Annotated in this window: 48 protein-coding genes (1 of these 48 running past the window's edge); 24 read left to right on the top strand and 24 right to left on the bottom strand. The window is 59.8% G+C overall.

All coding sequences use genetic code 11. From position 1 onward, the window contains the following. The 6 genes from hmgA to tpx form a co-directional block, all read left to right on the top strand. On the top strand, window positions 1-947 hold the 3' portion of the coding sequence (gene hmgA / locus ACZ6WW_RS03490; protein ID WP_465272975.1) for a homogentisate 1,2-dioxygenase. Its footprint begins 355 nt before the window's first position; only the last 947 of its 1302 coding nucleotides appear in the window; its start codon lies off the left edge, out of view; its stop codon occupies window positions 945-947. Next, a complete protein-coding gene (locus tag ACZ6WW_RS03485) occupies window positions 944-1579 on the top strand; it encodes a lectin (RefSeq protein ID WP_465272974.1) in 636 nt (211 codons plus the stop codon). Before hmgA ends, ACZ6WW_RS03485 begins: the two co-directional genes overlap by 4 nt. Window positions 1580-1589: 10 nt before the next feature. Next, window positions 1590-2573 carry a fumarylacetoacetate hydrolase family protein gene (locus ACZ6WW_RS03480; RefSeq protein WP_465272973.1) on the top strand — a complete coding sequence of 328 codons (984 nt, stop codon included), beginning with the start codon at window positions 1590-1592 and terminating at the stop codon, window positions 2571-2573. 123 nt (window positions 2574-2696) lie between these two features. Continuing rightward, window positions 2697-3974: a Vi polysaccharide biosynthesis UDP-N-acetylglucosamine C-6 dehydrogenase TviB gene (gene tviB / locus ACZ6WW_RS03475; protein ID WP_465272972.1), complete on the top strand. Its 1278-nt coding sequence runs from the start codon at window positions 2697-2699 to the stop codon at window positions 3972-3974. 3 nt (window positions 3975-3977) lie between these two features. Further along, window positions 3978-4985, top strand: a complete 1008-nt coding sequence (locus ACZ6WW_RS03470; RefSeq protein ID WP_465272971.1) for an NAD-dependent epimerase — start codon at window positions 3978-3980, stop codon at window positions 4983-4985. Window positions 4986-5029: 44 nt separating this feature from the next. Beyond that, window positions 5030-5530 (top strand): thiol peroxidase, encoded by a 501-nt coding sequence (tpx, locus tag ACZ6WW_RS03465; protein WP_465272970.1) that lies wholly within the window; start codon window positions 5030-5032, stop codon window positions 5528-5530. Window positions 5531-5801: 271 nt separating this feature from the next. On the opposite strand, the gene gap is transcribed toward tpx, so the two are convergent. Continuing rightward, window positions 5802-6818, bottom strand: a complete 1017-nt coding sequence (gene gap, locus ACZ6WW_RS03460) for a type I glyceraldehyde-3-phosphate dehydrogenase (protein ID WP_465272969.1) — start codon at window positions 6816-6818, stop codon at window positions 5802-5804. Window positions 6819-6994: 176 nt separating this feature from the next. Between gap and ACZ6WW_RS03455 the strand changes: the two genes are divergently transcribed. Next, the gene (locus ACZ6WW_RS03455; RefSeq protein WP_465272968.1) at window positions 6995-7810 is read left to right on the top strand and encodes a S1/P1 nuclease; all 816 of its coding nucleotides are present in this window, start codon (window positions 6995-6997) and stop codon (window positions 7808-7810) included. 52 nt (window positions 7811-7862) lie between these two features. Here the strand turns inward: ACZ6WW_RS03455 and ACZ6WW_RS03450 are convergent, their stop codons facing one another. Beyond that, window positions 7863-9860: an alpha/beta hydrolase family protein gene (locus ACZ6WW_RS03450; RefSeq protein ID WP_465272967.1), complete on the bottom strand. Its 1998-nt coding sequence runs from the start codon at window positions 9858-9860 to the stop codon at window positions 7863-7865. A 195-nt stretch (window positions 9861-10055) separates the two neighbouring features. Then, on the bottom strand, window positions 10056-12083 hold the full coding sequence (locus ACZ6WW_RS03445) for an alpha/beta hydrolase family protein (RefSeq protein WP_465272966.1): 2028 nt from the start codon (window positions 12081-12083) through the stop codon (window positions 10056-10058). Between the two features lie 168 nt (window positions 12084-12251). Between ACZ6WW_RS03445 and pyk the strand changes: the two genes are divergently transcribed. The 3 genes from pyk (at window position 12252) to ACZ6WW_RS03430 (ending at window position 15403) form a co-directional block, all read left to right on the top strand. After that, window positions 12252-13724, top strand: coding sequence for a pyruvate kinase (gene pyk, locus ACZ6WW_RS03440; RefSeq protein WP_281852014.1), 1473 nt, complete (start codon window positions 12252-12254; stop codon window positions 13722-13724). An 82-nt stretch (window positions 13725-13806) separates the two neighbouring features. Then, on the top strand, window positions 13807-14250 hold the full coding sequence (locus ACZ6WW_RS03435; protein WP_465272965.1) for an energy transducer TonB: 444 nt from the start codon (window positions 13807-13809) through the stop codon (window positions 14248-14250). Window positions 14251-14398: 148 nt separating this feature from the next. Beyond that, window positions 14399-15403 carry a class I fructose-bisphosphate aldolase gene (locus ACZ6WW_RS03430; RefSeq protein WP_281852016.1) on the top strand — a complete coding sequence of 335 codons (1005 nt, stop codon included), beginning with the start codon at window positions 14399-14401 and terminating at the stop codon, window positions 15401-15403. Window positions 15404-15579: 176 nt separating this feature from the next. Here the strand turns inward: ACZ6WW_RS03430 and ACZ6WW_RS03425 are convergent, their stop codons facing one another. Then, window positions 15580-16170 (bottom strand): porin family protein, encoded by a 591-nt coding sequence (locus ACZ6WW_RS03425; RefSeq protein ID WP_281852017.1) that lies wholly within the window; start codon window positions 16168-16170, stop codon window positions 15580-15582. 242 nt (window positions 16171-16412) lie between these two features. Further along, a complete protein-coding gene (locus tag ACZ6WW_RS03420; protein WP_465272964.1) occupies window positions 16413-17165 on the bottom strand; it encodes an outer membrane protein in 753 nt (250 codons plus the stop codon). Window positions 17166-17431: 266 nt separating this feature from the next. On the opposite strand from ACZ6WW_RS03420, the gene tkt reads away from it, so the two are divergent. Continuing rightward, the gene (gene tkt / locus ACZ6WW_RS03415) at window positions 17432-19441 is read left to right on the top strand and encodes a transketolase (RefSeq protein ID WP_465272963.1); all 2010 of its coding nucleotides are present in this window, start codon (window positions 17432-17434) and stop codon (window positions 19439-19441) included. 133 nt (window positions 19442-19574) lie between these two features. Here tkt and ACZ6WW_RS03410 read toward each other — a convergent pair whose 3' ends face one another. Both ACZ6WW_RS03410 and ACZ6WW_RS03405 read right to left on the bottom strand, forming a co-directional pair. Beyond that, a complete protein-coding gene (locus ACZ6WW_RS03410; protein WP_281852840.1) occupies window positions 19575-20210 on the bottom strand; it encodes an HAD hydrolase-like protein in 636 nt (211 codons plus the stop codon). An 11-nt stretch (window positions 20211-20221) separates the two neighbouring features. Further along, on the bottom strand, window positions 20222-21400 hold the full coding sequence (locus ACZ6WW_RS03405; protein WP_465272962.1) for a phosphoglycerate kinase: 1179 nt from the start codon (window positions 21398-21400) through the stop codon (window positions 20222-20224). A gap of 93 nt (window positions 21401-21493) precedes the next feature. Between ACZ6WW_RS03405 and maiA the strand changes: the two genes are divergently transcribed. Further along, complete coding sequence (maiA, locus tag ACZ6WW_RS03400; protein ID WP_465272961.1) at window positions 21494-22198, top strand: maleylacetoacetate isomerase; 705 nt, start codon at window positions 21494-21496, stop codon at window positions 22196-22198. Between the two features lie 53 nt (window positions 22199-22251). Here maiA and ACZ6WW_RS03395 read toward each other — a convergent pair whose 3' ends face one another. Then, window positions 22252-23367 carry a PilT/PilU family type 4a pilus ATPase gene (locus ACZ6WW_RS03395; protein ID WP_281852021.1) on the bottom strand — a complete coding sequence of 372 codons (1116 nt, stop codon included), beginning with the start codon at window positions 23365-23367 and terminating at the stop codon, window positions 22252-22254. A gap of 278 nt (window positions 23368-23645) precedes the next feature. Here ACZ6WW_RS03395 and ACZ6WW_RS03390 point away from each other — a divergent pair, with 278 nt between their 5' ends. The 8 genes from ACZ6WW_RS03390 (at window position 23646) to ACZ6WW_RS03355 (ending at window position 32637) form a co-directional block, all read left to right on the top strand. Beyond that, the gene (locus ACZ6WW_RS03390; RefSeq protein WP_465272960.1) at window positions 23646-24248 is read left to right on the top strand and encodes a DUF4398 domain-containing protein; all 603 of its coding nucleotides are present in this window, start codon (window positions 23646-23648) and stop codon (window positions 24246-24248) included. Beyond that, window positions 24245-24853, top strand: coding sequence for a hypothetical protein (locus ACZ6WW_RS03385; protein ID WP_281852023.1), 609 nt, complete (start codon window positions 24245-24247; stop codon window positions 24851-24853). The genes ACZ6WW_RS03390 and ACZ6WW_RS03385 overlap by 4 nt, the downstream gene beginning before the upstream one ends. A 429-nt stretch (window positions 24854-25282) precedes the next feature. Next, window positions 25283-25507, top strand: a complete 225-nt coding sequence (locus ACZ6WW_RS03380; RefSeq protein WP_281852024.1) for a YdcH family protein — start codon at window positions 25283-25285, stop codon at window positions 25505-25507. 151 nt (window positions 25508-25658) lie between these two features. After that, window positions 25659-27029, top strand: a complete 1371-nt coding sequence (locus tag ACZ6WW_RS03375; RefSeq protein WP_281852025.1) for a pyridoxal-phosphate dependent enzyme — start codon at window positions 25659-25661, stop codon at window positions 27027-27029. A gap of 93 nt (window positions 27030-27122) precedes the next feature. After that, on the top strand, window positions 27123-28952 hold the full coding sequence (gene glmS, locus ACZ6WW_RS03370) for a glutamine--fructose-6-phosphate transaminase (isomerizing) (protein WP_465272959.1): 1830 nt from the start codon (window positions 27123-27125) through the stop codon (window positions 28950-28952). A 599-nt stretch (window positions 28953-29551) separates the two neighbouring features. Beyond that, window positions 29552-30352 (top strand): ABC transporter permease, encoded by an 801-nt coding sequence (locus tag ACZ6WW_RS03365; RefSeq protein WP_465272958.1) that lies wholly within the window; start codon window positions 29552-29554, stop codon window positions 30350-30352. 13 nt (window positions 30353-30365) lie between these two features. Next, window positions 30366-31172 (top strand): ABC transporter ATP-binding protein, encoded by an 807-nt coding sequence (locus ACZ6WW_RS03360; protein WP_465272957.1) that lies wholly within the window; start codon window positions 30366-30368, stop codon window positions 31170-31172. 121 nt (window positions 31173-31293) lie between these two features. After that, window positions 31294-32637 (top strand): phosphohexomutase domain-containing protein, encoded by a 1344-nt coding sequence (locus ACZ6WW_RS03355; RefSeq protein ID WP_465272956.1) that lies wholly within the window; start codon window positions 31294-31296, stop codon window positions 32635-32637. Between the two features lie 30 nt (window positions 32638-32667). Here ACZ6WW_RS03355 and ACZ6WW_RS03350 read toward each other — a convergent pair whose 3' ends face one another. Genes ACZ6WW_RS03350 through rfbB form a run of 5 tightly spaced genes read right to left on the bottom strand, consistent with a single transcriptional unit; the run spans window position 32668 to window position 37498 of the window. Further along, entirely contained in the window at window positions 32668-34080 is a 1413-nt protein-coding gene (locus ACZ6WW_RS03350) for a mannose-1-phosphate guanylyltransferase/mannose-6-phosphate isomerase (RefSeq protein WP_465272955.1), read from the bottom strand. 7 nt (window positions 34081-34087) lie between these two features. Then, complete coding sequence (gene rfbD, locus ACZ6WW_RS03345) at window positions 34088-35017, bottom strand: dTDP-4-dehydrorhamnose reductase (protein ID WP_465272954.1); 930 nt, start codon at window positions 35015-35017, stop codon at window positions 34088-34090. Next, window positions 35014-35571 (bottom strand): dTDP-4-dehydrorhamnose 3,5-epimerase, encoded by a 558-nt coding sequence (rfbC, locus tag ACZ6WW_RS03340; protein ID WP_465272953.1) that lies wholly within the window; start codon window positions 35569-35571, stop codon window positions 35014-35016. The genes rfbD and rfbC overlap by 4 nt, the downstream gene beginning before the upstream one ends. Further along, window positions 35568-36452 carry a glucose-1-phosphate thymidylyltransferase RfbA gene (gene rfbA / locus ACZ6WW_RS03335; protein WP_465272952.1) on the bottom strand — a complete coding sequence of 295 codons (885 nt, stop codon included), beginning with the start codon at window positions 36450-36452 and terminating at the stop codon, window positions 35568-35570. The genes rfbC and rfbA overlap by 4 nt, the downstream gene beginning before the upstream one ends. Further along, window positions 36449-37498, bottom strand: coding sequence for a dTDP-glucose 4,6-dehydratase (gene rfbB / locus ACZ6WW_RS03330; protein WP_465272951.1), 1050 nt, complete (start codon window positions 37496-37498; stop codon window positions 36449-36451). The genes rfbA and rfbB overlap by 4 nt, the downstream gene beginning before the upstream one ends. A 239-nt stretch (window positions 37499-37737) precedes the next feature. On the opposite strand from rfbB, the gene ACZ6WW_RS03325 reads away from it, so the two are divergent. From ACZ6WW_RS03325 to ACZ6WW_RS03310, 4 genes are read left to right on the top strand one after another with little or no spacing between them, the layout of a single operon-like run. Next, complete coding sequence (locus ACZ6WW_RS03325) at window positions 37738-38907, top strand: trans-sulfuration enzyme family protein (protein ID WP_465272950.1); 1170 nt, start codon at window positions 37738-37740, stop codon at window positions 38905-38907. 43 nt (window positions 38908-38950) lie between these two features. Then, the gene (locus tag ACZ6WW_RS03320) at window positions 38951-39781 is read left to right on the top strand and encodes an ABC transporter permease (protein ID WP_465272949.1); all 831 of its coding nucleotides are present in this window, start codon (window positions 38951-38953) and stop codon (window positions 39779-39781) included. Next, window positions 39771-41186 carry an ABC transporter ATP-binding protein gene (locus ACZ6WW_RS03315; RefSeq protein ID WP_465272948.1) on the top strand — a complete coding sequence of 472 codons (1416 nt, stop codon included), beginning with the start codon at window positions 39771-39773 and terminating at the stop codon, window positions 41184-41186. Before ACZ6WW_RS03320 ends, ACZ6WW_RS03315 begins: the two co-directional genes overlap by 11 nt. Further along, a complete protein-coding gene (locus ACZ6WW_RS03310; RefSeq protein WP_465272947.1) occupies window positions 41173-42483 on the top strand; it encodes a sulfotransferase family protein in 1311 nt (436 codons plus the stop codon). Before ACZ6WW_RS03315 ends, ACZ6WW_RS03310 begins: the two co-directional genes overlap by 14 nt. Before the next feature lie 51 nt (window positions 42484-42534). Here the strand turns inward: ACZ6WW_RS03310 and ACZ6WW_RS03305 are convergent, their stop codons facing one another. From ACZ6WW_RS03305 to ACZ6WW_RS03255, 11 genes are all read right to left on the bottom strand, one after another. Next, window positions 42535-43587 (bottom strand): NAD-dependent epimerase/dehydratase family protein, encoded by a 1053-nt coding sequence (locus ACZ6WW_RS03305; protein WP_465272946.1) that lies wholly within the window; start codon window positions 43585-43587, stop codon window positions 42535-42537. Window positions 43588-43611: 24 nt separating this feature from the next. Continuing rightward, window positions 43612-45564 (bottom strand): rhamnan synthesis F family protein, encoded by a 1953-nt coding sequence (locus ACZ6WW_RS03300; RefSeq protein WP_465272945.1) that lies wholly within the window; start codon window positions 45562-45564, stop codon window positions 43612-43614. Between the two features lie 56 nt (window positions 45565-45620). Then, on the bottom strand, window positions 45621-47576 hold the full coding sequence (locus tag ACZ6WW_RS03295) for a rhamnan synthesis F family protein (protein ID WP_465272944.1): 1956 nt from the start codon (window positions 47574-47576) through the stop codon (window positions 45621-45623). A 249-nt stretch (window positions 47577-47825) separates the two neighbouring features. Then, complete coding sequence (locus ACZ6WW_RS03290; RefSeq protein ID WP_465272943.1) at window positions 47826-48218, bottom strand: GtrA family protein; 393 nt, start codon at window positions 48216-48218, stop codon at window positions 47826-47828. 1 nt (window position 48219) lies between these two features. Then, window positions 48220-49521: an NAD(P)/FAD-dependent oxidoreductase gene (locus ACZ6WW_RS03285; RefSeq protein ID WP_465272942.1), complete on the bottom strand. Its 1302-nt coding sequence runs from the start codon at window positions 49519-49521 to the stop codon at window positions 48220-48222. Window positions 49522-49756: 235 nt separating this feature from the next. Then, window positions 49757-51664: a hypothetical protein gene (locus tag ACZ6WW_RS03280; RefSeq protein ID WP_465272941.1), complete on the bottom strand. Its 1908-nt coding sequence runs from the start codon at window positions 51662-51664 to the stop codon at window positions 49757-49759. A gap of 109 nt (window positions 51665-51773) precedes the next feature. Beyond that, complete coding sequence (locus ACZ6WW_RS03275; protein ID WP_465272940.1) at window positions 51774-52724, bottom strand: NAD-dependent epimerase/dehydratase family protein; 951 nt, start codon at window positions 52722-52724, stop codon at window positions 51774-51776. Between the two features lie 52 nt (window positions 52725-52776). Then, window positions 52777-53916, bottom strand: coding sequence for an acyltransferase family protein (locus ACZ6WW_RS03270; RefSeq protein ID WP_465272939.1), 1140 nt, complete (start codon window positions 53914-53916; stop codon window positions 52777-52779). Between the two features lie 105 nt (window positions 53917-54021). Then, a complete protein-coding gene (locus ACZ6WW_RS03265) occupies window positions 54022-54759 on the bottom strand; it encodes an SDR family oxidoreductase (protein ID WP_465272938.1) in 738 nt (245 codons plus the stop codon). Between the two features lie 2 nt (window positions 54760-54761). Then, a complete protein-coding gene (locus ACZ6WW_RS03260; RefSeq protein ID WP_465272937.1) occupies window positions 54762-56066 on the bottom strand; it encodes an FAD-binding oxidoreductase in 1305 nt (434 codons plus the stop codon). Beyond that, the gene (locus ACZ6WW_RS03255) at window positions 56063-57514 is read right to left on the bottom strand and encodes a UbiA family prenyltransferase (RefSeq protein WP_465272936.1); all 1452 of its coding nucleotides are present in this window, start codon (window positions 57512-57514) and stop codon (window positions 56063-56065) included. The genes ACZ6WW_RS03260 and ACZ6WW_RS03255 overlap by 4 nt, the downstream gene beginning before the upstream one ends. Window positions 57515-57671: the final 157 nt, after the last annotated feature.

Below are 57671 nucleotides of genomic sequence, written 5' to 3'. Positions count from 1 at the left end.
GCAGCGCCGCCGAACAGGCTGGCTGCGGTATCCATATCTATGCTGCCAACTGCTCGATGCAGGGCCGCTTTTTCTACGACGCCGATGGCGAATTACTGATCGTGCCGCAGCAGGGTCGGTTGCGTCTGGCGACCGAGCTGGGTGTGCTCGACGTCAAGCCGCTGGAGATCGCGGTGATTCCGCGTGGCGTGCGTTTTCGCGTGGAGCTGCTCGACGGCCACGCACGCGGTTACGTCTGCGAAAACTTCGGTGCGCTGCTGCGCCTGCCCGACCTCGGGCCGATCGGCGCCAACAGCATGGCGCTGCCACGCGATTTTCTCACGCCGCACGCAGCTTACGAAGACGTCGAAGGCGACTTCGAATTACTGGCGAAATTCCAGGGCAGCCTGTGGTCAGCGCGCATCGATCATTCGCCGCTGGACGTGGTGGCCTGGCACGGCAACTACGCGCCCTACAAGTACGACCTGACGCGGTTCAATACGGTCGGTTCGATCAGTGTCGACCATCCCGATCCGTCGATCTTTACCGTGCTGACCTCACCCAGCGATACGCACGGCACGGCCAATATGGATTTCGTGATCTTTCCGCCGCGTTGGCTGGTGGCCGAACATACCTTCCGCCCGCCGTATTTCCATCGCAATATCGCCAGCGAGTTCATGGGCCTGATCGAGGGCGTCTACGATGCCAAGGCCGGCGGCTTCGCGCCAGGCGGTGCCAGCCTGCATAACTGTATGAGCGGCCATGGTCCGGATGCGGGTACGTTCGAAAAAGCCAGCAACGCGCCGCTGGACAAGCCCGATCACCTGACCGGTACGATGGCTTTCATGTTCGAGACGCGCAAAGTGATCCGCCCGACCCGGCAGGCGCTGGCAGCGCCGCAATTGCAAGGCGATTACTATCAGTGCTGGCAGGGCATCACCAAGCATTTCAAGGAGCCTGGCGCATGACGCGCGCACTATCGTTACTTCTTTTGAGCCTTGGCCTTGCGGCCTGCAACGGGCATGACAAGCCGGTGGATCAGCCGGCGGCAGCCTCATCGGCAGCGGCACAGCAGCATGCCCAAGCCGTTCTCGCCTCCGGGCCGACATCTGATGTCGCCAAGCCCGCGGCAGCGGCGAGCACGCTGGCCAGCCCGCCGCAGGCGGCGAGCTACAGCGGTTATGGCGACCTGCATTTCGGCTTGAGCGAAGCGGATTTCCGCAAGAACTGGGGCGATCTCAAAGGCGGTTCCGCGGCTGCCGGTTCCACCTGCACGGTTCTCTATCCGATCTGGATCAAGCAGATGCCGCCGGACATCGGTTTCATGTTCGAAGACGACAAGTTCGTGCGCTTCGATGTCAGGACGGCCAAAGAAGCGGCACCCGGCGGCGGCAAGGTCGGCATGACCGTGGAGCAGATTGCGGCGCTTTATCCGGCCGCAGAAAAGCAGCCGCAAAAGTACGATGCGGACGCGGTCGATATGCGCGTGCCCGGCGACCACGGTGCGGTGCTGCTGTTTCAGGCGGACAAGAGCGGTAAGGTCAACGCATGGCGCGTGGGTCTGCCGCCACAAGTGGATTACGTAGAAGGTTGCGGCTGAGGAGCCATGCATGAAATTGGGTAGTCTCAAAGAGGGCGGCCGCGACGGCAGCCTGATCGTTGTCAGCCGCGACCTGACTCGTGCCGTACGTGCCAAGGGCATTGCATCGACGCTGCAGGCGGCTCTGGATGACTGGTCCAGCAGTGCACCGCGCTTGAATGCGCTTTATGCCGAGCTCAACGACGGCAAGGCCGCGGATGCGTTCGACCTGGATATGACCGCATTGGCTGCACCGTTGCCGCGCGCCTATGAGTTTGTCGACGGTAGCGCCTACCTGCCGCACGTGGAGCGTGTACGTCGCGCACGTGGTGCGGAAGTGCCGGAAAGTTTCTACACCGATCCGCTGATGTATCAGGCGACCAGTGCCGGTTTTCTTGGCCCGCGCGATCCTGTGATGGTTACCAGCGAGGACTACGGCATCGACCTGGAAGCCGAGGTGATCGTCGTTACCGACGACGTCCCGATGGCAGCTACCCCGGCGCAAGCCGCTGTGCATATCCAATTGATCGGTCTGGTCAACGACGTGTCCTTGCGCGGGCTGATTCCTGGCGAGCTGGCCAAGGGTTTCGGTTTTCTGCAATCCAAGCCGCGCTCGGCGCTCTCGCCCGTCCTGGTGACGCCGGACGAACTGGGCGACGCATGGCAGGGTGAAAAACTGCACCTGCCGATGCGCACGTGGATCAACGAGCAATGGTTCGGCGAGGCGGAGTGCGGTGTCGACATGCAGTTCGACTTCGGCCAGCTGGTGGCGCATGCGGTCAAGACACGGCCTTTGACTGCCGGCACGGTGGTGGGCTCGGGCACGATTGCCAACGAAGACACCAGCAAGGGCGCCTCCTGTCTGGCCGAACAGCGCACGGTCGAAACCCTGCGTGACGGTAAGCCGAGCACGCCGTTCCTCGCGTTCGGCGACCGGGTGAAGATCGATGTCACGGACCGTACGGGCAAGTCGATTTTCGGCTCGATCGAGCAGACGATCACGCGGGCGAGTTAAGCGTACCCAGGAGTGAGAACAAAGCTGGGCCATGTGGCCTTTACCCGGTTCTCGCTCCCGATCGCTCTCAACTAGCCCTCGCGTCATGCCAAACTACCGCTTCGCCCGTCGTGGAAGCTGGGAATGCTCAATCTCGAAACCGCCAGGATCGCCGTCATCGGCTTGGGCTATGTCGGCCTGCCGTTGGCGGTGGAGTTTGGCAAGCGTTACGACACGGTTGGCTTTGATATCCGCGCGGAGCGAATAGAGGCCTTGCGTGCCGGTCGCGACAACACGTTGGAGGTCGAAGCGGCGGAACTGGCCGAAGCACGGCGGCTTGGTTACAGCGCGTCGCTGGACGATATCCGCGACTGCACGGTGTTCATCGTCACCGTGCCGACCCCGATCGACAGCGCCAAGCGCCCCGACCTGCGTCCACTGATCGGCGCCACCGAGAGCCTCGGGCGCGTGCTCAAACACGGCGACGTGGTGGTTTACGAATCGACCGTCTATCCCGGCTGCACCGAAGAGGTATGCGTGCCGATACTGGAGCGCGTGTCGGGCTTGCGTTTCAATCGGGATTTCTTCGTCGGCTATAGCCCGGAACGCATCAATCCTGGCGACAAACAACACCGGCTTACGGCCATTCTCAAGGTCACCTCGGGGTCGACGGCCGAAGCTGCCGACTTCGTCGATCGTCTTTATGCCAGCGTGATTCCAGCCGGCACGCATCGCGCCAGCAGCATCAAGGTGGCCGAGGCGGCCAAGGTGATCGAGAACACACAGCGTGACTTGAATATTGCCCTGGTCAATGACCTGGCGATTTTGTTCAACAAGCTGGGCATCGATACGCTGGAAGTGCTACAGGCCGCCGGCACCAAGTGGAATTTCCTGCCGTTCCGGCCGGGCCTGGTCGGCGGCCATTGCATCAGCGTCGATCCGTATTACCTCACGCACAAGGCACAGGAAGTCGGCCATCACCCGGATGTCATTCTCGCGGGGAGGCGCACCAACGACAGCATGGGTGCGCATGTGGCCAACGAGGTGATTCGATTGATGGTGCGCAAACGCATCAATCCGATACAGGCGCGCATCCTCGTGCTGGGCCTGGCGTTCAAGGAAAACTGTCCGGATCTGCGCAATACGCGCGTGCTCGATATTGTCGATGCGCTGCGCGGATACAACGCACAAGTGGATGTACATGATCCATGGGTCGACGCGGTCGAAGCCGAACACGAGTACGCGCTAAAGCCGGTGGATGCACCTCAGAAGGGCACATACGACGCGGTCATCATTGCCGTCGCGCACAAGCAGTTTGCTGCACTTGGCGCCGAAGGCATACGTGCGTTCGGCAAACCCGAATCCGTTCTTTACGATGTGAAATACGTGCTGCCGCGCGATGCGGTGGACGGGAGGTTGTAAGCGATGAAGATCCTGGTTACCGGCACGGCCGGCTTTATCGGATCGCATGTGGCGCTCAAGCTGCTCGAGCGCGGCGACGAAGTGATCGGCCTGGACAATCTCAACGACTACTACGATGTGTCGTTGAAGAAGGCGCGACTGGCACGCTTCGAAGGCCGTGCCGGTTATACGCATGTGCATGCTGACCTCGCCGATCGCGTGGCCATGGAAAAACTCTTTGTCGAGCACCGCCCACAGCGGGTGGTGCACCTGGCTGCGCAGGCGGGTGTGCGTTACGCGGCGCAGAACCCGCATGTATACGTCAGCAGCAATGTTACCGGCTTCCTGCACGTGCTCGAGGGCTGCCGCCATCACGGCGTGGAGCATCTGGTGTTTGCGTCGACCAGTTCGGTCTATGGTGCCAACACGACGATGCCGTTTTCCGAACACCAGTCGGCCGAACATCCGTTGACGCTGTATGCCGCGAGCAAGAAAGCCAATGAGCAGATGGCGCACAGTTACGCGCATCTGTACCGCATCCCCAGCACTGGTTTGCGCTTCTTCACTGTGTACGGTCCCTGGGGCCGCCCGGATATGGCGCTGTTCCTGTTTACCAAGGCCATCCTCGCGGGCGAGCCGATCAAGGTGTTCAACCACGGCAAGCACAAGCGAAGCTTCACGTTTATCGACGATATCGTCGAAGGCGTGATTCGCACGCTGGATAAAGTCCCCGGTCCCGATCCGGACTGGAACAGTGCCGCGCCCGATCCGGCCAGCAGCAACGCGCCGTATCGTATCTACAACATCGGTAACGAGCGGCCGGTAGAACTGTTGCGCTATATCGAAGTACTGGAAGAGTGCCTGGGGCGGAAGGCCCGCATGGAGATGCTCCCGCTACAGGCCGGCGACGTACCCGATACCGAAGCGGACGTGTCCAGTCTGATCGACGCCGTGGGCTATCGCCCGAAGGTGTCGGTGGAAGAGGGCGTTCGCCAGTTCGTCGATTGGTATCTGCAATACCAGCCTCATTGATCGCTTGCCAACCTTTTCCACCCCTGCCCTGTAAGGAGCCCCCCATGTCTACAGTCACTCTCAAAGGCAATCCCGTCCACGTCGATGGATCCCTGCCGAGCACCGGCGCTACCGCACCGGCATTCTCGCTGGTCGCCAAAGATCTCAAGAACGTCACGCTGGCTGACTTCGCCGGCAAGCGCAAAGTCCTGAATATTTTCCCCAGCGTCGACACGCCGACCTGCGCTACCTCGGTGCGTCATTTCAACCAGGATGCCAGCAGCCTCGATAACGCCGTGGTGCTGTGCATCTCCGCCGATCTGCCGTTCGCCCAGGCGCGTTTTTGCGGCGCCGAAGGCTTGGAGAACGTCGTTACGCTGTCGACCATGCGTGGTGCCGCTTTCCTGAAGGATTACGGCGTGGCCATCGCCGACGGCCCGCTGGCCGGTCTGGCAGCGCGTGCGGTCGTCGTGCTGGACGAGCATGACAAGGTGCTGCACACCGAGCTGGTGGGCGAGATCGCGCACGAGCCGAACTATGAGGCGGCCTTGGCTGCTTTGAAGTAAAGAGTCGTCAAGAGTGAGGGGCGAGTGGTTGACGCTTCATGGCGACCATTTGTTTCAATCTCTTCGTCGCGCTATTCCCCCTCACCGTCATCCCGGCGCAGGCCGGGATCCAGTGACTTGACGCTCGATTTTCGCGGCGTTGCTCAATTGCGGTCACCGACACTGGATCCCGGCCTACGCCGGGATGACGGCGAGGAAGACAGGCGTCGAGATAACTAAAAAGCCGGGCACAAGGCCCGGCTTCTCAAAAACATCAGACGAACGACAGCCCTTACTTGTTGGCAGCCATCAACGCCTTGGTCATATCCAACATGCGGTTGGAGAAGCCCCACTCGTTGTCGTACCAGCTCAGCACCTTCACCAGCGTGCCGCCCATGACACGTGTCTGCGTCGCGTCGTAGGTGGAGGAAGCCGGGTTGTGGTTGAAGTCGATCGATACCAGCGGCTTGGTGTTGACGGCCAGGATGCCCTTCAGCGCGCCGTTGGCCGCTTCATTGATCGCGGCGTCGATTTCTTCCTTGCTGGTTTCACGTGCGGCCACGAAGGTCAGGTCGACGACGGACACGTTGATAGTCGGTACGCGAATGGCGAAACCGTCCAGCTTGCCGTTGAGCTGCGGCAGCACCAGTCCCACCGCCGCGGCGGCGCCGGTCTTGGCCGGGATCTGGCTGTGCGTGGCGCTACGGGCGCGGCGCAGGTCCGGGTGATAGACGTCGGTCAGCACCTGGTCGTTGGTGTAGGCGTGAATCGTGGTCATCAGGCCGTGCACGATGCCGATCTTTTCGTGCAGCACCTTGGCCAGCGGGGCGAGGCAGTTGGTGGTGCACGAGGCGTTGGAGATGACCTGGTGCTTGGCGGTCAGCTGGTCGTCATTGACGCCGAAGACGAACGTACCGTCCACATCTTTGTCGCCCGGGGCCGAGATGATCACCTTCTTGGCGCCGCCGGCGATATGCGCGCTGGCCTTGGCCTTGGAGGTGAAGAAGCCGGTGGACTCCAGTACCACGTCCACGCCCAGGTCGCCCCAGGGCAGCTTGGACGGGTCGCGCTCGGCCAGCACCTTGATGCGGTCGCCGTTGACGATCAGGTCGCCACCGTCCACCGACACCTGGCCCGGGAAGCGGCCATGGGCGGTGTCGTACTGGGTGAGATGCGCATTGGTCTCGGCGTCGCCAAGATCGTTGACCGCGACGATCTGAAACTCGTTGGTGCGGCCGGATTCGTACAGCGCGCGCAGCGTATTGCGGCCGATACGACCGTAACCATTGATGGCAACCTTGATGGCCATGAGACAGCGTCCTCCGACAGTGATGGGGGCAGCAAAAGCGGCCCAGCTCGGGCCGCCAAAGCAGGCATTTTAGCGCGAACCGGGGGCGGACCCCAGCCGGCAGGGGCCGATGTCGCAAAAACAAGCGTCGAACCCTATGGCAGAATCCCAGGTTCACTCGCAGGGGAACCGACTTCATGACGATTCATCGCCGCCTGGCCGTTGCTGTGCTTGCTTTTCTGGGCGTTGCGCCCCTGGCCCAGGCTTGGGGGCCGCTCGGCCATAGCGTGGTCGCTGAACTGGCTCAGCGCCACTTGAGTCCGGCCGCCAAGGCCGAGGTCGAGCATTTGCTGTCGTTGGAGAACAAGACCAGTTTGGCCGACGTCTCCAGCTGGGCGGACGAAATCCGCAACGATGCGAATCAGCAGGACCTGTGGAAGAACACGCGCGGCCTGCACTACATCAACTTCACCAGCGAAAAATGCAACTACGTGCCGCCGCGCGACTGCCCGGACGGCCACTGCGTCGTCGCCGCCATCGATCATTACGCCGAAATCCTGGCCGACAAGAAACAGTCCGACGCGACGCGTCTGGAAGCGTTGAAGTTCGTCGTGCACTTTATCGGCGACGAGCATCAGCCGTTGCACGCAGGTTACCGCGACGACAAGGGCGGCAACGACTACCAGGTGCAGATGAACGGCAAGGGCAGCAACCTGCATCGCGTATGGGATTCGAGTCTGCTGCTCACCCATAGCAACGACTGGAAAGCCTATGCCGACGAACTCGACAAGCGCGGCATGGTAACCCTGCCGCCGAGCATCGCGCCATTTGACAACTCCTTTGCTCAATGGGCGGAAGAATCCTGCCGCGCTACGGCGCAGCCGGGCTTCTACCCCAAGGGGCACAAGATCGACGACGCTTACGTAAAAGCCGAGTTGCCGCTGGCCGAAGAACGCCTGCGCGATGCCGGCAGGCGTTTGGCGGAAGTGTTGAATATTGCGTTGAGCAATTGATTCGGCCGTGACGCGAAGATGGGTCGCGGCTGAAGCCGCGACCCATCATGGCTCAAGGCGAGGCGTTGGCTACCGTTGTGGCCTGGCCGTGGCCGATATTGCGGTCCAGGAACTCCAGCATCTTTTCATAAGCTTGCTGGCTGTGCTCCGGCACGAAGAAGCCGTGACCTTCGTCGGGCATGACCAGTTGCTCGTAGCGTTTGTTGTTCTTGTCGAGCGCTTTGGTCATCTCGTAAAAGTTCTTGATAGGAACGCGCGGGTCCTTGCCGCCATGCAGAAGGAGCACGTTGGACTTGATCTTGGATACGCCGCCAAGTGGTGACCGAGCAAGCAGATCGTCCCTGTCGTCGCCCAGCGCCAGACTCAAATAGCTGCGTCCTACCTTGCTCTCTCGCGTATCGCTATCGTCCAATTGCACGCGCAAGTCATAAACCCCTGCATAACCTATGGCGCATTTATAGAGATCGGGCTCGCGCACGGCGCCTTCCAGTGCCGCATAACCGCCGTAGCTGGCGCCGTAGATGCACACGCCTTGTTGCGTCGTGTAACCCTGATCGATCGCCCAATGCGTGGCGTCGGTCAAATCGTCCTGCATGGTGAGTCCCCATTTGCGGTAACCCAATTGCTGGAACCACCCGCCATAACCACCCGATCCCCGGTAGTTGATCTGTAGTACCGCATAGCCACGGGAGGCAAACAGCTGCACTTCGCGGTTGAAGCCCCATTCGTCGGAGATGCCATGCGGACCGCCATGAGGCAAAACGATCAATGGATAAGGCTTGTTGCCATTGGGTAGCGTAATGAAGCCGTGCAACGGGAGGCCGTCACGCGAGGTAAGGCTCACGGGCTCCATCGCATGCATCTGCTGTGGATCGATCTGCGGCATGACCTTCACGAGATGGCCAGCCTGCATCGTATCCAGATTGAAAATGTAAAAGTCACCAGGATTGCGATCGCTGCTCACCGACACCACGGCGCGTTTACCGTCGTCGGTGAAACTGGTGAAAAGGACAAGCTGCCCCGGAAAGCTGGCCTGGAGCGCTTTGGTGATTTTTGCCTCCTGACTATTTTCATCGAGGAAATGCAAGGACCTTTTCCCGTCTTGCGTAATGATTGCATAGAAGTCCTTGCCATCGGCTGTGCGCAGCATCTCACCCGGGTCGGAAAACTCTCCGCGGTAAACCGGGGTGTGGGCGAGCGAGGTCATATCCATCAATTCGATGGCGTCAGCCTTCTTTCCCTCCGAGACAAGCACATAGAGTTTGCTGTTATCTCGGTTGAATCCCACCGGAGTCATGTTGATATTGGTTTTTGCCGGATCGTTGGCAAGCGACCATTCCGAGTCGTTGTCTTTTCGTACCCAGAGCGAAACGTGGTAGGCATCCGCGCTGGCGAAGGCGGCGCGTGCTTGTCCAGCGTGATCGCTGAGCACGCTGGCGCCCTCGATCGGCGCTTTGCCAACTTGAGTCACTTGGCCAGTATCTACATTGACGCGCTGGATCAATGGCGCTGCATTGCCGCTGCGCTGAAGAGCATCGCTTTCGACGAGAATTTCGTCAGGCGTTGCCAGCTTTCTCTCGATGACCCTGGCTCTTCCGCCATCGCCGTCATTCATATGAATGAGATGTTTGCGGGCTCCAAACAGGTCAAGCTGCTTGTTCCCATCCACATCGATGGCAAATATCTCGCCCGTTGAATACGGCGTGTCCAGCTTGTTGAACTTGACAGACAGCGAAGCGACCAGTCGCTCGTCGTTCGCCCAGAAGTAGTTTGCGATGAGTGCGTCTTTACCCGAGTGAATGAACCGGATGATGCTGCCGGTTTTTCCATCCAGAATGGCGAAAGCATTCTCGTGTGGATTGTCCGGCATCGATATCACGGTCGCTATGTATTTACCGCTGGGCGATAGCTGCACATCGGTGAAGTCAGCCTGCTTCACGAAATCAGCGATTGGCTTTTGTGTGCTGGTTGCGGTCGGTGTATCCGCTGCTGCGGCACTACCGATGGCACACGATAATAAGACGGCCCATAGCCGCGTCCTGGCATACATAGTTTGTCCCTTCCCCTGTTGCGACTCATGACAATGCGTCAAGGCGTCGGCGGTCAATCGGTGTCTGTAGCGTCGGCGTGCCTCAGGCACGGTCGACGCGATCTCCCAGCCCCCAACTAACACAGCGACGCGGAACCGACCCCTCGGTCCTGCTTCATCCTAGCTTTTCGGAAACCTTTGCGAATATCCAATAAGTCAGGGTAGGTTCGAAATTTCTTTCGATCCGATATGCATGTCCAGAAAGTCGAGCATCTTCTGATACGCCTCCAGACGATGCTCCTCCAGAAAAAAGCCATGCCCCTCGTCTGGTTCGGTCAATGACTCGTAAGGTTTGTGCTGCTTGTCCAATGCGCGCGTGAACTCGCGGAAATTGGCGAAAGGCACGCGCTCATCTGCTCCGCCATGGATCAGTAGCAGGGCCGCCTGGATGCGATCGACCCCGCTCAGCGGCGAGCGCCGCAACAGGTCGTCGCGATCATCGCCGAGCACCGTATTGAGGTAACTGGTGCCGCTGTTGGAGCGCTGCGTATCGCTCTTGTCCAGCTGGATGCGCAGATCGTAGATGCCGGCATAGCCGATGGCGCAACGATAGAGCGACGGCTCGCGCACGGTCGCTTCGACGGCTGCATAGCCGCCATAGCTCGCTCCATAGGTGCAGATGCGCTTGGGATCGGCATAGCCTTGCTTGATTGCCCATTGCGTCGCGTCGGTCAGGTCGTCCTGCATGGCCTGACCCCACTGCCGGTAGCCGGCTTGCTGGAATGCCTGCCCATAGCCGCCCGAGCCACGGTAGTTGAGCTGCAACACGGCATAACCGTGATGGGCAAACAGCTGGGCTTCGCCGTCGTAGCCCCATTCGTCGTCGATGCCGTGCGGGCCGCCGTGAGGCATGACAATGAGTGGGTGGGGCTTGTCGCCAGCCGGTTCGGTAAGAAAACCGTGCAGCGTCATCCCATCGCGTGCCTCTACCGTGATTGGCTGCATCGGGCGCATCTGCGGCGCCTCGATCCAATGGCGCCGGCTCAGCAGGTACTTGGCGCTCCTCGTCTCGAAATCGAACAGGAAATAGTCCCCGGGATTGCGGTCACTGCTGACACTGAGGATGGCCTGCTTGCCGTCACGGGTGAAATTGCTGAAGGCCACCAGGCGCCCTGGAAATTTTTCGCTCAGCGCCTTGTTCATCAGCGCTTCGGGGCTGTTCTCGTCGATGTAATGCAGGCCTGGTATGCCGTCCCGGGTAACGACGGCGTAGTAGTCCTTGCCATCGGCCGAAGGCAACAACTCGCCGGGGTCGGCGAACTGGCCGCGATAGACGAGTTCGCGCTTGCCGTTGTCCGGATCCATCAACTCGATGGAGTCCGGGCCAGTGGCATGCGACACGCGAACGTAGACCCGGCTGTTATCGCGGTTGAAGCCGATCGGCTCGATATTGATGCGCGACTTGTCCGAGTCGTTGAGCAGCCACCAGTTCTTATCCTTTTCCAGGTCGCGACCCCATAGTCGTAAACCCAGGTAGTCGCCACTGCCCAGTGCCAGGCGTACCCGGCCGGCATGATCGGCAACGAAATAGGCGTCGGCCGCCGGGGAAGTGTCGATGCGGCGGCTTCTGCCGGTGTCGACGTCGAGTCGCTCGATCGTCGGCACCGCGCCCTTGCGGCTGGTGGTGAACTCGCGCGCGGCGATCAGAATGTCATGGTTGTCGAGCAGTTGCGTATCGATCACGGTGGCTGCCGCTATGCGCTGCTCACCGCCACGCCGGTTGACCGTGGCGTCGTTCTTTGACGAACCACGGACCCCGAACAGGTACATGCCATGCTTACCGTCGACGTCGGTGGCGATCAGCTCGCCTGTGGGTACCGGCGTATCGAGAAAGCCCAAGCGCGTGCTCAGGCTGGCGACCAGGCGTCGGTCGCTTACCCAGAAATGGTGATAGATCTGATCGCGGCTTCCCGAGGGGAAGCTATAGATCAGCTTGCTGGTATGCGTATCGATGATGGCCAGAACATTTTCATAGGGGCTGTCGGGCATCGGGATGACCGCAGAGACATAGTTGCCGTCCGGAGAAATCCGCACCTGGGTGAATTCGTCCGCGCGGACAAAGTCTTTCAGCGACGGGCTATGCGGTGGGGTAGTCGATGTCGACTCGGCGGGGTCCGCCTGGCTGAGCGACGCTGCGGTCAGAAAAACGAATAAGGCGACGACGGCAAACCGATTCCATGACATGCAGTAACTTCCACAAGGCGAGCGGGTGGGCGGTAACGTCCCGGTCATGCTAGCGCAAGGTTTGGCCTCCCATGACAGGTTGCGCCGGCAGGGATAGGAATGAGGTCCCATCGATACATTCGTATGCAGAGGTTTAGACGGCCATAAAAGTTCTGGTAGTCTCCCCGGATGACCAATGAAACCTTCACGCGGCGCACCAAAATTGTCGCCACCCTGGGCCCCGCGACCGACGCGCCGGGCATGTTGCAACGGATCATCACCGAAGGTGTGGACGTTGTTCGCCTGAATCTCTCGCACGGCCAGCCGGACGATCACCGTGCGCGTGCGAATGCTGTGCGCGAGGCTGCCGCTACGGTAGGGCGCGAAGTCGGCATCCTTGCCGACCTGCAAGGCCCCAAGATCCGTGTCGAGCGCTTCGGTAACGGTCCGGTCGAACTGCGCGAGGGCGATCCCTTCGTGCTCGACTGCCGCCCCGGTACGCCGCCGGGCGACAACACACGTGTCGGCGTGAGCTATTACGATTTGCCCAGAGATGTCAGCCCAGGCGACGTGTTGCTGCTTGACGATGGCCTGGTGGCGATGACCGTGGAAGAGGTCGTTGGCAGCGAAATCCGCTGTCGCGTGCTGATCGGCGGCAAGCTGTCCGACCGCAAGGGCCTCAATCGCCAGGGCGGCGGCCTCTCGGTCGATGCGTTGTCTGACAAGGACAAGGCCGACATCAAGCTCGCCGCGGAAATCGGCGCCGATTTTCTTGCCGTGTCCTTTGTGCGCTCCGCCGCCGATATGGAGCAGGCGCGTCGATTGATGCGCGAAGCGGGCGGTAATGCCGCGCTGGTGGCCAAGATCGAACGCGCCGATGCGATTCCGGTGCTGGGCGAAATCATCGATGCATCCGACGTGGTAATGGTGGCGCGCGGTGACCTGGGTGTGGAAATCGGCGACGCCGAGCTGCCCGGTCTGCAGAAAAAGATCATTCGCGAAGCCGTGCAGCGTAATCGCGCGGTCATCACCGCAACGCAAATGTTGCAATCGATGGTGCGCTCGCCGATCCCGACGCGTGCCGAAGTGCTCGACGTCGCCAATGCGGTGATCGACGGCACCGACGCGGTGATGCTGTCAGAAGAATCCGCAGCCGGTGCGCATCCGGACAAGGCGGTGGCTGCCTTGCGGCGTATCTGTCTGGGCGCCGAGCGTCAGTTCGAGCCGAAGGAAGATCTCGCCACGGCCGGCCATCGCATCGACCGTACCGACCAGGCCATTGCGTTGGCCGCGATGGTATTGGCGGGTGAGGTCGGTTGCCGCGCGATTGTGGCGCTGACCGAATCGGGTGCGACCGCGCAGTGGTTGTCGCGCTATCGCAGTGCCGTGCCGATCTACGCGCTGTCGCCGTTTGCCGATGCCCGTCGCCGCATGCTGATGTTACGTGACGTGCAGCCGGTCGAGTTCACTCATGCCGGCCAGACCATGGCGGCATCGGCCCGTCAGGCGGTGCAGGAGCTGTTCGCCCAGGGCAAGCTGGCCGAAGGCGACCGCGTGGTGGTGACGCATGGCGATCATGTCGGTCGCGGCGGTGGCACCAATACGGTCAAGCTGCTTTCGGTCGGTGCAGAAGGCATGGTGGAAAGCCTGCGCGATCTGTAAGAGCCGGTTCGGTGACGATTACGCCGAGTGGGCGGCCTCTGCCTTACACTCGGCGCATCTCCACTGCTAGCAGGCCGCTGTCATGCACAAGAAAAACCGTCTGGCCGCTCGCGGCCTCCTGCTCGGCCTGGCCCTGGTCTGTGCCGCTCCGGTGATGGCTCAAGCCGAGCACAAGGTCGCGCCGGAGTCGCTCAACAGCTACTGGATACTGCTCAATACCAAGGTCGACGCTGACGTTCCCAACTCCGGCCGCAATCTGGACAAGCCGGTCTGCGCCGCGGTGACCTATAGCATCGGTTCGGATGGCGCCACGATGAACGTCCAGGTGGCCAAGGTCGTTCCCGATAGCGACCTGGGCGCCGTCGGCAAGAGCGTGGTGACCCGCTTCCACTACGGCCCGTCGCTGACCAACAAGGACAGCACGCCGGTCAGCACCTACTACGTGGTCTCCTTCAACCTGCCGGCCGACCCGGCCCAGGCCAAGCGGATTACCGACGCCTGCAAGCTGCCGGGCTATTCCAGCTGACCGGTTCTGAGCCCCTTGCTGCGCCCGGCCAAGACCGGCCGGGCCGATCGGGCTATAATCCAGCACTTTAAGCCTTGCCGGTCCTTTGAAGGCCGGCATCTCGTCATGTTGCGTGGCTACCGGGCCACGCTCGTTCTACGGAGTCGTCATGAGCATCGAAGATCTCGAAAGCATTGCCTTGGCAATGGTCGCGCCTGGCAAGGGCATCATCGCCATCGATGAATCGACCAACACCATCAAGAAGCGTTTCGAGGCCGTTGGCATCGACAACACCGAAGAAAACCGCCGCGCCTACCGCGAGCTCCTGCTGACCACGCCGGGTCTGGGCGAGCACATCTCCGGCGCCATCCTGTATGACGAAACCTTGCGCCAGTCGACCAAGGACGGCGTGCCGTTCACCCAGGTGATGAAGAAGAACGGCATCATCCCGGGCATCAAGGTCGACAAGGGCCCGGTCGCGCTGGCCGGTTTCCCGGGCGACGTGGTCACCGAAGGCCTCGACGGCCTGCGCGAGCGCCTGCAGGAATACGCCAAGCTGGGTGCCCAGTTCGCCAAATGGCGCGCGGTCATCAATATCAGCGAAGACAACCCCAGCTCGACCGCGATCGAAGCCAATTGCCATGCGCTCGCCCGCTACGCCGCGCTGTGCCAGGAAGCCGGTCTGGTACCGATGGTCGAGCCCGAAGTGATCATGGACGGCGACCACACCATCGAAGTCAGCTACGAAGTGCACGAAGCCGTGCTGCGCAGCCTGTTCAATGCCCTGTACGAGCAGAACGTGCTGCTGGAAGGCACCATCCTGAAGACCAGCATGGTCATCGCCGGCAAGGACTGCGATGAGCAGGCCGAAGTCGAAGAAGTCGCCGAAGCCACCGTTCGCGTGCTCAAGACCACCGTGCCGGCCACCTTGCCGGGCATCGTGTTCCTCTCCGGCGGCCAGACCGACGAGCAGTCCACCGCCCACCTCAATGCGATGAACCGCATGGGCCCGCACCCCTGGCCGCTGTCGTTCTCCTACGGTCGCGCGATGCAGCAGGCCGCGTTGAAGGTATGGTCGAAGGACATCAAGACGAACACTGCCGAAGCCCAGAAGATCGTCCACGCGCGCGCCAAGGAAAATGGCCTGGCGGCGCTGGGACAGTGGAACGGCTGATCTGCTGGGTAAATCCGGCCACCTACAGTGGCCTGTAAGTCGCTCGCTTCGCTTGCTGTAAACAGTCAACGGAGAGAGCAAAAGAAAGGGCGCCGAGAGGCGCCCTTTCTGCTTTCCTATTTACTATTTACAGCGAAGCGACTTTACAGGCCGCGCTAGCGGCCGGCTTTACGCTCTTAGAAACGATACTCGGCGCTGATCGACACCATGTCGGTGCTCAGGTCCACGTTGTGCTTCTTCGCATCGTAGTAGTCGTAGTTCAGACCCACGCTCATGTGGCTGGTGAAGTCATAGCCCACGCCGGCACCGGCATACCAGCTGGTGTCGTTGAGGTTATGACGGGTCGGCAGGTCGTCATTGGACAAGCCATGACCCTTCCAGCCGTAAATGCCGCCACGCGCGCTCAGATACCAGTTCGGCGTCAGGTTGAAATGGCCGTTCACGCCGGCGGTCCAGCCGTGCAGCTGCGTTTTGGTCCCATCAATCACGGGACGGCTGTTGAAGATGTTCTTGGCGTGGATGTTGCCCAGGTCGTTGTAGCCGGCTTCAACGCCCAGCGCGAGCGACGGATTGACCGCCCAACGGTAGCCGCCATTGATGGCGTAACCGGTATCGCTGTCGTTATAGGGACCCTTGTCGATCGAGGTGCGACCGACATTGCCGTTGACGAACCAACCGCCGTTGCCGGTACCGGCATCTTGGGCGAAGGCGGGAACGGTCAACAGACCGGCGGTAGCGAAAGCGAGGGCAAGCAGCGTCTTTTTCATGGAGATTCTCCTGTTATACCAAGGCGGGGTTCCGGCACGAGAGGGGGAAGCCGGTTCCTCCGCGCACATGCAAATTGCGATGCGCTGACCCTTAGATGGCTCTGGCTTGCTTAAATTCAACACTCGTCAGTGCAGTATTAAGAATCCATTAACTTTCATGAATGAGCCTGCTTCAAGTCTTTGAAAAACAAAAGGACGAGCCGCGAACGGCCCGTCCTTGAGTTTCACTTGGAAACGAGTGCTTAGAAGCGGTACTCGCCCGACAGCGAAACGATGCCGGTCGAACGCTTCAGGTCCGAGGTGACTTCGCCGGTGGTGGTGTCGATCAGCTTGCCGGCGTTGGCATGGAAGTAGTCATAGGACACGCCCACACCCCAGTGCTGGTTGATATCCCAACCGGTGCCCAGACCGGCGTACCAGCTGCCACGGCCGGCGCGACCGCCGGTGGTTTCGCCCAGCGCAGCCGATTCGTCGGCAGTGAACTGGTGATCGTAGTTGTTCGCATGGAAATAACCGCCACGGGCACTGAGGTACCAGCCCTGGATGAGGTTCATGCGGCCATTCACACCGACCAGCCAGCCGCGCAGGGCGTTGGTGCTGCTCGACTGGTTGACCGGCTGCGAGTTGAAGACGTTCTTTACGCGGAAATTGCCGAGATCGACATAACCCGCTTCCACGCCCAGACCGAAGTCCTGCGCCACCTTCCAGCGGTAGCCGCCCGTGAGGCCATAGCCCGTGCGACGGTCACGCTCGCCCTTGGAGAAATTGAAGGTGTCGAGGTTCTTGCCGAAACCGCCGTTACCACCGCCGGTGCGGCCGGCATTGGCGTCAATGAACCAGTTGCCCGAACCGACCGCCTGGCCAGGCTGGAAGTTGTCCTGCTCGGGGCCAGTGTAGGTGGGGGTGTAGCCGGAGCTGGCTTGTTGTGCGAATGCCGCGGGGACGGCAACGAGACCAGCGGCCGCGATGGCCACAGCAAATAGTGTCTTATTCATCGGGGTACTCCTAATTTTTTTATTTCTGAAAGCAATCGGGCGGCCGTGAACAGGGGAAGCCATCCGATGTGGTGCATGCAGGGGTTTGCAGCACCGTGAGCTATTAGATAGGCCGATGCCTGAAGGGTTTCAAAGTCGGCAGAAATATATTAAGGCCAAGTTAATTTCTTGCGCGCCGCAACAACGCCGTCTTGACGAAATGGCGACAGTTTCACGTGGGATCGGCGACAATGCCGTTTTTCGCGTTGCCCCTTTGGAGAACATTGATGCCCTCTCGTCGCGAACTTGCCAACGCCATCCGTGCCCTTGCCATGGATGCCGTCGAGCAGGCCAATTCCGGCCACCCTGGCATGCCCATGGGCATGGCCGATATTGCCGAGGTCCTGTGGAAGGATTTCCTGCACTACAACCCGACCAACCCGAAATGGCCTAACCGCGATCGCTTCGTACTCTCCAATGGGCACGGTTCGATGCTGCAGTACGCGTTGCTGCACCTGACCGGCTTCGACCTGCCGATCGAGCAGCTCAAGCAGTTCCGTCAGCTGCATTCGAAGACCGCCGGTCATCCGGAAGCCAGTGAAACGCCCGGCGTGGAAACCACCACCGGTCCACTGGGTCAGGGTTTTGCCAACGCCGTGGGTTTTGCGCTGGCCGAGAAGATTCTCGCCAATCACTTCAACAAGCCCGGTCATACCATCGTCGATCACCACACCTATGTGTTCATGGGCGACGGTTGCATGATGGAAGGCGTGTCGCACGAAGCCGCTTCGCTTGCCGGTACCTGGGAGCTGGGCAAGCTGGTCGCCATTTACGACGACAATGGCATCTCGATCGATGGCGAAGTGCCGGGCTGGTTTACCGACAATACGCCGGAGCGCTTCGAGGCCTATGGTTGGCAAGTGATTCGCAACGTCGACGGCCATGACGCCGATGCGGTCAAGCAAGCGATCGCCAAGGCGACCTCGCAGCATGCCAAGCCCACGCTGATCTGCTGCAAGACCACGATCGGCTTCGGCGCACCGCACAAGCAAGGTAAGGAAGAAAGCCACGGCGCGGCACTGGGCAAGGATGAGGTTGCCGCGGCTCGCGAATACCTCGGCTGGAAATATCCGCCGTTCGAAATCCCCGCCGATATCTATGCCGCCTGGGATCACAAGAAAGAAGGTGCCGCTGCCGAGCAGGCCTGGAACGAGCTGTTCGACAAGTACGCTGCCGCGCATCCGCAGCTCGCTGCCGAATTCAAGCGCCGCACCGCTGGCGAACTGCCCAAGGACTGGGCCGAGAAGTCGCAGGCCTTCGTCGACAAGATGCAGGCTGAAGGTCCGGACGTGGCCTCGCGCAAGGCGTCGCAGATGTCGCTCGATGCGTTCGGCCCGCTGTTGCCCGAACTCCTGGGCGGCTCGGCCGACCTGGCCAGCTCCAACCTCACCAAGTGGAAGGGCAGCCTGGAAGCGGCGGTCGGCAACTCCAGCGAAGGTAACGGCAACTACATCCATTACGGCGTGCGCGAGTTCGGCATGACCGCGATCGGCAATGGCCTGGCGCTGCACGGCGGCTTTATTCCGTATGACGCCACCTTTCTGGTGTTCTCCGACTATGCGCGCAACGGCGTGCGCATGAGTGCGTTGATCCCGGCGCACACCATCCACGTCTACACGCACGATTCGATCGGCCTGGGTGAAGATGGCCCGACGCATCAGCCGGTCGAGCATCTCGCGTCACTGCGCCTGATTCCGAACAACCAGCTGTGGCGTCCTTGCGACGTGGTCGAGTCGGCTGTGTCGTGGAAGGTGGCGATCGAGCGCAAGGGCAACCCGGCCTGCCTGGTTTTCTCGCGCCAGACTCTGAAGCATCAGCAGCGCAGCACGCAGCAGGTGGCCGATATCTCTCGCGGCGGCTATGTACTGTCCGATCCGCAGGACACCAAGTTCAAGGCGATCCTCATCGCCACCGGTTCGGAAGTGGAACTGGCGATGGAAGCTTCGCGCACGCTGGCACAGCAAGGTGTGCCGGTGCGTGTGGTGTCGATGCCCTGTACCGAAGTGTTCGACGCGCAGCCGACCGAATACCGCGAAAGCGTGCTGCCTGGCTGGTGCCGCACGCGCGTGGCGGTGGAAGCGGCCAGTGCCGACTACTGGTACAAGTACGTCGGCCTCGACGGCGCTGTGGTTGGCATGACGACGTTCGGTGCCTCGGCGCCGGCAAACAAGCTGTTCGACTACTTCGGCTTTACGGTGCCGAATGTGGTCGATACGGTGAAGCGCGTCATCGGTTGATGATGTTGTAGCGAAGCAAAAAAGCCGCGGCATGTCCGCGGTTTTTTTTGCTTCGAACCTCAGTTTTTACCATCGTCATCCCGGCCTACGCCGGGATGACGAGTAGGAAGTTATTCGAGGTTCTCCAAGGTTGTTAGGCGAGCAATTCAGCCAGCGCCTCGGGCGTGGCCGCAATCGCATCGGCACCAGCTTCTTCCAGCTCGTTGCGATCGCCAAAGCCCCAAAGCACGCCAATCCCACGCACCTTGTTCGCCACCGCGCCTTCGATATCGAACTTGCGATCGCCGATCATCACGGTCTGCGCTGCGGGTATGGCGAAATCGCTCAGCGCGGCGGCAATCATCGACGCCTTCTCGCTCACCGCACTACGCGCGTCCGGGTTGTACATGCGCGCGAACAAATGGCCAAAGGGCAGGGCGGCGATGATCGGCTCGGCGTTGCGGGCGATCTTGCTGGTCACGATGACCAGCGTGTGCCCAGCAGCGTGCAGCTTGCGCACCAGCGCGTCGATACCCGGATACACCGCATACTCGCGGTGCCCATGGGTCTGAAAGCGATCCTGGTAGTGCTCGACGGCTGCCTCGATGCGCTCGGCATCGTGGTCGAGCAGCGGCGCGAAGTTATGGCGCAGCGGCGGGCCGATCCAGTGGCGCAGGTCCGCGTCACTGGGCACCGACACATGCATCTGGATCAAGGCATGTCGCACGCAGGCGACGATGCCTTCTTCCGAATCGATCAGCGTACCGTCAAGATCGAACAGGCAAAGCATCCTGCCTGCGCTCACTTTGCCGCACGAGCCTTGAGCGCGGCCACGGCCGGTAGCTCCTTACCTTCGAGGAATTCGAGGAAGGCGCCGCCGCCGGTGGAGATATACGACACGTCTTTTTCGATGCCGTACTTGTCCACTGCGGCGAGCGTATCGCCACCACCGGCAATCGAGAATGCGTTGGACGCGGCGATCGCGCGCGCCAGCGTTTCGGTGCCGTGGCCGAAGGCGTCGAACTCGAACACGCCGACCGGGCCGTTCCACACCACCGTGCCCGCCTTGGCGATCAGTTCGGCGTAGCGCTTGGCCGTCTCCGGGCCGATATCCAGGATCATCTCGCCGTCCTTGACCTGATCGACCGGCTTGATCGTGGCCGGGGCATGCGCGGAAAACTCCGGTGCGACGATGACGTCGATCGGGAGCGGTACGTCCGCGTTGCGGCGCTTGGCGGCGTTGATGACTTTCTTGGCCGCGTCCAGCAAGTCCGGTTCGTACAGCGAATTACCGACGCCGTAACCGCTGGCGGCGATAAACGTGTTGGCGATACCGCCACCGACGATCAACTGGTCGACCTTGTCGATCAGGTTTTCCAGCAACTGCAGCTTGGTCGATACCTTCGAGCCGGCGACGATGGCAAGCAGCGGGCGTGCCGGCTGCTCCAGCGCCTTGCCCAGCGCATCGAGCTCGGCCGACAGTAGCGGGCCGGCGGCGGCGACTGGAGCGAACTTGATCACGCCGTGCGTGGAAGCCTGCGCGCGATGCGCGGTACCGAAGGCATCCATGACGAAGATGTCGCACAACGCGGCATATTTCTTCGACAGGGCTTCGTCGTCCCTGCCTTCGCCGACGTTCATGCGGCAATTCTCGAGCACCACCACTTCGCCGTCGGCGACATCGACACCGTCGAGGTAGTCGCGCACCAGGCGAACGTCCTTGCCGAGTTTCTTGCCGAGCCATTGAGCGACCGGCGCCAGCGACGACTCTTCGTCGAACTTGCCTTCCTTCGGGCGGCCCAGATGAGACAACACCATGACCTTGGCGCCGGCGTCGCGAGCGGCCTCGATCGTGGGTAGCGAGGCTTCCAGTCGCTGGGTGGACGTGATGCGGCCGTTTTCGATCGGCACGTTCAAATCTTCACGGATCAATACGCGCTTGCCGCGCAGATCCAGGTCGCTCATACGGGTGACGGACACGATGGCTTTCCCTTTAAGGCTTCGAAGGACAGGCGGCGCCGCTGGGCGGCGCGAACCGCCTATTGTCCCGCCGCCTCGGGAACGATGCAAACCATGGGCCGGGTTATCCTGCTCTTTTCATCCCAGGCCTTGGCCCCCATGCCCGCACTCACGCTCTACGGTTACTGGCGTTCCAGCGCCGCTTATCGCGTTCGTATCGCCTTGAATCTCAAAGGTCTTGAGTATGGGAACAGGCCGATACACCTGGTCAATGACGGGGGCGAGCAGCATCGGGCGGATTATCGTGTGCTCAACCCGCAGGAGCTGGTGCCCACGCTGGTCGACGGCGATAACGTGCTGACGCAGTCATTGGCGATCGTCGAATACATCAATGAAATCCATCCCGAGCCGCCACTCCTGCCGGCCGACCCGCTGGGACGTGCGCGGGTGCGTGCATTGGCGCACGTGATCGCTTCCGACGTGCATCCGATCGGCAACCTGCGTGTGCTGCAGTACCTCGAGGCCCAGTACGGCGACCAGGCCCGCAAGGGCGAATGGTCGAAACATTGGATTGCCAAGGGGCTGGAGGCGTTCGAGGCGATGGTGGCGAACCATCCGGATACGGGCCGCTTCTGTCACGGCGACACGCCGGGGTTGGCGGATCTGGCGTTGATTCCGCAGTTGTACAACGCGGTACGGTGGAATCTGCCGCTGGATGTCTATCCGACGCTGCAGCGCATTCAGGCCGCTTGTCAGGAGCTCGATGCGTTTCGCCGCGCGGAGCCTGAGGCGCAGGGGGATGCGCCTGTTGCGGGCTGACTAGAGCGCCTCCTCACCCCTGGTGAGCCAGGGATGAGGAAGGCTTTAAGCCCTCAGAACCCCAACCCATACGGATCATTGCCCACCAGCTCGGTGTTGTTCACACCACCGCCTTCGGACAAACGCACCTTCAACGCCAGGCCGTCGCGCGAATCGGCCTTGTTGAGCGCCTCTTCCAACTCGATGCGGCCTTCCTTGTAAAGTCGATACAGCGATTGATCGAAGGTCTGCATGCCTTCCTGCAGGCTGCGATCCATCGCTTCCTTGACCTCGTGTATCTGGCCGCGGCGGATCATGTCGCGGATCAGCGGCGTATTGAGCAGGACTTCGGTTGCCGGGATGCGGCGGCCGTCCTTGCCCAGCACCAGGCGTTGGCTGATCACCGCGCGCAGATTGAGCGCGAGGTTCATCAGCACGTTCTTGTGCGCCGATTCCGGGAAGAAATTGAGGATACGCTCCAGCGTCTGGTCTGCGTTGTTCGAATGCAGCGTCGCCAGGCAGAGATGGCCGGTTTCGGAGAACGCGATGGCCGCTTCCATGGTGTCGGTGTCGCGAATCTCGCCGATCATGATCACGTCCGGCGCCTCACGCATCGCGTTTTTCAGCGCCTCGTGATAGCTGTGCGTGTCCAGGCCGACTTCGCGCTGGTTGACGATCGAGCGCTTGTGGCGGTGCAGGTACTCGATCGGGTCTTCGATGGTCAGGATATGGCCCGACGAGTTCTGGTTGCGCTGATCGATCATCGCCGCCAGGGTGGTCGACTTGCCCGAGCCGGTGGCGCCGACGACCAGGATCAGCCCGCGCGGTTCCATGATCAGGTCGCGGAAGATGCCGGGTAGCTGCAACTGGTCGATGCTGGGGATCTCGCTCTTGATGGCGCGGATCACCATGCCCACTTCGCCGCGCTGCTTGAACACGTTGATACGGAAGCGTCCCGCCTCCTTCACGGCCAGGGCCATATTCAGCTCGAGATCGCGCTCGAACTGCGGTACCTGACCTTCGTCCATCAGCGAATAGGCGATCTTCTTGACCATGCCGCTGGGTAGCCCGGTGTTGCCTAGCGGGTAGAGCTTGCCTTCGACCTTGATGTTCACCGGTGCGCCAGTCGTCAGGAACATGTCCGACGCGCCCTTGTCCACCATCAGCTTCAGGAAATAACCGATATCCACATTCTTCCCCTATAAGACCCGTTACATGGCTCCGGTCTATCCATCGGCCGGGCCGTGCGTTTTATTAAGGGTAGCCAACAAATCGACCGCGTGGCGCTTCGACGCATGGCCGATGCTCGGAATCGTGGTGTACGTACATGTACACTCGTGATGTCCGCGCGCCGTCCAAGTCCATCGAAGACAACGCTCGCCCTACGTGTAGGCGACCCCAAGTGCGCGTTGCAATCATGGATTATGCCCGCCCACAATACGCTGCAACACTCCGAGAGGAATGAGTGATGGTGCACATCTTTTCCCCGCTGAACGGGCGCTCCAGGCGCTTTCGGACAGCGGTTTCGACCCTGGCGCTGGCCACGGTAATGGCCACCCTGGCCGGTTGCGCAAGCGTGCCGCCGCCGGATGGGTCGATGAATCTGGCGCAATCGCAGCTGCAGGCGGCACGCGATGCCGGCGCGGCCGACTATGCGCCGGTCGACCTGGGTTTTGCTCAGAGCAAGTTCCAGCAGGCCCAGTCGGCCATGGCCAGCCGCAAGTACGACGTGGCCGGCCAGCTGGCTGACGAAGCCCGCGCCGATGCCGAATTGGCCCGTGCCAAGGCTCGTCTGGCCGCTGCCCGGGCGCAGATCCAGCAAAAATCCGACGACAACGAACACCTGCGCCAGCAGATCGAGCAGGCGCATGCTCACGACAACGATCCGCCGCCGCCTGTCGCCGCGCCGGCCCCCGCGTCCAGCAACGGCCTGCCGCCGGCCCAGCCGATGGAAGACCTGCCGGCTCCGCCCTCGTCGCAGCTTAGCTCGCCGCAGGATCAGGGCCAGGGCACCCAGACGCTGCCGGACCAGACCTTGCCCGATCCGAACCACCAGGGAGGCCAGCTGTGAAGCGCCGACTCGCCACCACCCTAAGCGCCCTCGTACTGGCTCTGGCCACCGTTGGTGTGGCGCATGCCGCCAAAGACGATTTGGACGTCAACCGGCTAAGCAACAGCCTGAACCAGCTATCCAATGACCCGAACCTCGGCAGCTATGCCCAGGCCGAGCAGGCCCGTGCCCGTGACGCGGTCAGCCGTCTGTCCCAGGTCAAGTCCAAGGAGCGCCCCCACGCGTTGTACATCGCCGAGCGGCAGGTCGATCTGGCACGGGCGTCGGCCCAGTTCCAGGTGGCGCAGCTGAGGCTCAACGAGCTGGATCGCGAGCACGACCAGATCCAGCTGGAGGGCAGCCGCCTCGATGCCGAACAGGCACGTCGCGAACTGGAACGCCAGCGCCTGCAGTATCAGCTGGCCCAGGAAGAGGCCGCGCGCCTGCAGCAGCAGGGCGAGGCCTCCGCCGCCGCCGCCGAGCAGGCCAAGGCCGAAGCCGAACAGGCCCGCAAGCTGGCTGCCGCCCAGAGCAAGGTCGCCAACGCCGCCAAGCGCCAGGCGGACCTGGCGGCCCAGGCCGCGCGCGCCCTTCGCGCCCAGCAGCAGAATTCCAAGGGCGACTGACGTTTGAGGCGTGAGTCCGGCCACTGTGTGGCCTGTAAATGGTCAATGGTAAACAGGAAAAGGCAGCGTCTGGTGTCCAGCTCTTTCCGTTGACCGTTTACAGCGCCGCAGGCGCGACTTTACAGGCCACGCAGTGGCCGACTTACCCAACACGCAAAAGCCTGTTTCGACAGGCTTTTTGCTTTAAGTCCGTGTGACAAAAGATATTTCCGGACGCGCTTGCATGACCTTCTTTCCGGGAGTAGGGTCAAGTTCCCATGGGGCATCAGCGCGCCATGGGTCACTGACCTGAATCATGCGCTCACTCTTCCTAACACCGTCGCTTCCTTCCGCCGTCGCGGATGGACGGTGCGCGAGTGCGCGCGTGCACATCACCGTTGGCAGGCGCTCCGGTCACGCGCCTGCAGCCCCTAACGAGGAGGTCGGACTATGTTCGAAAACCAGCAGCGTGACGATGTCGAAGCCTTGATGAAAGCCGACGCCGAATTCCGTCGGCTCTACCTGCATCACAAGGAACTCGACAGCAAAGTGCATGACGCCGAGATCGGTGTTCTTCCCATCGACGACATCACGCTTCGTTGTATGAAAAGGGAAAAGCTACAAGCCAAGGAGCGATTACAACGGATGTGGGACACCAAGCAACTAGCTCACTGACGCTGCGAGTTTTCGCACGAGCATCGGCCCCGGGGCGCGCAAGCGCTGCCGGGGCCGAGTCGTTAGGGCGATGCAAACATGCCGGGTTATCATGCTCATCTTGCCGGCGAGCCATGTTGCCGTCCGGCGCAGTCTCAAAACGGAGCCCCTCATGACGGTCAACCAAAGTGTCCTCGAACTGATCGGACGTACCCCGATGGTACGCGCGCAGCGCCTGGACGTAGGGCCGTGTGAGCTGTTCCTGAAGCTGGAGAACAACAACCCCGGCGGCTCGATCAAGGACCGCATCGGCCTGTCGATGATCGAAGGCGCCGAACGCGCCGGCAAGATCAGGCCCGGCGCGACCCTGGTCGAAGGCACCGCGGGCAATACGGGCCTTGGCCTGGCGCTGGTGGCGCAGCAGAAAGGTTATCGCCTGATCCTGGTCGTGCCGGACAAGATGAGCCGCGAGAAGATCTTCAACCTCAAGGCGATGGGCGCCGAAGTGGTGCTGACCCGTTCGGACGTCGCCAAGGGTCACCCCGAGTACTACCAGGACATGGCCGAGCGGATTGCGCGCGAAACCCCGGGCGCCTATTTCATCAATCAGTTCGGCAATCCGGACAATCCCGCCGCGCATATCGCCAGCACCGGTCCGGAAATTCTCGAGCAACTGGATGGCAAGGTCGACGCCATCGTGGTCGGCTGCGGGTCGTCGGGCACGTTGAGTGGCCTGTCCAAGTTCTTTGCCGAGGCGTCGCCGAACACCGATTTCGTGCTGGCCGACCCCGTCGGTTCGATCCTCGCCCAGTACATCAACGAGGGCGTGCTTTCGACCAAATCCGGTAGTTGGATGGTCGAAGGCATCGGTGAGGACTTCCTGCCTTCGATCAGCGACTTCACGCGGGTCAAGAAGGCCTATGCCATTCCTGATAAGGAAAGTTTCCTGGCCGCGCGCGAGCTGTTGTCGAAAGAGGGCGTGCTCGGCGGTTCGTCCACCGGCACCTTGCTTGCCGCCGCCTTGCGTTATTGCCGCGAGCAGACCACACCCAAGCGCGTGGTGACCTTTGTCTGCGACACCGGCAACAAGTACCTGTCGAAGATGTACAACGACTACTGGATGCTCGATAACGGCTTTATTGAGCGCGAGCAGCACGGCGACCTGCGCGATCTGCTGCTGCGTCCGTTCTCGCAGCGAGACACCGTGGTGGTTGGCCCGAATGAGCTGCTGATGACGGCATACACGCGCATGAAGCTCTACGACGTGTCGCAGCTGCCGGTGATGGACGGCAGTCGCCTGGTCGGCATCCTCGACGAATCGGATGTGCTGATGCATGTACACGCGGATGAAGCGCGTTTCCGTGACTCAGTCGCCACTGCGATGATCAGCAATCTGCAGATGCTCGATGTGCGCTCGCCGATCGAGTCGCTGCTACCGGTATTCGAGCGTGGGCATGTGGCGATCGTGGTCGATGGCGAGCAGTTCCTGGGCCTGATTACGCGTATCGACCTTTTGAACTATCTCCGACGCAAGGTGCACTAAACACCCAGTGCCGCGCTAGTCTGGGTGTGGCGAAAGTCTGTTGAAATGGATCGCCGCGAAAGTGGCGGTCTGTTATTGCAAGGATTACTGCCCATGTGTGGAATCGTCGCGGCCGCCGCCCAGCGTGATGTTGCCCCGTTGTTGATCGCGGGCCTGAAGGCTCTCGAATACCGTGGTTATGACTCGGCGGGCATCGCCGTCCTTGAAGACGGACAGATTCAGCGCGTCCGCGCCAAGGGCAAGGTGCGTGAAATGGAGGCGCTGTATCAGGCCGATCCGTTCCCTGGCGGTACCGGTATCGCGCATACGCGCTGGGCCACCCATGGCGTACCGAACGAAGCGAACGCACATCCGCATGTGGCCGGCCGCGTTGCGCTGGTACACAACGGCATCATCGAAAACTACGCCCAATTGCGTGAAGATCTGCGCAAGGGCGGTCATGTATTCACATCCGAGACCGACACCGAAGTCATGGCGGCGCTGGTGGAAGCGCGCCTGAAGGATGGCTTGAGCCTGCGCGAGGCCGTGATCGCGACGGTGCGCAATCTGGAAGGCGCCTACGCGATCGCCGTGATCAGCCGCGACGAACCCGGCCGCGTCGTCGGCGCGCGTCGTGGCGCACCCTTGCTGGTCGGTGTGGGCATCGGCGAAAACTTTCTCGGTTCCGATGCGCAGGCCTTGATCCAGGTCACCAACAAGATCGTCTATCTCGACGAAGATGACGTCGTCGATATCACCCGCGACAGCATGCAGATCTATGGCCTCGATGGTGCGCTGGTCGAACGCGCGCAGCACGAGAGCGAAATCTCCGCCGATGCTGTCGAACGCGGTGAGTATCGCCACTACATGCAGAAGGAAATCTTCGAGCAGCCGCGCGCGGTGGGTGACACGCTGGAGGCGCGCATCGGGCCGCACGGCGTGCTGCCGAATATCTTCGGCGTCGGTGGCGATGAATTGCTGGCCAAGGTCAAGGCGGTGCACATCATCGCCTGCGGTACCAGCTATCACGCCGGCATGGTGGCCAAGTACTGGATCGAAGACTACGCCCGCCTGCCGGTAAACGTCGAAGTTGCCAGCGAGTACCGCTACCGCGAAGCTGTCGTCTCCAACGACACGTTGTTCGTCGCCATTTCCCAATCCGGCGAAACCGCCGACACACTGGCCGCGATGCGCGAGTCGCGCCGCCGCGGCTACCTTGGGACATTGGCGATCTGCAACGTGCCCGAGTCGTCAGTTGTGCGCGAGTCCGATCTCAAGTTGATGACGCGTGCAGGCCCGGAAATCGGCGTAGCGTCGACCAAGGCGTTCACCACGCAGCTGGCGGCATTGGCGTTGCTCACCTTGCAGCTGGCGCGCCACCGCGGTCTGGATAACGCGCGCTACACCGATCTCTGCACGCAATTGCAGCGCTTGCCCCGCCTGATCGAAGAGGCGCTGAAGCTCGAGCCGAAAATCGTCGAGCTGGCCGAACACCTTATGCACCGCCAGCACGCGCTGTTCCTCGGCCGTGGTGCGCAATATCCGGTGGCGTTGGAAGGATCGCTCAAGCTCAAGGAAATCTCCTATATCCACGCCGAAGCCTATCCGGCGGGCGAGCTGAAGCACGGCCCCCTGGCCTTGGTCGACGAAGACATGCCCGTCATCGCGGTGGCGCCCAGCGGTCCATTGCTCGACAAGCTCAAGTCCAATCTGCAGGAAGTCCGTGCACGTGGTGGCGAGCTACTGGTCTTTGCCGATTCCCATGCCGTGATGGACGAGGGCGTAAGCCGTGGTGCGATGCTTCGCCTCGATGGCGGCGGCGACTTCGTTGCGCCTGCTGTCTTCACGGTGCCGTTGCAGTTGCTGGCTTATCACGTGGCGGTTTTGCGCGGAACGGATGTCGACCAGCCGCGTAACCTGGCCAAATCGGTGACAGTGGAATAGCTGGTTCAGCTGATCGCCAAGCCTGCTGAGATTTCGAGGCCTTTCGCAGGCCGAACGCACATGTAGGTGATGCGGTCCGGCAGACCCGTCTCTATTAGCGCGGCCTGCCGATGGCGCAACTGGTCGACGATCAGACGTTGCCGTGCTTCGCGTATGCCCGGCACCCATGCCTTCTATTGGCTTGCCTTGCAGGCATGCTGGTCCCTTCCTCAGGACTGGCATTCAAGGGCGCAGCACCGCGCCGAACTCCGGTCAATAGACTTGATACGCGTGCCCATTGCTCGCTTGGGGCAAGAGGTATGGCGTTTATCGCATCAGTTCTGTGGGTATCAAACTATTGATCCTATACAACGACAGGGCTCGTACGAAGCTTGCGTGAAGCCGTCTTTGGAGAATTTTACTGCGGTATTTCAATCGGAGCGTCGTCAAACGTCTTTGTTCTCTATGGCGTCCTGACGGTGAAGCAAGCCGATGGTTCGCAAGTTGCCTGCAAGGGTCCTTTTGTAAAAGGGTCATGATCATGATCAATAATGTCACTTCGATGAATGCGTCTCACGCTGATCGGATCTTTAACAACTCTATTCGGATTTCCTGAATCCATGCTCAAGTATTCAACCGTAGCTGCGATGTCTGACATCGCGGCAGCAACTCGGCGCATGCCGCTTGTCGGCATTCTCGGTTGGCAGGACGTTCGTCAGCGTTATCGAAGGTCTGCCCTTGGGCCGCTATGGCTGACGATCAGCATGGGGGTGATGATCGCGACGATCGGAATCGTCTTCGGCTCGCTCTTTCATAGTCCGATGACAGAGTTTCTGCCTTCGTTGGCGAGCGGCATCATCTTGTGGGGCTTCATATCGACGGTCATCAATGAAGGGTGTGTCAGCTTCATTGCCTCTGACGCGATCATCAGGCAGCTGCCCATTCCGCTGTTCGTTCACGTGCTTCGCATGACGTGGCGCAACGTGATCATTCTTGGCCACAATCTGGTGATATTGCCGATCGTGTTTATTGCCGTCGGCAAGGCCGTTCATCCCATCATATTCGTTTCCGTCGTCGGCTTTGCCTTGCTGGTGATGAACCTTCTGTGGATAGCGCTGATCCTGGGCGTGGCGTGCGCGCGTTTTCGTGACTTGCCCCAGATGGTAGGCAGCGTCTTGCAGGTCGTATTTTATCTGACGCCCATCATGTGGTTGCCAAAGAGCCTGCCAGCGAACGTGTTCGCCTATTTGCTGGACTTCAATCCGGCTTATCACTTGTTGGAAATCGTTCGCGCTCCGCTGGTTGGCCACGCGCCGACTGCGATGAACTGGGCCGTATCAGGGTTGTTGTCAGCCATTGGCTGGGCGGCGGCTCTGCTCTTCTATGGCCGCTTTCGGCGACGCATCGCTTACTGGTTGTAACGATCGAAGACGCATGTCATCCCAACCATTCTGCATTGACCGAAGTGATCCCATGGCACTCATAGAATTTGAAAACGCGACCGTCGAGTTTGCGATATACAACGCCACAGGGCGTTCGTTGAAAAAGCAACTCCTGCAGGTGGCGACGGGCGGGCAGATCGGTTCTGATGATCGCGGTCGTGTCGTCGTACGCGCGCTCGAAAACCTGACGTTTACCTTGCGCGATGGTGACAGGGTCGGGTTGCTTGGCCATAACGGCGCAGGTAAAAGCACCTTGTTGCGAATGCTCAGTGGGGTGTATGAACCCTCGGCTGGGAGTGCGCGTATCCAGGGAAAAGTCGGTTCGCTTATCGATATCTCGCTCGGTATCGATCATGAAGCGACCGGGCGCGAGAATATTTATACACGTGGCGCGCTGCTTGGCATCACGCGAGCAAGCATGAAACAGCATATCGACGAGATTATTGAGTTCTCCGAGCTCGGCGATTTCATCGATATGCCGTTGCGTACCTATTCGACGGGTATGCATATGCGCCTTGTCTTTGCTGTATCGACCATCCTGCGTCCCGAGATTCTGCTGATGGACGAATGGCTTTCCGTGGGCGACGAGGGATTCAAGCATCGTGCGGAAGCGCGACTGGCCAGCATGGTCGAGGCGACCAAGATTCTCGTGCTTGCGTCGCACTCCCGAGAGCTCATCATGAACACATGCAATCGCGTCATCTGGCTGGAGCACGGGAAGATTCGCATGATGGGCGATGCCCAGACGGTGACGGACGCCTACTTCGGGGTCGTGCCTCATGCGCTCCATGCGGCCTAGTGGCGGCGTGCTGCGGGTTGGAATGACTGCACCGGATCTGGATCGCCCCTTATCAGGGACCCGTTGAGGATTCAGGGGGGCTCGGCCAGAATGAGCGGCCCGACCAACGAGATACGCTTCCATGAAGTGTTTCAAGGCCTATGATATTCGTGGCCGCGTCCCTGACGAATTGAACGAAGACATCGCCTATCGATTGGGGCGCGCTTTTGCGCGCACGGTCGGAGAGGGTCCGGTGGTGGTTGGATACGACATTCGTCGCGATAGCCCTTCCTTTGCGCGAGCGGTCGCACGCGGTCTCAACGACGAAGGCCGCGACGTCATCGATATAGGCCTTGGTGGCACCGAGGAGTCCTATTTCCAGACATTTCATCGACATGCTGCCGGCGGGGTCATGGTGACAGCGAGTCACAACCCGATCGACTACAACGGCATGAAGCTTGTCCGCGAAGGCGCTCGCCCGATAAGTGGCGATACGGGGTTGCGTGACATCGAGCGCATGGTGGAAGAAGGCGCCTTTGGCTCCCCTGTGATGGATCGCGGAACGGTGATCCTCGATCACGACAAGTCGGCCTATATAAGCCATCTGCTTGGCTATATCGATGTGTCGGCGCTACGCCCGCTGAAGATTGTCGTCAATGCAGGTAACGGTGGCGCGGGCGCGATTGTCGATCTGCTCGCCGAGCATGTGCCTTTTGAGTTCGTCCGAGTGAACCATGAGCCGGACGGCAGCTTTCCCAACGGCATTCCCAACCCGCTTTTGCCCGAAAATCGACAGGCCACGGCAGATGCGGTGATCGCACATGAGGCCGATTTCGGTATCGCCTGGGACGGCGATTTCGATCGATGCTTTTTCTTTGATGCCAAGGGAAATTTCATCGAAGGCTATTACATCGTAGGTTTGCTTGCTGCTCAGCTATTGGAGAAGCACGCGGGCGCCAGGATCATCCACGACCCGCGATTGACCTGGAATACGGTCGAGATGGTTGAAGCTGCAGGCGGTGTACCTGTCGAAAGCAAGACCGGGCACGCGTTCATCAAGGAGCGTATGCGTCTGGAGGACGCCATCTACGGCGGCGAGATGAGCGCGCATCACTATTTTCGCGATTTTGCCTATTGCGACTCGGGAATGATTCCCTGGTTGCTTGTCGCCGAACGCATCTCCCATACGGGCGTGAGCCTGGCCGCTATGTTGGCCGAACGCATGGCGGCTTATCCATGCAGCGGCGAGATCAACTTCGTCGTTCAGGATGCTGGCGCGACGGTGGCCCGGGTGCTCGAATTTTATGTTGCGCAGCAACCGCGGATCGATCGTGTCGATGGCCTCAGCGTTACGTTTGCCAACTGGCGCTTCAATCTTCGGGCGTCCAATACGGAGCCGTTGCTTCGCCTGAATGTCGAATCGCGTGGTGATGAATCTCTCATGCGCGAGAAGACTGCGGAGCTCTCCAAGCTGATCAAGGAATAAAAAAAAGGAGCCGCAAGGCTCCTTTTTTATTCAGGCCCTGCCGTACACGTCGTCGAATCGAACGATGTCGTCCTCGCCCAGGTAACTGCCGGATTGGACCTCGATCAATTCCACCGGCACCTTGCCCGGATTTCGCAAACGGTGCTTGCTGCCCAGGGGCAGGTAAGTGCTTTGGTTTTCGGCGAGCAGGAAAACTTTGTCATCGCAGGTGACTTCCGCGACACCCTTCACCACGATCCAGTGCTCCGCACGGTGATGGTGCATTTGCAGACTAAGCGCGGCGCCAGGCTTCACGACGAGGCGCTTCACCTGGAATCGGTCTCCGCTTTCCAGCGAGTCGTAACTCCCCCATGGGCGGCGCACGACACGGTGCAAATCATGCTCGGTCCGATCCGCGGATTTCAGCGCATCGACGATTTTCTTTACGTCTTGTGACGCATCGCGTCGCGCGACCAGCGTGGCATCGGGTGTGGTGACCACGACGACGTTGTCCAGCCCGATGGTGGCAACGAGATGGCGAGGATGTGAGCGGACCAGTGAGTTGCTGGTGTCCAGGGTAATGATGTCGCCTTCCAGGCGATTACCATCACTGTCTCTGTCGGCAGCGAGCCACAATGCGTCCCACGAGCCGATGTCGCTCCAGCCGCAGCTGACCGGCACGACAGCGGCATGAGTGGTTTTCTCCATGACCGCATAGTCGATCGAGTTGTTCGGCGACGTTGCGAAAGCCTCGGCATCCAGCCTTATGAAGTCCAGATCGATCTTGGCCTTGGCGTAGGCTGCGCGAGCTGCTTCGAGCATGGCGGGCGCGTGTATGCCGAGTTCTTCGAGATAGCGCGAAGCCCGGAACATGAACATGCCGGAGTTCCAATCGTAGGTGCCTTGCGCCAGGTAGCTCTCGGCAACCGGGAGCGTCGGCTTTTCTACAAATTGATTGACGCGATAGGCGTGTTGTCCAAGTGCCTCGCCGCGTTGTATGTAGCCAAAACCGGTCTCCGCGCGATCCGGCTTGATACCGAAGGTAACGAGCCAGTCCTGATCGGCCAATATGCGCGCCTGCGCGACAGCCGCTGTGAAAGCGTCGGTATCGGCAATCAGATGATCGGCGGGCAGCACGAGTACAACGGCATCGGGTGAGCGCTCCATAGCGCAAAGTGCGCCGACTGCGATCGCAGGCGCGGTATTGCGAGCGACCGGCTCCAGCAAGATGCTTGCCTGACTGATGCGCAGCTCTTGCAGTTGTTCGGCAGCCAGAAAGCGATGATCGTCACTGGCGACGACGATAGGTGCACCCACATCAGGCAGAAGACTGGTGCGTGTCACCGTCTGTTGGAACAGCGTTTCGTGTCCCGTCAGCGAAAGGAACTGCTTCGGGAGGTTTTTACGCGACACCGGCCAGAGCCGGGTGCCGCTGCCGCCGCTGAGAATAAGTGGGATCAGCATGAATGTCTCACTGCTTGGAAAGCGTGCGCACGGTTTCGCGGAGTCCTTCGCGCCAGTCCTTCAGCGCGTGACCGAAGGTATGGCTGAAACTGGTGTTGTCGAGAACCGAATAGCTCGGACGCTTGGCAGGGGTCGGAAACTCGGCACTTCCGATGGCATGGACGATGGGCGCCTTGACGAGCAGCCCAGCGGTCGTCGCCTCCGCAAAGATCGCTTCGGCAAATCCGTGCCAGGTGGTTTCACCGTTGGCAGTCAGGTGAAACGTGCCTTCGAGCACCTTTTGTTCGTCGCCGGATGCCGCAAGATATTTGTCCAGCGCGGCAAGTGTGCCGGCCACGATGAGCGAAGTCGTCGTTGGCGTGCCGCGTTGATCGGCCACGACACGCAGTTCATCGCGCTCCGCGCCCAGGCGAAGCATGGTGCGCAGAAAATTGTGGCCCACCGGGGAATAGACCCAGGCGGTGCGGAAGATCATATGCGAGGCGCCGCTGTTGCGCAGTGCTTCCTCGCCCCGTAGCTTGCTGCGACCGTAAGCGCCTTGCGGCGCGGTGGGCGAAGATGGCGGATAAGGTTTATCGGCGTCGCCACTGAACACATAGTCTGTGGAGTAGTGCACTACGAGCGCATCATGCGCTTTGGCCCAACGTCCGATGACACCCAGTGCCTCGCCGTTGATCCGATCAGCGGCTTCGGTTTCCTGCTCGGCCTTATCGACGGCAGTGTAGGCAGCGGCATTGACAATGATGGCCGGTCGCTCTGCGTCTAGCAGGCTTTTCAGTGCAGCCAGATCAGACAGGTCTCCGACGGCACCATGCCCCGGCTGAACCAGGGTGCCGTCACGGCTTGCCGAAATCAGTTCGCCACGCGCAGCCAGACCGCCGTCCATGAGGAAGGTCTGACCCAATTGGCCATTGGCTCCAAGCAGGAGGATCCTCACTTCCGATACTCCGGCAACCGGTCTTCCGCCACTTCGGCCAGCAACGGCGCTTTGGCGTCTTTTTCGGAAAGCAGGGGCGAGGAAATCGGCCAGTCGATCCCGATTGCGGGATCATCCCAGCGAATGCCGCCGTCGGCTTCCCGGTTGTAAAGATCGGTGCACTGGTAGGAAAACGTGGCGTGCTCGGAGACGACGCAGAATCCGTGGGCAAAACCCTCGGGTATCCAGAAATGCCGGTGGTTTTCCGCAGTGAGCATGACGCCCGCCCACTTTCCGAACGTCGGAGAGCCGTGTCGGATGTCGACGGCAACGTCGTAAACCTCGCCCTCAAGCACACTGACCAGCTTGCCCTGAGGATGCGGCCATTGATAGTGCAGGCCACGCAGCACGCCGCGCGCCGAACGGGAGACATTGGACTGCACGAAGCGGCGGTCGATGCCGGCCTCGCGGTATTTTGCCTCGTTGTAGCTCTCGTAGAAAAAGCCACGTGCATCGCCGAATACCTGCGGCTCGATAACTACGCAGCCCGGCAACGATGTTTCAATAAACTTCATCCGACGTAGCCTTGCTTGATCAGGTTCTGTAGATACTGGCCATAACCAGTTTTCGCGAGTGGTTCGGCCAGGCGCAAAAGCTGTTCGGCATCGATCCACTTGTTGACGTAGGCGATCTCTTCCGGGCAGCAAACCTTGAGGCCCTGCCGGTTCTCGATCGTCTGGATGTATTCGCCCGCCTCCATCAACGACTCGTGCGTACCGGTATCCAGCCACGCATAGCCGCGGCCCAGTTGTTCCAGATGCAACGAGGCATCATCGAGATAGCAACGGTTGAGATCGGTGATTTCAAGCTCGCCGCGCGGCGAGGGCTTCAATTCTGCCGCAAAATCACATGCGCGATTGTCGTAAAAGTACAGGCCGGTAACGGCGTAGTTGGACTTGGGCGTGGTCGGCTTCTCTTCAAGACCGATCACCTTGCCATTTGCGTCGAACTCGGCAACGCCATAGCGCTCCGGGTCGCGGACCCAGTAGCCAAACACGGTCGCACCGCGATCTCGCGCAGCCGCGCGCTTCATACGCTCGGTCAAGCCGACGCCGTAAAAAATATTGTCACCAAGCACCAGGCAGCTGGGATCGTTGCCGATGAACTCCTTGCCGATCAGGAAAGCCTGTGCAAGACCATCCGGTGACGGCTGCACGGCATAGGTGATGCGGATGCCCCACTGGCTGCCATCGCCCAGGAGGCGCTGGAAAAGCTCCTGTTCGTGCGGCGTGTTGATGATCAGGACATCCCGGATGCCGGCAAGCATCAGCGTCGCCAGCGGGTAGTAGATCATCGGCTTGTCGTATACCGGCAGGAGCTGTTTGCTCACGGCCTTGGTAATGGGATACAAGCGCGTGCCGGAGCCGCCCGCGAGAATGATGCCCTTGGTCGTCATGTGCCCAGTCGCTCCATCCGGTAGCTGCCATCGAGAACTCGATCGGACCACGCCTGATGGTTCAGATACCAGTCGACGGTCTGTTCGATACCGCTTTCAAAGGTCTGCGACGGCTTCCAGCCCAGCTCGTTCTGCAGCTTGCTCGAGTCGATCGCGTAGCGGCGATCATGCCCTGGGCGGTCCTTAACAAAGGTGATCAGCGACTCGCGTTTGCTGCCGTCGGTCAAAGGGCGACGGCTGTCGAGGAGCGCACAAATGGCTTTGACGACCTGAATATTCTCGCGCTCTGCATTGCCGCCGACGTTGTATGTCTCACCCACCCGGCCCGCTTCGAGTACTCGCTGGATCGCAGAGCAATGGTCGCCGACGAACAGCCAGTCGCGGATATTGCGCCCATCGCCGTAGACGGGTAATGCCTCGCCCGCGAGTGCCTTTTGAATGATGAGCGGTATAAGTTTTTCGGGAAACTGATACGGACCGTAATTGTTCGAGCAATTGGTCGTCAGTGTCGGCAGGCCATAGGTATGGTGGAACGCGCGCACCAGGTGATCGGAGGCAGCCTTCGACGCCGAATAGGGGGAGTTGGGTGCATAAGGGGTCTGTTCGGTGAACATGCCCTCTGCGCCCAGCGATCCGTAAACTTCATCGGTGGAGACGTGCAGAAACCGGAAATGGGTGGCGGCATCGCCGTCGAGGCTGCGCCAATAGTCGCGCGCGCACTCAAGCAGCCCCAACGTGCCTACAACATTGGTTTCGACGAAGGCGGCAGGGCCGTCGATAGACCGGTCCACGTGAGACTCGGCAGCGAAGTTGACGATGGCCTGGGGGCGATGCGTAGCCAGCAATTGAGCCACCAGTTGGCGGTCCCCGATGTCGCCTTGCGCAAATTCATGCAGGGAATTGCCTTCCAGGGAAGACAGCGTGTCGAGGTTCCCGGCGTAGGTGAGCTTGTCCAGGTTAATGACCTTATGGCCCTGGGCTACCGCCTGGAGAACGAAATTGGCGCCGATAAAGCCGGCTCCGCCGGTGACTAGCAATGTCTTCATAAAACCCTATTTCACTAGGTGCAGTCCGCCCATTCTGTCATGCTTTGGAAGTAGAAAAAACTCGTCAAATCACTCGCTTCGAGTCATGTGACGGGGGCGTAAAGTCCCTGAAATTCGGCTTTGGTTCAGATTTAGACCGAGCCTGAACGCCAGATTTCGTGGCTGTCGAGCTTGCCAGTAAGATGTCTTCTTTTTGACAACCGGCCTGTGGTTATCGGCAGGCTTACGGGCGGTGACTTATGGCAGCAAAAAAGCAGAACAAAGGACTTGGGCTGGGTACTCTGGCTATCCACGCCGGGCAGCACCCGGACCCGGCCACCGGCGCCATCATGACGCCCATCTACGCCACCTCGACCTATGTCCAATCCTCCCCCGGGGTGCATAAGGGGTACGAGTACTCGCGGACGCAAAATCCCACCCGGATGGCCTATGAGCAGTGCGTTGCCGCACTGGAGGGCGGTACGGCCGGTTTCGCTTTCGGCTCGGGACTGGCTGCGGCAAGTACCGTGCTGGACCTGCTCGATAGCGGTAGCCACGTGATCGCCATGGATGACCTCTATGGCGGCACCTACCGACTGTTCGAACGGGTGCGCCGGCGTTCGGCTGGCCTGGATTTCAGCTTTATCGACCTGAACGACGTGGGTGCGCTAAAAGCGGCTCTGCGTCCCAATACGCGCATGATCTGGGCGGAAACGCCCACCAATCCGATGCTCAAGCTCGTAGATCTCGCCAAATTGGGCGAGTTTGCGAAGAAGCATGGTTTGATCCTGGTCGTGGACAACACCTTCTGCTCGCCGATGCTGCAGCGGCCGTTGGAGTTCGGAGCGCATCTCGTATTGCACTCGGCCACCAAATACCTGAACGGTCACTCCGATATGGTCGGTGGCATCGTGGTGGCTGGCGACAATAAGGAACTGGCGCAGCAGATGGCTTTCCTGCAGAACTCCGTAGGAGCGGTTGCCGGGCCTTTTGATTCCTTCCTGGCGATGCGCGGGTTGAAGACGTTGCATCTGCGCATGCGCGAGCACTGCAGCAGCGCCATGGTGCTGGCGGCGTGGCTCGAGAAGCATCCCCGCGTGCAGCGGGTCATTTATCCGGGACTGAAAAGTCATCCGCAGCACGCCCTCGCAAAGCGACAGATGGATGCTTTCGGCGGAATCATCAGCATGGAAGTCGATGGCGGCCTGAAAAAGGCCCGGCGGGTTCTCGAGCGCTGCAAGCTATTCGCCCTGGCTGAATCGCTGGGTGGCGTGGAGAGCCTGATCGAACATCCGGCCATCATGACCCACGCCTCCATTCCGCCCGCGAACCGAAAGCGTTTGGGGATCAGTGACAGCCTGATTCGCCTGTCGGTGGGCGTGGAAGACATTGCCGACCTCAAGGCTGAACTCGCTGCCGCACTGGATTGATGTTGGAGCACGCCTCGTGGCGTGCATCCCACCGAGAGAAATTATGCAATCAGTCCCGACACGTCCGCTGGCATTCGTAGTCAGTCCGCTTTCTGCACTGGCGCGGCATGGTTCGCTGACGGTGGAGTTGACCAAGCGCGAGATCCTCGGGCGTTACCGTGGTGCGAGTTTTGGTCTGCTCTGGTCGTTGATCAGTCCGTTCTTGATGCTGGCGGTTTATTCGTTTGCCTTTGGAGGCATTCTCAAGAGTCGCTGGCCCCAGGCCGGCGACCAGCACGGCAGCTTTTCGCTGATCCTGTTTCTTGGCCTTATCACCCACGCGTTTTTTGCCGAGTGCATCAACCGTGCGCCAGGCTTGATCGTTGGCAATGTGAACTATGTGAAGCGGGTCATCTTTCCGCTGGAGATATTGCCCTGGCCGATGACGCTTTCGGCGCTGTTCCATCTGTTCACCAACCTGCTGGCGTTCCTCGTGTTGCAGCTTGCGCTGACGGGGCAACTGAGCTGGACGGTCGTGTTGTTTCCGGTCGTCATTGCCCCGCTTTTCGTCCTGTCGCTGGGAATTGCCTGGGGACTGGCAGCGCTTGGTGTGTATTTTCGCGATATCGCGCAGGTGACCGGAGTGCTCACCACGGCCCTGCTGTTTACCTCTTCGGCTATCGTCCCGTTATCTGCCGTGGCGCCGGAGGTACGATGGATTTTCCAGATCAATCCGTTGACCTTCATCATCGATCAGGTTCGTGCCGTCGCGTTGTGGGGGCAGTTGCCGGATTGGTCGGGCTTGGGTCTCTATACGATCGCTTCGGTGGGCGTGGCCTACCTGGGATATAGCGCGTTCGCCGCGTCCCGACGGGGATTTGCCGATGTCCTCTGAGTTCTCGATCCGGGTAAAGGGACTGCACAAGCGCTTTCCTGTTTACGCCAAACCACATCATCGCCTGTTCCAGATGTTCTCGCCTGGAGCGGCCAAGAGCCGTTGGTTTCGCGAGTTCCATGCACTTACCGGCATCGATTTCGAGATTCATCGTGGTGAAACCGTGGCCATCGTCGGTCGCAACGGTTCGGGCAAATCCACGTTATTGCAGATCGTATGTGGCACGTTGTCACCATCGGAAGGTACCGTTGAGGTCAATGGTCGCATCGCCGCGCTGCTTGAGCTTGGAGCGGGCTTCAATCCGGAGTTCACTGGACGCGAGAACGTTTATCTCAACGGTACCGTGCTGGGATTGACGCGTGCGGAGATCGACGCGCGTTTTGACGAGATTGCAGCGTTCGCGGACATCGGCGAGTTCATCGAACAGCCGGTCAAGAGCTATTCCAGTGGTATGTACGTGCGCCTGGCATTTTCCGTGGCAATCCACGTCATGCCCGACATCCTTGTGGTGGATGAAGCCCTTTCCGTGGGTGACGAAGCGTTCCAGCGAAAATGTTTCGCGCGCATCGAGAAGATCCGCGACGCCGGCGCCACGGTGCTGTTCGTGTCGCATGCGCCAAGTACGGTATTGGAGCTATGCAATCGGGCGATCCTGCTCGATCGTGGCGAGCTGCTGGCGATGGGCTCGCCCAAACATGTGATTTCGCGCTACCAGAAGATGCTTTATGCGCCGGCGAACATGGTCGCTTCCATTCGCGCGAGGTTGCAGCAGGAAATTGCGCTGAGCCGGCGCGCGACGACAGGACGGACATCGGAGAAGCTCCAGCCGGAGCAGGTAGCGGCGAGTCATTCGCCGGAACCGGCATCGATTGAAGATACGGCCGATGGCGCGTACTTCGATCCTGGCCTTGTTTCCCAGAGCACAGTTCGTTTTGCCACGCATGGCGCGGTGATCGAGGATCCGCACGTCGAGACGCTCGGCGGCGAGCGGGTGAACGTACTCAAGCCAGGTGGCGAGTTCTACTACGCCTACACCGTGCGTTTTGATCGAACGGCGGTCGCGGTAACGTTCGGGATGCTCATCAAGACCATTTCCGGAGTGGAGCTGGGGGGGGCAACGTCAGCGACTCCGGTCGACGCCATCGACGTAGTGAACGCGGGTTCGACGGTCAGAGTGAGGTTCAGGTTCCGCTGCCTGCTGGCCCCGGGGACCTATTTCCTGAATGCGGGTGTGCGCGGGCGCGTCGATGAGGAGGAGACGTTCCTGGATCGTGTGATCGATGCGGCATTGTTTCGTGTTCCGCCTGATCCGGGTCGATTGGCCACCGGGTTTGTAGACTTTCATGTCCTTTCGGACGTTGAGATGGTCGACAACCAGTTGGAGTTGAGCCATGAGTCCAAGTGAGGCATCCCAAAAGACAGGCGCCAGCGTAATCCTCGTGCTGGGCATGCATCGCAGCGGAACATCGGCTACGACGCGGGTATTGAACTTGCTTGGCGCCGAGCTGGGTGTGGATCTCCTGGAAGCCCAGGCGGATAACGCGAGAGGCTTCTGGGAAAACGCCAGGGCGGTGCAGATTCATGAGGAACTACTCGCTGCGCTGGGGCGCACCTGGCACGACGTGAGCGAGATGCCTGAAGATTGGCTGGAGCAGCCTGCCAGTTATGCAGCCATCGACCGGATCGTGCGGCTCATTCGCGAGGAATTTGAGGGGCAGATGCTGTGGGCGGTCAAGGACCCTCGTATGTGCCGATTGCTGCCGATCTGGGTAACCGCGCTAGAGCGTGTCGGCGTACGGGCGACCGCGCTGATCGTGGTGCGTAAGCCCGAGGAAGTTGCTCGTTCACTGCATGCGCGAGAGGGGTGGGCCGAAGGGCATTCGGACCTCATGTGGACGCAGTACACGCTTGAGGCTATTCGCCATACGTGTGCCATGCCGCGCCTTATCACGAGCTATGACGAGCTCCTTGCTGATTGGCGTGCCGTCGTGGATCGCGTTGGCAAGGAGCTTGGCATTCAATGGCCAGCGCTGACCGAGCAAACGAGTGACCAGATCGACTCGTTTCTTGCCCCCGAGGACCGGCATCATCATGCAGAGGACGAGGCTTCTGGCGCCACAGCCGCCACATTGACAGTGCCTCAGAAGCTTTACGCGCTATGCCTCGATGTGATTTCCGGCCGGGCCAACTGGTCGCAGTTGGCTCAGTTCGATGCTCGCTATCTTGAAAGCGCGTATTTGTTCCGTGAGGTTACCAAGCAGAAGCATGAGCTTGATCGGATCGCATTGGAGCGCATCAACCATATTCACTTGCTGGAGCGGGAATGGCAGTCCGTCGCAAGCTTGGCTACGGAGCGAAGCAATCATCTGCAGCTGCTGGCCACACAACACCATGAAATCATCGGTGTCGCGGCGCAACGGCAGGCGCACATAGAACAACTCGAGCGGGCCGTTGCCGAGCGTGATGTCCGGCTCCAGGAGCTGGAAGGCGCGCTTGAGGCTGTGAGGGGAATGGCTGCGGATCTTTCGGCCAGGCAGGGAGTGCAGGCGAAGACGAGCGAAGCATTGTCCCAGCGTTGTATCGAACTCGATAAGAGTCTTTCCGATACAGTCGAATTGACATTCAGTCGTCGCTGGCTAGTTCGCCGCTTCTGGGAAGTTACGACCAAGCGTAAAACCTTGCAGCAGAAAGGCGGCCGGTAACGGTCGGCTTGGTGCGCGGCGCGCGATGAGCGCGCCGCGCCGGTGGTCCAATTACAGTTGGCCGTCAATCCAGCCGCACAATGTGGTGACGCCCTTGCGGACGTCCCACTCGGGTTCCCAGCTCAATGCCTTTCGGCTGCGCGAAATGTCCGCCGATGCCGCCCGCACATCGCCATTGCGATAGGCGCCATTAACAACGGGAGCCGGTGCGCCATAGATCGACGCGATGATTTCAGCCAGCTCGCGAATCGTCGTGCCGCTGCCACAACCGATGTCATAGGCATCAGCGGAAGGGATGATGCCCGTAGCGATTCGCAGGACAGCCCTGGCGACATCGTCGATGAATACGAAATCGCGAACGATCTCCCCATCTTCGTAAAGCGGAATGACTTTGCCCGCCTTGGCCAACTGTGCAAATAGCGACACGATGCCGGTGTACGGATTGCTTAGCGACTGGCCCGGGCCATAGACGTTCTGAAGGCGCAGCAGGCCCACCTCGACGTCGAACGATAGGGCCCATGCCTTCAGGATCAGTTCCTGGGCATATTTGGTAGAACCGTAGATGCTGGTTGGACGAGGCTCGGTGCGCGTTGCCTCGAAGGGCAGGCACGTGAGGCCGGGGAAATCCCACTGCTTGGCTTCCAGCTGGGCGCGCGAACGCTGGCCGGGGTAGCTGATCCGGCCCTCCGTATCCTGCCACGCACCTTCACCATAAACGGCGCGACTGGACGTGAGCACGACACGCTTGGGAATGGCGTCGTGACGCACAAAGGCATCAAGCATCTGAGTCGTGCCGACCACATTGACATTGGCGTGGCGGGAGCCTTCCGTCAGCGACTGGCCGGTGCCTGTCTCGGCGGCGAGATGGATCACGACATCGGGCTTCACACCGGGCAGCAGGGCGTCCCATGTTTCGCGCTGGGCCACGTCACCCACCACCAGCTCCACCTTTTCATGCAGCGCCGCTGGGCGTGTGGAGGTGGGATGGATTTGCGGGTGCATATTGTCGATAGCTACGATGCGATCGAAATGCGCCGCAAGCAAAGGGGAAATAGCGCAACCGATGAAACCGGCGCCGCCAGTGACCAGGCAGGTTTTAGACACGTGCATGACTCCTCAGAACGATTTTCATGGCGCACCGGTGGGTTTGCCAGTAACTGCGCGCTTGAACAACTGCAGAGCACGGGTAAGGCGTGGCACCCGATGGGCGAGGGAACGTTTGATGGCAAAGCTCAACTCGCCGATCGCCTGGCCAAGCGCGAGCGGCTGCCTGGCCGAGTCCGGCATGTGCATCGCCCGATAGCCCGCCCGCTTCCACTCGTCGAGGATGTGCGCCTGCGAGTTGAACTCGCCATTGGGCAACAACGCCGACAGGCGCTGCAGTTTGTATTCGAGCATGGCGTAATTCACGCTGGCCAGATGCGAGCAGATGATCTGCTGCGTGGTGTAGCGAGCGTCTTGCGCCACGTAAGTGATGAGGCGCTCCAGCGCGTGGCCCAGGGTTCCGTCGAGCGGATAGGGCTCGGGATCGAAATCGGTCCATTTCCATGGGTGCGCGAACAACTTGCGCAGGGCCTTGGGGCGGAACCAATACATGCCACCGAACGCGCCGACGGGCGTGTCGGGGTCGAGACGGACGTTCAGATCCAGTTGGCGTGCGATCTCTTCGGCGCGCCCCTTGTTCGTATACCAGGCGTGGCCGAGCGTGCCGTATGAGATGTGGATGATCGGGGGCACGGCGACACCAATCCATGGTTGGTCCTGGAACAGGTCAAGCACATTGGCTGTGTAGCCAGGACTGTTCAACAGGTTCTCGAACATGTGTCGCTTGAAGCCGCCGGCTCGGCTGGAGGTAAGGTGCGGTGTCTTCTTGGTATGCAGGCGGCATACCAGGTCGTAGCGATCTTCAAGGAACAGGTCGCGACAGGTGATGAGCAGGGACGACATGTCGCGTCCGCGGTTTTGCTCCACTACGCGCACGATGACATGGGCGATATTGCTGCGCTTTCGCGCTTCAGCCTCGATGAGCTGTTTCTTCTCTTCGCTTTCGGTCGTAGCGATGAAGTCGTAGGGTACCGGCACGGTGTCGCCGAGGGCGAGTATCTCCTCCAGCATGTCCGTATAGAACAAGTGCACGCACAAGGCGACGCGCAATGACGGGGCTGGCGCAGTCTGCTTCAGCCGGACATCAGGCAGCACGCTCGTAAGCGCGGCATTGGTGTTGAGCGTACGCAGTTCCGAGGAACGGACGATGTTCTTCCAGATCATCGAGCGATCGTAGTCCGACGTCTTCTCGACGAGGCCGATGGCCCGCGGAAGGTCGACGTTATAGTGCTCGAGGAAACGTGGATCGTGGAAAAACGGTCGCCGCTTCAGCAGAGGACTTCGATCGGCAATGGTTTCATCGATATCGATGAAAGCTGGATAGTGCGAGCCATATTTCGTGCAATCGAGATAGCACTCGCATACGTAGCCAAGCTTGGTGAAGTGCTGCGTGAAGACGGTCTCGTGACTCTGCACGGCAGTTTCGTACGTGAGACTGCCGCCGAGTTTTTCCCAATAGTGGCGAAAGGACTGCGAGCGCAGCATGTCCTTGCGTACCACGATGAAGTTGGAGTTGAGGTGATAGGGGAGTGTGCCGGTGCCCGTGAACGGGTTCGGCGTCATCTCCATGTGCGCGGTGACGCCCCAGAAATCGCAGGTGCGCCGTGACATGTCCGAGAACATTTCCTCGAACGGAAAAATGGGCCCATAGCACGTATGGTTCACCATCAATACTTCGTCGTACAGGCCATCGCGGTTGAAATCGATGTGCTGCAAACCCTCTTTGTAGGGCAGTACGTCGAAGCCTTCGTTGGGTCGAAGGATTATTTCGTGCACCAGGCCATGCAAGGCAGTCTCTGCGTCGCGTGTCAGCGGCCCGTTGGAGTAGAACAGGATGCGCTCGACGTGGCGGCCCATGTCCCGCAAAAAATGGACAACATAGTCGTCCACGACGCCATCGGCGTCATAGAAGGAAAAAATACAGAGCCGGCGCATGATGGGCGCCATGGGAATCGGTGTTTTTTCGTTACTGGGCATGGGTCATCTGTTCGCGGGTAGCCAGGTGTCCGAAAGGGGAGGTCGAGAGCGGACCGTCATTTCTTTCCGGTCAGGCCGCGATAAGCGGGGCGCAGGAGCCGGGTTACACCGGGCGACCGATGCGCAAGCGATCGTTTCATAGCCAGCACCACCTCGCGCGACGCTTGCCTGATCGTTGGTCGCTGCGACGTAGCGATCGTGAACATCTCGGGGGCAGTCTGGACCGGGTCGCGAAATCCGGCGCGCTTCCACGCGTCGAGGATGTCGACTTGCTGGCTGAAATCGCCGTTAGGCAGCGACGCAGCCAGGCGCTGCAGCTTGTATTCGAGCATCGCGTAATTGCGCGATGCGAGGTGCGAGCTGATGATCTGTTGCGTGATATAGCCTTCGCTCTGCGCCACGTAGCAGATCAGGCGCTCCAGTACATGGGCCAGCCCGCCGTCCACGTGATGCGGTTCGGCGTTGAAATCCGACCATTGCCACCTATGTTCAAAGAGCGGCTTGAGTGCCTTGGGCCGGAACCAGAACATCGTGCCGAAGGCTCCTACGGACGTATCCCTGTCCATGGTGACCCTCAGTCCCAACATGCGGGCGAGCTCGTCGGCGCGCGCGCGGTTGGTAAACCACACGTGACCCATGGTGGGATAGCCGATGTGGACAAGAGGAGGCGCCGCCACACCGATCCACGGGTTGTCCTGGAACATGTCCAGCACGTTGGCCGTGTAGCCCGGGCTGTTCAGCAGGTTCTCGAACAGGTGTCGCTTGAAGTTGTTGGCTTGGCCGGCCGCCACCTGCGGCGACTTCTTGGTATGCAGACGACATACGAGGTCGTAGCGATCTTCGAGGAACAGGTCGCGGCAGGTGATGAACAGCGAGGACATGTCGCGACCACGGTTCTGCTCCACGACTCGCACGATCACGTTGGCAACGTTTTTTCGGCCACGGACCTTGTTTTCGATGGCCAGTTTCTTCTCGGCCGATTCCGTTGTGGCGATAAAGTCATATTCGCCCGGAATGGTATCGGTCAGCGACAAGATCTCATCGAGCATGTCCGTGTAGTAGACATGCGCGCAGACAGCGATGCGCTCGCGACCGCGCGGATACTCGCCCTGATGAAGCCTGACGTCCGGCAGCACGCTGGTAAGGCCGCCATTGGCGTTGAGGGTGCGCAGTTCGGCGGTTCGGACTGCGCTCTTCCAGATCAGCGACCGATCGTATGTAGATGTCTGCTCGATGATTCTGAGCGCGCGAGAAAGATCCACGGCATGGTGTTCAAGCATCCGGGGATCACCCACGACGACGCTCCGCGTCAGGATGGGGCTGCGATCAATGATCGTCTCATCGACATCGTAGATGGCCGGTTGCCGCGTGCCGTACTTGGTGCAATCAAGGTAGCACTCGCAGGAATAGCCGAGCCTGGAGAAGTATCCGGTAAAGACCTTTTCGTGCTTTGCGACCGTCCACTCGTGATTGGACGAATCTCCCATGGCTTTCCAGTAGTTCTGGAACGCCAGGGAGCGAAGCAGACTTGCGCGAACTGCGATGAAATGGGTATTGAGATAACCCCAGGGTTGGCTTTCACTGGGGCCGGCCAACGACTCTGATGCATCCCGGCTCGCCGTGATGCCCCAAAAATCGCAAGCGCGCCCATCCATGGTGGAGAACAACTCCTCGAACGGAAAGATGGGACCAAAGCATGTATGGTTGACCATCAGCACTTCGTCGTAATGACCTTCCCGATCGAACTCGATGTGTTCGAGGCCATCTTTGTACGCGAGCACATCGGTGACTGCTCTGGGTCGCTCGAAGACCTCGTGGCCAAGGCCGCGCAAGGTGATCTCCGAGTCGCGCGACAGGGGGCCGTTGGAGTAGATCAGGATGCGTTCGACATGGCGACCCAGTTCCTTGAGGAAGTAGGTTACATAGTCGTCGACCACGCCGTCGCGGTCCTGGAACGAAAAGATGCAAAGTCGGCGCATGGATGGCGACAAATCGGCCTGGCCTTCAGCCATATCTATTCCTCAAAACCGGCGGCAGCGTGGAACCCGGAGCGTTTCTGCATGACACTCGAAATGAGGGCTTAATGCATCCCCAGGGCGCTCTCGGGAAACATTCGATTATAATGCCAAAAGCAGTCGAACCCAAGCTAAATGGCTGAATTTTCGAGCGTTCGAGCCGCTAAATGACCCGGGCGGGGGCGATAGCCCTACTGGACCCTCCGTCAGTATGGAAGGGGTTTCGAGGGTGTCGGTGCCGGTTGGTCAGGCGCTTTTGAAGGACAGGTACTTGTGGCCGACGAAGCTGGTCACGACAGGCACCGCGACACCGAAGGCATGGGCGACCGTTTCCGGGTGCCAAACGAATCCGGTGCGAGGGAACAGCCATTCGGCCAGCAGCAGGCTGATAGCCAGTGTCTGCAGTACCGCCGCCAGGTTGACCATGGTGAACCAGAACATCTGGTGGCGCATGGAGTGGCTCACCTGCTTGAAGACAAACAGGCGATTGAGTACGAACGCAGTGATCATGCCCAGCAGATAGGCGACGACGATCGCAGCGCTATAGGCCAGCCAGTGGCTGAGCAGCATGCGCGAGAAGAAGTTCACGCAGGCTGCCAAGCCGCCCGCCAGGACGAATAGAACAAATTGCCGGTTCATTTCAGGCTGTCCGATCGTTTATGGCGGCCCCCACCAGAGTCTTGGCGACTTCGATGCTTTCATTGATCGACCGGTCCTCCGGGTAGTAGTAACCCGTGTCGGCCATGAAGAATCCCGCCACGGGCGTAGTCATGCTGGGCAGCATGTCGTAGAAGCCGGGCGGACAGATCGTCTGAGCAAACTCATAGCGATGGCAATGCCTTGCCAGCACCCATTCCGGGCGGAAAGCCGGATTGAGTTTGTGCAGATAGCCAATCACTTCATCGATCAGCGCTTCGTTGCTCTGGGACCACTTCGGATGCGTCTTGGGCATGTAGAAGGGGGCATATACGATCGATGGCGACATCTTGTTGAGGTTGGAGTACTCGATGACGCCTGGGATTTCAATCGAGGCGTCGTTGATGTTCATCCAGAAGTTCTCGCTCAGCGGCTGTTTGAGCTTCAGAATGACGCAGGCGACAGGGATGTTCTTGATCGCCTCGATGCGCTTGACGAAATCGGCGGGCAAGTCGGGGACCAGTCGCGGCACATACTGTATGGGTGCCGTGGAAATGACAGTGTCGCAGGGGATCGACTCCCCATTGACGATGATGCCGGTGACCTTGCCGTCGCGGACGGCCACGCGGTCGATTCCCGATTTCAAATGGATGCGCCCGCCGTGTTCCAGGATGAACTTTTCCATCTTTTCCAGTAGTACGGCAGAGCCGCCTTCGAGGTAGCCCATGGTCTCTTGCATGAGACTGCGGCGAGACAGGGCTACGCGCTTGATGCGCGTGCCGATCCAGGCTGCCGAAATGTTCTCGGTGTGCTCGAACAGCTTCAGTTCGAACAGGCTTTTCCAGAGCACATTGTATGCTCGCTCGCCAATCCACTTGCGTATCCAGGCCGTGGCGTTCATGCGGTCATACGGGCGCCAGTCCTTGATGCCCTTGGTGAACATGGCATGCAGGCCATAACGGAACTTGCTGATCAGGCCCAATCCGTCGAAGGTGAGGAGAGCCATTGGCGTTCCCCATTTATAGAGCTTCCCGTTGTAGTAGAAGCCCATCTTCGTGTCAGTCCAGCGCAACTTGTCGGCCAGCTTCAGGTCGTCGAGCAGTTGGAACAATGGGAAGTCGGTCTTGCAGATGAAGTGGTAGTAACGCTCGATGTCCAGGCCATCGAAATGGAAGTTGGCCGACATACCGCCGATGCGATCGTCGCGCTCGTAGATGTCGACCTCATGGCCGCGCTTGAGCAGTTCCATGGCTGCCATCAGGCCCATGGGGCCGGCGCCGAGAATGATAATTCGTTGATTATTCATGGAGTTTCTCTAGAGGGCGCCGGAGCATGGCAGCCGCATGGTTACGCGTGATCGAGATGGCTATGGGGGGGGCGGGCACTTATGTCACGCCCAGGATGGGAAATCAAACACACCTAATCTACCGCCGTATACAGCGTCAGAGACCCCGCTCGTACAGGCAGGGTCTCGTGTCGCTTTTCACTGCTTCGTATAAATGAGCGAACCATGGCAAAAGTAGGTTGGTATGCGGTTGTTCCTATGGAGAGACCACTAATTGATACGGCAGGGTGCAGATCACTTGGCCGTGATCCGCTGGCGTAGTCAATCGAACGGTGTAAGTACCCGGGGCGACATTGAGAAGAATGCTGGATGCGCGGAACGCATAAGTATCGCGAGGATTGGAATGCATGACCTTCACAACGTCCTTGCGCCTAAGAAACGGATCGACCTCGAGCTTGTAGCGTTTGCTGCCGGATAGTACGAGGAGAAAACGGTTCGAAATATGGCTTTGAGGATTGACGATCCAGCCATAAAAGCGAAGGGGATCCCCGCTCTTCGCGAGAAGGGGGCCTGTTGTGATCTCAGCGTCATTCACATTGGTATTTGAGCACGAGCCTATCGGGGAGCCTTCAGTCCCGGCATCAGCGTCGCTGGCCACCTCTTGAAAGAATATCGACGGAGTACTCACGCCGAATCTGGCCATGAAATGCTGAGTGGACTCCTGCGCATCAAGCGCGGCCTGGGCTAGCGAGTTGCTTTTGTGGATCGCGTTCACGGCAGGGTCGATGCTTGCTTGCTGAAGGGTTGGTGGCAGCAAACTATCAACGACTGGAGAATCGAGAAAGGTTCTCAATAGCTGGGCACTGGGAAACGGAATAGTCAGCGACGAGTGTTGGAGGAACGTCGGATCTCTCGAAATCAAATAAGAATGGGTATAGAAAGTCTCCATTCGGCTGAAATCGTACCGCTGCTGCATATCGTCCAGGTCGCTTGGGGTGCGTTTGATAAAAACGAGCGCAATTGTCCCGACACCCAAAATGGTGGCGGCGTATCCCAGATATTTTGCCAAGGCATTCAATCGTTGGCTGGAAGCAAGGGACAACGCAAGCGCAAGGTTGGAAAGCAATCCAAGTGAAGAAATATTAGAATAGCGCGTTGGTATTGATGTGATGTTGTGTCCGCGGGCATGAGCGATGGCTATGGCCTGGAAGATTACCCAGGCAACTAAGCCCATGAGAAAAATTTCTCGATCACTCGCGGCCTTTGTTCTAAGAAATTTAATCATCCAAAGGATGCTTGGGGCCCAAATGACCAGTCCGACCAGGAAATATTTTGGCTTAGTAGAGACTATAGGCCAGATTAGTGCTGTTGCGACGGCGCGAATGTGGTCGACAATTCCGTGGGCTTTATAGACGTCGTTTCCAGGTGCGTTGGTCAGCAGCAATAGGCCACACAGTAGAACCAGCATCATCGTTAAGATTACGGATACGGTGAAGGCTCTTGGTAGAGGCCCGCGCCAAGCACGGAAAACGACCACGACGCAGACGACGGCAGCTCCAAAAAGGCCGGATGCCATTGTAAACAAACTGGCCACCGCAAGAAGGGCGAGCAGGCCGAATGTAGTCCAGTCCGGGCGCCGATAGATCGAAATGCCTGCCAGTGCGATGGCAAACGCGATCATTATGTAAAACTGGTTTTGAAACCCGACAAGGCTATTCTCCCAGTCGTAGGGTAGGGCAGCCAGTATGACTACGGCGAACAGCAGAATTAGGCAAGAGAGTCGATTGGCCCCACGGCAAGCGAAAACATAGAATAGAGCTAACGTGGCGCCATAGATGACAGTGTTGAAGTAAGCTTCGACCAGATTGCTCCAGACGCCGCCATTTATTTTGAATAACGCCATGCTAATCAGGCGCGTAAACAATATGCGGTGCTCATTGTGTGGCGCCCAGTAGTCACTGAAATGCCATGTGCCATCTTTAAGGGGAGCCAGTTGCGAAGTGACTTGATTCCACTGGTCCCAGAACGGAATGTCGACGCCATATAGCGATACCCAAATGGAGCGGGATGCGGCTACGGCGACAATAATGATGACGGCTACAATGCTTAGGCGCACTCCAGTTCGAGCGGTCAATGAATGTTGCGCCTGAGTGACTTGGTTCATAACCGATTCCGAAGATGGGAAGTTTTTTCGAAGGGAAGTGTTAATTCGGGATCGCTAGGAATGGTGCGCTGATTCAGCGATATCCAGTGTCCGAGTGGACGCCATTGTTCTATCTCTTTAGAACAATTTTAGCGTATCGCGGGTCGCAGTAGCTTTCCTTAATGGCGTCAGCGAAGGGTGTCTGGCGGAAGCCGAATACCTTCTGCGTGTCGATGCCATGGAACTCATCGCCAGCTGTAAGGGCCTTGAGCTGGTCTGCCGTGAAGGGGGGCTTGCCACTGAATGCCGCGTACACGCGTAGCAGGAAATGAAACAGGCCGTATGGGATGTGCAAGATCATCGTGTGCAGGCCTTTGGCTTGCTTTATGGTCTTGATGATGTCCACATAGTCGATACGAGTATCGCCGACGACATCGTAGATGTCGCCACTTGGCTGAGTTTCTATGCAGCTTGCAATGCAGCGGCAAAAGTCGCGCTCATACAATGGCTGGCGCATATATCGCCCATCACCAGGAATCGGAAATATGGGCGTCTTTGCCATGAAGCGCGACAGCCATCCCAAGTGCTTGGGGTCGAACCAGCCGAACATCAGTGTCGGACGTAGCACGCAATGTGGAATGCCACTCTCGACGACGAGCTTTTCCTGTGCCTTCTTGGTGTTGGTGTAATCGTCGTCAGCAACCGAAACGACTACCGACGAGCTGATATGCACGAGGTAGGGCACATTGTGCCGACGAATGGCTTCCAGTACCCGTACGGTTGCTTCAATGTTATTGCGTGTAAACAGTTCGGCATGTTTGCCGGTGATCTGCGCATGCAGTTGCACAGCGCACGCCGCACCGTCGAAGGCCTCCGTCCAGCGGCCATCTTCGGCCAGATCGGCGTGAATGATCTGGACGTCCGGATGCAACTGGCGAAGAATGCCGAGGTTGTACTCGTGCTTGTCGATCGCGACGAGGTTGGTGTAGCCCTGTGCCTTGAGTTCCACGATCAGGTTTTGTCCGACCAGGCCAGCGGCGCCGGTCAGCACGAGTTTTGAGTGCTTGTCGATCTTGTTCATGACGTTAGGGGTGCTCTGATCTATTGACTATGATGCCGCAGAAAGGAACAAATCAGGGCGTCACTTTGTGGTCATCTCTTCGCTTGATTAGAAGGAGGCTGTTGAGCTTGCTCTGTATGGGTAGCTCGATGTTCTTGTAGCTAAATAGCCCAAACAAGAAGGCCGGAACCATCCATCCTGCCAAGAGTATCGGTGTAGGTACGCGGCCGATTAAACCCATCCATTGGAAGACCGCAAGAAGCGAATAAAAAATGAACTGATGCCAGATGTATATGGAATACGAGGCATCGCCCAATTTCACCCAGAATGGTGAGAAGGTCCACATCTTTCGGTATTCAAGAGACACCACTGCATAGACGATAAACGCGGAGGGCAATCCGCTGCAGAAGGTGCGCCACCACGGCGTAAGGGTAGACCATCCTTCATGTCGCATCACCTCCAGGCCCATGAGGAAGGTGACAATACCGATCACGCCTGATGTCACGGCAAAAGCGGTAATGCGCCGGTTGATCAGATACGCAACCGCCATGCCGAAAATGAACTCTAAGATGAGTGGCGATAGAGCGACGTAGGCGATCCAGCTGCGTTGACCGATCAGCAGGTCATAATAAATGACGCCAATGATGCCGAATGCCCAAACAGCTAGTACACGACCCACATGGCGTGGCGAGATGAACAACGCCAACGTGACCACGCCGTAGAAATAGATCTCAAAGCACAGTGACCAGGCTGCCATGATGAATGCGTTGTGATGAGTCAGCAGCAACGCGTTCCTGAGAAGGGACACTCCTGGTTTGTACTCGGCTGAATAAATGACCATCGGTGTACATATCACTGCCAGTGCCAGGACCACCCAATACACTGGATAGATTCTTGTCACCCTCTTGATGCCAAAGTTCCACGCCGTAATGCCCCGTCCCTGGGTGGTTTGGCGGCCACTCTTCATGGCTACTGTCGTGATGATGAAGCCCGAGATGACGAAGAAGATATCGACGCCGCTGGATGCAGCGACGCCGAGGAAAGTGAAGTATCGATCTAACCCAAGGCCTGGCTTCAATAGCAGCGCGTGGCCGATAAACACGATGATCGAGGCGATGCCTCGCATTGCCTGGATGTTATTGATCGTTTGCGGAGGCTGCCACTGAGCGACATGGCTATCACCAGACTTGACCGCTTCTAAGGTGCTATCCAATGGAGTTCCTCTAAGAATGTTCTAATCTATTGAATCTGAAGCGGTCGCCAAGGTGGCCGTTTCGTATGTTGCTGCGGTGAATTCACAGCATCGTCGACGTCGGTATCAGAGCTTGATGCGCTTGAAAACAAATTCCGGGATATGGCGAATGATCAACATGATCGGCAGCCAGAACCACGGCAGGTAGATCACACTGCGTCCGCGATCGGCTGCGTGCACGATGCCCTTGGCGATGGCATCAGGCTTGGCCCATAGCGCGCCTTTCTTGAAGTCGCGCGTCATGGGCGTATCGACGAAGCCTGGCTTGATGGTGAGTACGTTGACGCCGACCTTGGCCATGCGCTGACGCAGACCGCTGGTGAATGCGGTGACCGCTGCCTTGGCGGCGCCGTAGAGGTAGTTGCTCTGACGGCCGCGGTCGCCGGCAACGGAGGAAATGACTCCCATGACACCCGCACGCTGTGCCTCGAAGCGAGGTGCCGCCGTGGTCAGCAGAGCGATCGTCGAGGTGGCGTTGGTCGCGAACTCTTTCAGCGCCACCTCCACGGAAGCCTCGCATTGCGCCTGGTCTGGCAGCGTGCCATGGGCCACTAGCAATACGTCGACCTGCCCCAGCAACGACCAGATCTGCTCGATGATGCTGGCGTGCCTTTCCGTGTCATTTACATCGAGCGACGCAAAGGACACATCTTGCGAGCCGCGTACGCGCAGATCGGCAGCGATGTCCTGCAGGCGTGCTTCGTTGCGGGCGACGAGGAATAGCTGGGCCCCGCGCGCGGCGTACAGGCGCGCGGTGGCTTCGGCAATGGCGGACGTGGCGCCGATGATGACGACCTTTTGCATGCTTACTCCGTGACCCGGCGCCAGAAGCTGGACGAAAACTTCGGGTCGATGTAGTGGCTGAAGGATTCCCAGGCGGGGAAATACTGTTTGAAATATTTTGCAGGCATGCGTGCATCCTTCGCCGGATAGACCGCGCCCCCGGCTGCCGCCACGATGTCGTCCAGTCGATCGAGCAGCGCGAATGTGCCGGAGCCCCGGTTGGGGAAGTCCAGTGCCAGAGTGGCGCCAGGGCGCGGAAAGGACAGCATGCCGGGCGAAGCGACATCGCCGAATTGCTTGAGCACCGCCAGAAATGAGCCCTCGCCGGATGCGGCGATGGTCTTTACCAGTGTACTCATGCAATCGAGGGATACGCCCGGCGGTACCACGCATTGGTACTGCATGAAACCGCGCGGACCGTAGATGCGGTTCCAGTCGCCGATGCCGTCGAGAGGGTAGAAATGAGGCTCGTAGTGCATGGTGACGTGGCTGACGCGTTCGCGTTGCCGGTGGTAGTACAGCGCGTTGAATGCGCGCAGGCTGAGCGGATTGATCAGCGATATCGGCGGCGTCATGGGCACGCGCAGGCGCCGCGAAGGTCCGTTTGGGCGGCTGTCCGGATGGGACGGAGCATGGTTGGCGCGAGTGAAGATACCGCGTCCCAGTGCACTGCCTCGGCTTGCACAATCGATCCAGGCCACGGTGTATTCGTAGTCGCGATCTGATTCCTGCGAGAGGCGGAAGAATTCAGACAGATCGTGGAAGCGATAGACTTCCGCGCTCATCCAAGGTCCGGCCACGCGACGCAGCTGGATCGTCGCGCGGGTTACCACGCCGGTCAGGCCAAGGCCGCCGATAGTGGCAGCGAACCATTCCGGATGCTGTTGCAAACTACATGTGCGGCGACTTCCGTCGGAGCGCAGTAGCTCCAATTCCAGCACGTGGCGCCCGAACGTGCCCGCTTTGTGGTGATTTTTTCCGTGTACGTCGTTGGCAATGGCGCCCCCAACCGTCACGAACTTGGTACCCGGCGTCACAGGCAGGAACCAGCCCTGGGGTACGACTAAATCAAGGATCTCGGAAAAGAGAACCCCTGCTTCGCATTCCAGTACGCCGCTCTGGACATCGAAGCGGATGAAGCGATCCATGTGCCGGGCGTGCAGCAGCGCGCCACCGTGATTGAGGCAGCTGTCGCCGTAACTGCGGCCATTGCCATAGGGCAGCATGGAGCTTGCCGGGGCCGGAAGTCCCGCGTGGCGGTCGGTCAGCGCAATGACAGTCTGGTCCGCACCAGGGTAGCGGCCCCAGGATTCACCGACCCTGCTCATTGGATGGCGAAGAGGATGACGACGGCCGCAAGCGCCAGGACTACTCGGCTGAGCTTGTCGGTAACCGCGAAGACTACCGGATCGTCATGCATGATGCCGCGGTGTGCGATGGCCCAAGTGCGACTGATCCAGTACAGAAGCAGCGGGCAAAGCAGCCACAGATAGTGCGGGTGGTGGTACAGGACGCGACTGTCGGGACTGTCGATGTAGAGCGCAAGCACGAGCACCGAGAGATAGCCACTGGCGGCGCCCAGAGACTGTATGAGCGGAATGTCTCCCACGTCGTAGCCGCGCCCGCTCGCATTGATCTTGCCGGCCTTTTGTGCGGCCAGCAGTTCGATGTAGCGCTTCACCATGGCAAGACTCAGGAACAGGAACATCGAGAACGCCAGCAGCCAGAACGACGGCTTCGTATGGACGGCTGCCGTGCCGGCGACGATGCGGCTGGTGTAGAGCGTGGCCAGCACGACCACGTCGAGCATCACGACGCGCTTGAAGCGCAGCGAGTAGGCCGTGGTCAAGATGTAGTAACCAGCAAGCACCGCGACGAAAACCTCATGCAGCAGCAAGGCGAGCCCGAAGCTGACGATCAGCAGGCCGGCTGCGACGACTGGTCCGACGATCAGGGGCAGATGCCCCGCCGCAAAGGGGCGCTTGCGTTTGCGGTGATGCTGGCGGTCTGCGGCGAGATCGAGCAGATCGTTGGTGATGTACACACTGGATGCGCAAAGGCTGAAACAGACGAACGCCAGCAGGGTGGCCAACACGGCGTCGATGTCGAAGAGTCGATGCGCGGCAAGCAGGGGGAGGAATACCAGCGCGTTCTTCACCCACTGATGAACCCGGAGTGCCTTGAGCCAATGGCGCGCGCTTGCGCGGGGCAGTTCGAAGCGCTTGGCGACCGTCGTTACGCCCGCAGCAGCCTTGCTGAGCGAAGAGCCGGACTCCACCGTGATGGCCGCGTGGGCATGCTTCCACACCTTCAGATCGACTTTCGCATTGCCGACGTAATCGAAGCCGCGTTCTCCATAGTGTTCGACCAGCAACTGGGCCTTCTGGCTACCAGAGAGGTTGCGTTCGCCATCGCTGGCCAGGACGGCATCGAAGCCGCCCACGTGATTGGCGACTGCCTGCGCCAGGCCTTCGTCCGATGCCGTGCACAATGCGACGATACGCAGCGCCTGCTGCTCGCGTACCCAGGCGACGACATCGGTGTTGTAAGGGAGATGAGCGGCGTCCAGCGTCACACGGGTGGCGATCTCACGCTTGAGGTGGGCCTTGCCACGCAGAAGCCAACCAAGCATCGAGAACAGCAATAGCGGGTTGCGCGACAGCAAGGCCAGCGCAGACTCGACCAGCAAGTCTGAATGGATCAGGGTACCGTCCAAGTCGACGCAAAGCGGCACACTCTCCGATTCGGAGCGGCCCGCTCCAACTTTGACTGACAAGCCTTCCATTAACGCCCCTGGATTCTATTCTATGCCGGAGATGACGATCCGCCCCGTCCGACGCCTGCGTACAAATATGCGTTCATCATGTTACTACGACGGGCTTGCGAGTATGGTCCGCCGTCCTCCATGCTGGCCGTAGGGGCGTGCCCGAGAC

It is taken from the genome of Dyella sp. NPDC103356 (assembly GCF_055584465.1).
This window is presented reverse-complemented; position numbering and strand designations above follow the sequence as displayed.

What these genes read in the sequence shown, in the direction of transcription:
- pyk (WP_281852014.1), top strand. Translation starts at nt 12,252, where the DNA reads ATGACCAATGAAACCTTCACGCGGCGCACCAAAATTGTCGCCACCCTG.
- ACZ6WW_RS03375 (WP_281852025.1), top strand. Translation starts at nt 25,659, where the DNA reads ATGACGGTCAACCAAAGTGTCCTCGAACTGATCGGACGTACCCCGATG.
- ACZ6WW_RS03360 (WP_465272957.1), top strand. Translation starts at nt 30,366, where the DNA reads ATGTCATCCCAACCATTCTGCATTGACCGAAGTGATCCCATGGCACTC.
- ACZ6WW_RS03315 (WP_465272948.1), top strand. Translation starts at nt 39,771, where the DNA reads ATGTCCTCTGAGTTCTCGATCCGGGTAAAGGGACTGCACAAGCGCTTT.
- ACZ6WW_RS03295 (WP_465272944.1), bottom strand. Translation starts at nt 47,576, where the DNA reads ATGGCTGAAGGCCAGGCCGATTTGTCGCCATCCATGCGCCGACTTTGC.
- ACZ6WW_RS03355 (WP_465272956.1), top strand. Translation starts at nt 31,294, where the DNA reads ATGAAGTGTTTCAAGGCCTATGATATTCGTGGCCGCGTCCCTGACGAA.
- ACZ6WW_RS03265 (WP_465272938.1), bottom strand. Translation starts at nt 54,759, where the DNA reads ATGCAAAAGGTCGTCATCATCGGCGCCACGTCCGCCATTGCCGAAGCC.
- ACZ6WW_RS03380 (WP_281852024.1), top strand. Translation starts at nt 25,283, where the DNA reads ATGTTCGAAAACCAGCAGCGTGACGATGTCGAAGCCTTGATGAAAGCC.
- ACZ6WW_RS03300 (WP_465272945.1), bottom strand. Translation starts at nt 45,564, where the DNA reads ATGCCCAGTAACGAAAAAACACCGATTCCCATGGCGCCCATCATGCGC.
- rfbB (WP_465272951.1), bottom strand. Translation starts at nt 37,498, where the DNA reads ATGAAGACATTGCTAGTCACCGGCGGAGCCGGCTTTATCGGCGCCAAT.
- ACZ6WW_RS03450 (WP_465272967.1), bottom strand. Translation starts at nt 9,860, where the DNA reads ATGTATGCCAGGACGCGGCTATGGGCCGTCTTATTATCGTGTGCCATC.
- ACZ6WW_RS03320 (WP_465272949.1), top strand. Translation starts at nt 38,951, where the DNA reads ATGCAATCAGTCCCGACACGTCCGCTGGCATTCGTAGTCAGTCCGCTT.
- ACZ6WW_RS03290 (WP_465272943.1), bottom strand. Translation starts at nt 48,218, where the DNA reads ATGAACCGGCAATTTGTTCTATTCGTCCTGGCGGGCGGCTTGGCAGCC.
- ACZ6WW_RS03280 (WP_465272941.1), bottom strand. Translation starts at nt 51,664, where the DNA reads ATGAACCAAGTCACTCAGGCGCAACATTCATTGACCGCTCGAACTGGA.
- ACZ6WW_RS03480 (WP_465272973.1), top strand. Translation starts at nt 1,590, where the DNA reads ATGAAATTGGGTAGTCTCAAAGAGGGCGGCCGCGACGGCAGCCTGATC.
- ACZ6WW_RS03365 (WP_465272958.1), top strand. Translation starts at nt 29,552, where the DNA reads ATGCTCAAGTATTCAACCGTAGCTGCGATGTCTGACATCGCGGCAGCA.
- tpx (WP_465272970.1), top strand. Translation starts at nt 5,030, where the DNA reads ATGTCTACAGTCACTCTCAAAGGCAATCCCGTCCACGTCGATGGATCC.
- gap (WP_465272969.1), bottom strand. Translation starts at nt 6,818, where the DNA reads ATGGCCATCAAGGTTGCCATCAATGGTTACGGTCGTATCGGCCGCAAT.
- ACZ6WW_RS03390 (WP_465272960.1), top strand. Translation starts at nt 23,646, where the DNA reads ATGGTGCACATCTTTTCCCCGCTGAACGGGCGCTCCAGGCGCTTTCGG.
- ACZ6WW_RS03325 (WP_465272950.1), top strand. Translation starts at nt 37,738, where the DNA reads ATGGCAGCAAAAAAGCAGAACAAAGGACTTGGGCTGGGTACTCTGGCT.
- ACZ6WW_RS03350 (WP_465272955.1), bottom strand. Translation starts at nt 34,080, where the DNA reads ATGCTGATCCCACTTATTCTCAGCGGCGGCAGCGGCACCCGGCTCTGG.
- ACZ6WW_RS03425 (WP_281852017.1), bottom strand. Translation starts at nt 16,170, where the DNA reads ATGAAAAAGACGCTGCTTGCCCTCGCTTTCGCTACCGCCGGTCTGTTG.
- maiA (WP_465272961.1), top strand. Translation starts at nt 21,494, where the DNA reads ATGGGCCGGGTTATCCTGCTCTTTTCATCCCAGGCCTTGGCCCCCATG.
- ACZ6WW_RS03485 (WP_465272974.1), top strand. Translation starts at nt 944, where the DNA reads ATGACGCGCGCACTATCGTTACTTCTTTTGAGCCTTGGCCTTGCGGCC.
- ACZ6WW_RS03310 (WP_465272947.1), top strand. Translation starts at nt 41,173, where the DNA reads ATGAGTCCAAGTGAGGCATCCCAAAAGACAGGCGCCAGCGTAATCCTC.
- ACZ6WW_RS03410 (WP_281852840.1), bottom strand. Translation starts at nt 20,210, where the DNA reads ATGCTTTGCCTGTTCGATCTTGACGGTACGCTGATCGATTCGGAAGAA.
- ACZ6WW_RS03420 (WP_465272964.1), bottom strand. Translation starts at nt 17,165, where the DNA reads ATGAATAAGACACTATTTGCTGTGGCCATCGCGGCCGCTGGTCTCGTT.
- ACZ6WW_RS03275 (WP_465272940.1), bottom strand. Translation starts at nt 52,724, where the DNA reads ATGAACAAGATCGACAAGCACTCAAAACTCGTGCTGACCGGCGCCGCT.
- ACZ6WW_RS03435 (WP_465272965.1), top strand. Translation starts at nt 13,807, where the DNA reads ATGCACAAGAAAAACCGTCTGGCCGCTCGCGGCCTCCTGCTCGGCCTG.
- ACZ6WW_RS03285 (WP_465272942.1), bottom strand. Translation starts at nt 49,521, where the DNA reads ATGAATAATCAACGAATTATCATTCTCGGCGCCGGCCCCATGGGCCTG.
- ACZ6WW_RS03470 (WP_465272971.1), top strand. Translation starts at nt 3,978, where the DNA reads ATGAAGATCCTGGTTACCGGCACGGCCGGCTTTATCGGATCGCATGTG.
- ACZ6WW_RS03445 (WP_465272966.1), bottom strand. Translation starts at nt 12,083, where the DNA reads ATGTCATGGAATCGGTTTGCCGTCGTCGCCTTATTCGTTTTTCTGACC.
- glmS (WP_465272959.1), top strand. Translation starts at nt 27,123, where the DNA reads ATGTGTGGAATCGTCGCGGCCGCCGCCCAGCGTGATGTTGCCCCGTTG.
- ACZ6WW_RS03430 (WP_281852016.1), top strand. Translation starts at nt 14,399, where the DNA reads ATGAGCATCGAAGATCTCGAAAGCATTGCCTTGGCAATGGTCGCGCCT.
- rfbC (WP_465272953.1), bottom strand. Translation starts at nt 35,571, where the DNA reads ATGAAGTTTATTGAAACATCGTTGCCGGGCTGCGTAGTTATCGAGCCG.
- ACZ6WW_RS03455 (WP_465272968.1), top strand. Translation starts at nt 6,995, where the DNA reads ATGACGATTCATCGCCGCCTGGCCGTTGCTGTGCTTGCTTTTCTGGGC.
- tviB (WP_465272972.1), top strand. Translation starts at nt 2,697, where the DNA reads ATGCTCAATCTCGAAACCGCCAGGATCGCCGTCATCGGCTTGGGCTAT.
- rfbA (WP_465272952.1), bottom strand. Translation starts at nt 36,452, where the DNA reads ATGACGACCAAGGGCATCATTCTCGCGGGCGGCTCCGGCACGCGCTTG.
- ACZ6WW_RS03260 (WP_465272937.1), bottom strand. Translation starts at nt 56,066, where the DNA reads ATGAGCAGGGTCGGTGAATCCTGGGGCCGCTACCCTGGTGCGGACCAG.
- tkt (WP_465272963.1), top strand. Translation starts at nt 17,432, where the DNA reads ATGCCCTCTCGTCGCGAACTTGCCAACGCCATCCGTGCCCTTGCCATG.